Genomic DNA, 53,971 nt, shown 5'->3' with positions numbered 1-53,971 from the left:
TCAGATAGCGGGCATAGGCGCCGAAATATTTCAGGCTGTGGAGATAACGGATCGTCCACATGATGGTGCCGCGATCCGGCAGGGAACCGGCCACCTCAGCGGTGTAGGGGTTTACGTAGACGGCCTGCTTTCCAACCGCGGTACTGACGGTGATTTCCGTCGAAGCACCCGGATCGGCCGGTGTCGTATATTTGACGGCGGTGCCGGGAACGGCCGCGAGCGCTGCGGCCACGATCTCGGAAGGCAGGGCTTTTGGCGCGTTTTGCGCTACCTCGATGCGCTTAAGGTCCGAATGGATAAAATTGTCGAACTCGTCCCGGAAGAGATAAAGCGCGCCGGTGACGGCGAGTGATATCATGAAGGGCAGGACGAGGAGACCGGCGTAGAAATGCCAGCGCCACACGGCGCGGTAAAGATTTGCGGACGAGGAATGCGCAGGCGCACGCTCGCCCCCGAAAGAGGTCGTAACGGACATGGATGTCTCCGCAAGAGAATGGATTTTCCGGCAGGCCGGACAGTGTTCTAGCGTTGCGGAGCGAAGGGCGGCGCGCGTGGGCGCGATTCCAGATTGGGTGGCGATGGCGACAGCACCGCGTCGAAATTCAAAAAGGCGACTTCGACCGCCGGGAGAATATTGTCCGCGCCTTCGACGGGAATAACGGGAAGAGCGGCGGCCGTGGCCGAGGCCAGACGGCAGAGCGTGCCGCAACAGTCATCGGCGATCTTGCCCGCCGGGTCGTGTTTGTCCGAGCCGCCTTCAGGCATATGGCTGGAACAGATGATCTCATCCGCCGCCAGCGCGGCCATCGCCATATTGCCGCTGGTCAGGCCATTGGCGAGACCCTGCAAAAGGAAAAGCAGAACCGCCAGCATGGCGATGGCGCCAGCCGAACTTCTATCCTGCATGATCCTGCGAATGAATCCCATGGGATCGGAATGTCATATTTGCGGCGAGATGTCACCGCGACACAATGACGGCAGGGGAGAGACAACAGGGATCGCATCAGTGAGGAATGATCCTGGCAATGCGCGACATGTCTATGCTGCCTGCTGTATATGGCGTTTGAGCTGAGAGCGGCACTGGAGCCCAGTGCCGCAACGCGATTATTCCGCTGCGGGAATGGGCGTGGGTTGTCCGTTTTCGTCCATTGCCACCATGATGAAGGTTCCGGCGGTGACTTTCTCCAGCTTGTCATAACGCGACCGCTGCGCCCAGGCTTCCACCGTGAGCGTGATGGACGTGCGGCCAACGCGGGCGATATCGGTATAGATGGACAGCGTGTCGCCGATCTTCACCGGCAGTTCGAAGGCCATTTCCTTGACCGCTGCCGTGACCACACGACAGCGGGAGCGTTCCGCTGCGCGGATGCCGCTCGCCAAGTCCATCTGTGACATGACCCAGCCGCCGAAAATATCACCGGCCGGATTGGCGTCGGCCGGCATGGCGAGCGTTCTGAGAGTCAGCTCGCCGGTCGGTTTGATGGTTGGGTTGGTCATGTTGAGATTTGCTCCATGCGAATGACAAAGGCGCAGCATGCGTTGCGCTTTGCGATTTCGCAAGGAAGGGCAAGCGTCAGGATGACGCTTTGCCCAGAAATTGCTGCGTTGCATAAAGGGCGATGGCCGCCGCATTCGAAACATTGAGCGATTTGATCTCGCCCGGCATGTCGAGACGGGCGAGCGCCGAGACGGTTTCGCGCGTCTTCTGGCGCAGGCCCTTGCCTTCGGCGCCCAGCACCAGTGCGATTTTTTCACCGCTAAAGGTCTGTTCGATGGGGGCGGGGCCTTCCGAATCCAGACCGACGGAGAAGAAGCCGAGCTTGTGCAGCTCGCCCAGCGCATCGGCCAGATTGGTGATCTGGATATAGGGAATGAGTTCCAGCGCACCGGAAGCCGATTTCGCCAGTACACCTGACTCGGTTGGGCTGTGGCGCATGGTGGTGATGACGGCGCCGGCGTTGAAAGCGACCGCCGAGCGCATGATGGCCCCGACATTGTGCGGATCGGTGACCTGATCGAGCACGAGGATGAGCGGGCTGTCCTTCAGCGCGCCGAGCCGCTTGACCGGCAGGGGCCTGGTTTCCAGCATCACGCCCTGATGGATCGCCTCGGGGCCGAGAACCCTGTCGATGTCCTGCGGCGAAACCATCTCCACCGGGAAGGGCTGGGCATCTGCCTCGCCGATATCCAGCCGCGCAAAGGCGTTCTGGGTGACGGATAGCTTGATGAGTTGCCGTTCGGGATTGGCAAGCGCTGCACGCACGGTATGCAGGCCGTAAAGATGCACCTGATCGGGCGCAAGCTGCGGCGGCTTCCAGTCATCAGCACCGCGGTTCCGGCGCTTCGGCTGCTGCGGGGTCGGAATTTCGCCCCGCTCGCGTTTGGCGTCGCGCACGGCACGGCGCAGGGTGGCATAGTGCGTGTCGCGGGTGGATTTGTTGTTGGGATCGTCTTTGCTCATGGCGCCTTATATCTCTGCAAAGAGGCGCGCACCAGCCCCCGCGATAATCCACAGGGCTGCAAACAGGTTTGAATTTTTTCCCGAAAATTCGTGAAAGGGCGTGTTGACAGAAACGAACGAGGCCGTCATATACGCGCCACAGACGACGTAACGGCGCTTCGCCGCAGCGAAATCTGAAGAGCTTGGTTGCTCGATCCTAGCAGAAAGCTGGAGGGATGCCCGAGTGGTTAAAGGGGACGGACTGTAAATCCGTTGGCTACGCCTACGTTGGTTCAAATCCAACTCCCTCCACCATTCTGCACGGATCGAAATCACCACCGCGGGTATAGCTCAATGGTAGAGCAGCAGCCTTCCAAGCTGAATACGCGGGTTCGATTCCCGCTACCCGCTCCAGTTACTCTCCCTATACAATCGAAGACGATCATTAAGCGCTGATTTTGCAGCGTTTTTTCTTGCCTGCTCTGCATCGCAAGTATGTTCACCCGCGATCATTTTGCTGCTTCGACTTACCGATGATCGGCATCAGGCCGCCGTCGGTCATGCGCACATTTCATTTCATGCCATTTAGGGAAGTTGCCGCGAAGGCGGCGCCAGCCATTCTTTACAATTGAGGTCAAGGGCCGGTCATGGTTCCATGCCGGACGCGTAGCTGATTCCTCCCCGTCGATGCCAAACCGCGATCCGAGAGGCCCATGTCGATTTCAGATACGATTTTTCGCCCTTTCGAGACGCTGATACGGCCGCTCGACATTCCCTTCCGGCCGCTGCCGTCGAAAGGCCCCGTCGCGGTGCTGTTGCATTTCATTGCGATGTTTCGCGGCGTCCTCATTGCTCTTGCCCTGTCGTCCATGGCGGTGGAAGCCATCAACCTGTCGATCATCTGGGGATTGTCCGTTATCGTTGATGGCGTGACGGCGCAGGGAGCAGAAGCTTTCCTGCGCGATGAATGGCCGCTGCTTACCGTCCTTGGGCTGTTGATCTTTCCCGCCATGCCGGTGGCTTCGTTTCTTCTCAATACGCTCAATTCGCACACGCTCGGCATCGCCATGCCGGTGGCCATCCAGTGGCAGGGCCACAAGGCTGTGGAGCGGCAGGATCTGGCATTTTTCCATGAGCTCTACGCCGGACAGGTCGCCTCGCGTCTTTCGCAGGTCTCGTCAGCCGTTCAGCAGCAGATCATCAACGCATTCCAGATCGGACCGCGTTTTCTGCTGCAGATGATCGGCTCCCTTGCGCTTCTTGCCGCCTTGTCCTGGCAGCTGGCGCTGCCGGTGTTCATCTGGATCGTGCTGAATGTGGTTCTCGCCGTCAAACTGGCTCCCGTCTTCACGGAACGGTCACGCCGGTCGGCGAAACAAAAGAGCCTTGTCTCGGGCGCGATTACCGATCTCTACAGCAACATGCAGATGATCAAGCAATTCGCTGCCGAAGACAGCGAGGCGGGCGCAATCCGCCGCATTCTGAACAAGGCGGTGCAGACGCAGCACAGGGAGCAGCGTGTCTACCGCGCGTCCGAGCTGGTCGTGGTTGCGCTCAACATGGCGTTGTGGCTGGCGATCCTGTCTGTGGGGTTTTCCGGTCTGGTGAAGGGCTTCATCACGGTCGGAGAATTTGTCGGCGCGGTCTATATATTACAGCGGCTGTCAGGGCACACATTTACCTTCCTGCAGATGGGCCAGCAGATATTCCAGGCGATCGGCACCATCAAGGATGCCATGCCTGTCATGACGACGCCGCCGACCATTACCGACAGGGCCGGTGCGGCGGAGCTGAATGTCGCGCGTGGAGATATCGATTTCAACCATATCCGCTTTGCCTACAAGTCCGGCAGACCGGTGATCGATGATCTGTCGCTCAAGGTCCGCGCGGGAGAGAGGGTCGGGCTGGTGGGCCTGTCTGGCGCGGGAAAAACGACGCTGGTCAATCTGCTCCTGCGGTTTTACGACATTCAGGATGGCGCCATCCGCATCGACGGTCAGGATATTCGCGAGGTTACGCAGATGAGCCTGCGCCGCAATATCGGGGTGATTGCCCAGGATGTGGCGTTGCTGCACCGGTCGGTTGGCGACAATATCCGCTACGGGCGACCAGAGGCGACGCGGGAGGAGGTGGAGCAGGTGGCGAAAGTGGCCAAGGCCGATGCCTTCATCGCCGATCTTGCCGATAGTGAGGGGAGAAAAGGGTATCTGGCTTTTGTCGGAGACCGTGGCATCAAGCTTTCCGGCGGGCAGCGCCAGCGGGTCGCCATTGCGCGCGTGCTGTTGAAAGACGCGCCTATCCTGATCCTCGACGAAGCCACCTCCGCCCTTGATAGCGAGTCCGAAGCCGCCATTCAGGAAAAGCTCAACCTGGTGATGGAGGGCAAGACGGTGATCGCCATCGCGCACCGCCTGTCGACCATTGCACGAATGGACCGGATCATCGTGCTGGATCATGGCCGGATTATCGAAGAGGGCAGCCCGGAGGAACTGGTCGAGCAGGGCGGGCTGTTTGCGCGACTGTGGAAACGCCAGATCGGCGGGTTTATTCCGGAAGACGAGTGATCAGGTGAAATCTGCGGCGATAAGCCGGTTGGCGTGGTGTGCTTTCAGACTGCATCGAGCGCTGACTGGATTCGCAGTTTCTCCGCATCCAGTTCGCTCAGCCTTCCCATATGCGCCGTGATCTCCTCAAAGATCGAGGTGCGATCCGTTTTCGACAGACGCTCCGCGCAACGCAGGGCTGTAATGACCTCGATCAGGTCAATTCGTTCCTGCTCAAGCTTTTCCAGATTCCACAACATCGCGTTTTCTCCGTTGGCACACGGTTCAAATGGCCAGATGGGAGAAAGGTTCAAACCGGTAGAATTTAAGGTAAATTTTATCTTGTCGGAAACGGCGCGGCCCGGGCCGCAGCCGAATCAATAGGGCGAGAGACATTGCATCCGTGTGCCGGCAGCCGCCATATAGCTGTTGTCGGTGGGATGGTAGGATGTGTAACGCGTCGCACACCATTTTACATGGTTGATCTCGGCCTGCGACAGGGCGTAACCGTTGGGCGTGGCCTCTTCGCCTTTTCCTGCCGCAAAGGCTGAGGCCGGATAGCCCCGCTGGTCTGAAGTCTGCGCCTGTTCCTGTTCCTGTGTCTCATAGGCCGGCTGTATGAGGCTCAGAGCATGGGCGGGCACGACGGAAGCGGCAGATATTGCGACGCCAAGAGCGAGCGCGGAGATAGTCTTCGGCATCCTCAACATCGATAAATCCTCGTTATTCGTTCGGTATGCTAACGAAAACTTAGGAAATTCGTTCCGGTGAAGGGTTGACCTCACACGAACACGTGATTCTTGGGATTGGGTGCTGGGGATGCCCGGTTCCTGCGACGGGGCCTTCAAGATGACGGCGCGGTGCCGGCTTCACCACGAAGATGGTGTGTCCGGTGAGCAAGTGCCGTGTGCCCCGTCGATCTGAGTTTCCGTCTCTACCGCACTGCTCGTTGACAAGCGGAAAATCCGGTCAGATAGTCGGCCGGCAATCATGCACACGGGAGTCTTCAATGTTGAACAGGGTTGTCATTCTCTCATCCTTTGCGCTGCTGGCATCGGCGGCGTTCGTCTCCCCCGCAGCCGCACTCACCATGAAGGAGTGCAGCGTGAAGTATCAGGCGGCGAAAGCCGACGGGTCCGCCAAGGACGTCAAGTGGAACGACTATCGCGCCAAGTTCTGCGGCAGCGAGGCGGCCGCTGAGGATGCGGCCGACGACAAGCAGGTCGCGGCCACCACCGAAAAAGAACCCGCAAAAGCGACGATAAAGGCCCCGAAGGGCGTCGCTTTCCCGAGTGCTGTCGATAAGAAGTATTCAAGCGAGACGCCCGGAAAGGCCCGCCTGAAAACCTGCGTCGACTCCTACCACAAGAACAAGAGTGACGGCACGCTCGGCGATCTGAAATGGATCCAGAAGGGCGGCGGTTACTGGAGCCTGTGCAACACGGCCCTGAAGAGCTGAGGCAGGGCGGCGGGCCGATCCGCTGCTCCGGTATTGGCGCGTTATCCGAGATAAATTCGGATAACGCGTAAGGCCGTTCGGTCGCGATCGTTTGCCCTGTCTTTGCCTATGGCCCTTTGCTGCCCTCGCTGGCATGTGAGGATATGACCGCCCATCCGCGATCAGGACCTGTTCGCGGATGAACCTGTTTCTCGATGGGGTGAAACTCCCTAGTTGGGGCAACCCCGTTTTAGGGCGGGTAAAAACTGCGAATGGCTTGCGATTCAATCTCTTGATAGAACGAATTGACACTGCGGCTTGATCCGCATCCAGCAATTCAACGGCTACGGCTGTCCGATGACGGCTCGCCGGCAATGTGGGCGGATGACCAGACGATTTCGAAACTATCTCACGGTGCTGGCCATATCGCTGCTGATGTGGACGGTGATCCTTGGCGTCGTTTATTGGCTGTTTCGATAGGTTTCGCCGCAGTTTGCCGGCCCGAATGAAGGTACCCGCATGGCCTGTGCGGCGATATATCTGCCGCATGTTTGCAAGGTCGGTTTTCCTGAAAATTTGATATGCGCGAGGCGGCGGCCCCATTTCGGCTTTGCTGGCATGACCTTATGATCCGGTGACATCAGGAAAGGATCATCATGAATAAAACCGTTGCCGCGATATCTCTTGCAGCTTTTTCCGTATCGCTCGCTACCGGCGCCATGGCTGAAGACCTGGTGATTCCGCTTCCGAAGGACACGACGGTCGAAAAGGTGGAGGCGGTCTATCAATGCGCCGCCGACAAGGTGGAGGCCGTCTATTTCAATGCGGGCGAGGTCAGCCTCGTGCGACTGGGGCTGAAGAATGGCGTGACGGTCGCCGCAAATGTCATTTCGGGCTCGGGCGCCAAATATCAGGGCGGTATTTATGTCTGGTGGTCGAAGGGTGACGAGGCGAATCTTTACGATCTGATGGCGGACCCGGAGATGAAAAAGCCGGTTCATTGCGTGGACGTGAAGAAATCCTGAGCGCTGGACTTTCCCTCAAGGGAGCGGCGGCAGGGCGGTTCCTGAAAACCTTGCCATGCCGCCGGTCAGCGTGGGAGTGCGCGCGCGGCGCGTTCAGCCAAGAACGAGCGACGCAAGAAGCGCCAGCAGGATAAGAGAGCTGGCGACAACACCGAGCCTCACCCTGCGAAGGCGGCGGGTACGACCGCCGCTCCAGTCATAAGCCATTGGCAGCTTTACCTTTCTTTTTATTATTATGACTTATTGACTAGCTCCCTAGGCTTGCCCGTGGCTGACCTCAACTGTCAGAAACCACCGGCGAGAATTCACGATTTCCCTGTCTTCTCCTGATGTTGCAGCAAGTGCGGCGATTGATTCTTCCTATTCTGCAACGGCGAAACCAGGTGAGGGATTTGACGGTCGCAGGTCACGAAAAAGGCCCGGAAACTGGCGTTTCCGGGCCTTGTGCAAAGCGTTTCTACTGGCGGTGTCAGCCGAGATAGGCCTGGATATAAGGCAGAACCTCGAGCGTGCCGTGGTAGAGCATGTTGAGCGCCACATAGATGATGACCATGAGGCCGAGGTAGGAAATCCAGCGATAGCGGTGCAGGAGCTTGGCGACGAAGTTGGCGGCGAGGCCCATCAGCGCGATCGATACGACGAGGCCGATGATCAGCACCGTCACGTGTTCCTGCGCAGCGCCGGCGACGGCAAGGACGTTGTCCAGCGACATGGAGACGTCGGCGATGACGATCTGGGTCGCGGCCTGGAAGAAGGTCTTGTGACCCTTGGTCAGGTCGGCCTCTTCGTCGGTCACCTCGTCTTCGATGGAACCTGCGGCGTCACGCAGTTCCGTCCACATCTTCCAGCACACCCAGGCGAGCAGCAGTCCGCCGAACAATTGCAGGCCGACAATGGCAAGAAGCTGGACGGTGACGGCGGCAAAGCCGATGCGCAGAACCGTGGCGGCGATGATGCCGACCAGGATCGCCTTGCGGCGAAGATGAGCGGGCAGACCGGCGGCGGCAAGGCCGATGACGATGGCGTTGTCGCCCGCCAGAACGAGGTCGATTGCAATGACCTGCAAAAATGCCGTGAAACCGGCGGCTGTGAAGATTTCCATGGGATAGTCCTGAAACGGATAGAGATGTCGCGAGGGAAAGCGACGGATCGAGATATGGCATGGGATGGCGCGTGCGCCCGATTCCAATCGCCCGTCTCCCCCCGGCGATGGAATGCACTTAAGCCATCATGCCGGTGCAGGTAAAGAAGTTGTGATAGAAATATCTTGTTTAGTGATTAGCTAGGCTGACGGAGGGGGGGCTCGCGGCCGACGTCTGCCTCACCCTCGCGAGGGTTTAAATGTCGCAAACCAGACACCATATACAGGCCTCAAGGCACGCTTAAGGCGCGCGCGAAGACGCTTTCATAATTAAGTCTTGCGCATTCGCTTACAAAGCCTTAAACGGCGACACCAAACCGGTGCGCCGGGGAAACTACTTCACGTTCACAGGAAGCAATTCACATGGCAAAGAGCAAGTTCGAGCGCAATAAGCCGCACGTCAACATTGGCACGATCGGTCACGTTGACCATGGCAAGACGTCGCTGACGGCAGCAATCACGAAGTTCTTCGGCGAGTTCAAGGCGTATGACCAGATCGACGCGGCTCCGGAAGAAAAGGCTCGTGGTATCACGATCTCGACGGCACACGTTGAATACGAGACGCCTGCCCGTCACTACGCGCACGTCGACTGCCCCGGCCACGCCGACTACGTGAAGAACATGATCACCGGTGCTGCCCAGATGGACGGCGCGATCCTGGTTTGCTCTGCAGCTGACGGCCCGATGCCGCAGACCCGCGAGCACATCCTGCTTGCTCGCCAGGTTGGCGTTCCGGCGATCGTCGTGTTCCTCAACAAGGTCGACCAGGTTGACGACGCCGAGCTTCTCGAGCTCGTCGAGCTTGAAGTTCGCGAACTTCTGTCGTCCTACGACTTCCCGGGCGACGATATCCCGATCATCAAGGGTTCGGCACTTGCTGCTCTTGAAGATTCTGACAAGAAGATCGGTGAAGACGCGATCCGCGAGCTGATGGCTGCTGTTGACGCCTACATCCCGACGCCTGAGCGTCCGATCGACCAGCCGTTCCTGATGCCGATCGAAGACGTGTTCTCGATCTCTGGCCGTGGTACGGTTGTGACGGGTCGCGTTGAGCGCGGTATCGTCAAGGTTGGTGAAGAAGTCGAAATCGTCGGCATCCGTCCGACCTCGAAGACGACTGTTACCGGCGTTGAAATGTTCCGCAAGCTGCTCGACCAGGGCCAGGCTGGCGACAACATCGGTGCACTGGTTCGCGGCGTTACCCGTGACGGCGTTGAGCGTGGTCAGATCCTGTGCAAGCCGGGTTCGGTCAAGCCGCACAAGAAGTTCATGGCAGAAGCCTACAGCCTGACGAAGGAAGAAGGCGGCCGTCATACGCCGTTCTTCACGAACTACCGTCCGCAGTTCTACTTCCGTACGACTGACGTGACCGGCATCGTGTCGCTTCCTGAAGGCACGGAAATGGTTATGCCTGGCGACAACGTCACCGTTGAAGTCGAGCTGATCGTTCCGATCGCGATGGAAGAAAAGCTGCGCTTCGCTATCCGCGAAGGCGGCCGTACCGTCGGCGCCGGCATCGTGGCTTCGATCGTCGAGTAATCTTCGGGCCTGAAAAGGCTTGACGGAAACCCCGCTGGAGACAGCGGGGTTTTTTGTTTTGTATTGCGCGTTAGGGGGAGGGTGGCTTTCGCTTCCCTGTCCGGGCTGCTACTTCGTTGCCGGGGAGATGATGAGGAGTATCATGAAGAAGCGCGTTCTATTTACCGGTGGTTCCGGCAAGGCCGGCAGGCATGTGATCCCGTGGCTTATCGACAAGGGTTATGAGGTCCACAACATCGATCTCGTTCCGCTCGACAGGCCGGGCGTCACCAATCTCATTGTCGACATCACCGACAGCGGGCAGGTCTTTAATGCCCTGTCCATGCACAGGAACTTTGCAGAGCTCGAAAGCGGGAAGGGTGTTTTGCCCTATGATGCGGTGATCCACTTCGCCGCGGTTCCGCGCATTCTGATAAAGCCCGACAATGAGACGTTCCGCATCAATACAATGGGAACCTACAACGTCATCGAGGCTGCGGTGAAGCTTGGTATCCGCAAGATCGTCATCGCATCGAGCGAGACCACCTACGGGGTCTGTTTTGCCGAGGGCGAGAAGGATTTCCACCATTTCCCGCTTGAGGAAGACTATGATGTCGATCCGATGGATTCCTACGGGCTGTCGAAGGTGGTGAACGAAAAGACGGCACGGGCATTTGCCGAGCGAAGCGGATGCGACATTTACGCGCTGCGAATCGGCAATGTCATCGAGCCGCATGAATATGAGAAGTTTCCCGGCTTCTTCGCCCGTCCGGAAACGCGCAAACGCAATGCCTGGGGTTACATCGATGCGCGCGATCTTGGCCAGATCTGCCATCTGTGCATCGAAAAGGACGGCCTCGGTTATCAGGTCTTCAACGCCGTCAATGATACAGCGACAGCGACGGTCCCCACGCGCGAGCTTGCGCAGACTTATTTCCCTGACGTGCAATTCCGCCGCGAGATCGGGGATCATGAGGGGTTGATCTCCAACCGCAAGATTCGCGAGGTCCTGGGCTTCAGCGAAGAACATGACTGGCGGAAATACGTTAAAACCTGAGAGGTGCAGGATTTTCGGGGGCGGAGTGGAAAAAACAAAAAACACACTTGCCATTCCTTTCCCTGCACCTTAAAGGAGCGCATACCGAATTGGCCAAGCGATTTAGCGGCCGATTCAGGTGCTGAAGGGGTATAGCTCAGTTGGTAGAGCGGCGGTCTCCAAAACCGCAGGTCGGGGGTTCGAGCCCCTCTGCCCCTGCCACTTTCCATTCGCAAGCGCGGTTTTCGCTGCATGGCAGATGGGGCCGGATTTCCGGCGAATTTCGCCGAATGTCGATTTCCTCTTGTTAAAAGTGGAATCGGTGTTTATGTAAGGTCAAAACAGACACGCGGTGCGTGGGGCTGATTAGTTCGGCTTTACGCGCCGTAATTGCGTGGGCAGTCAATGGCATCCAAAACCAATCCGTTTACGTTTCTGCAGCAGGTTCGCGCCGAAGCGTCAAAAATCACTTGGCCGTCGCGCCGCGAGACCATGATTTCGACGGCTATGGTGCTGGTGATGGTCATTTTTGCGGCTCTGTTCTTCTTTGCTGCTGACCAGCTCATCGGCTGGGTGCTTAGCCTCGTGCTGAACGTCGGCCGGTAACGGATTGAACGGAGAATAAAAAAATGGCAGCGCGCTGGTATATCGTTCACGCATATTCGAATTTCGAAAAGAAGGTCGCTGAGTCGATCGAAGAGAAGGCCCGTCAGAAGGGTCTTTCTCATCTGTTCGAGAAAATCCTCGTGCCGACCGAAAAGGTTGTCGAGGTGCGTCGTGGCCGTAAGGTCGACAGCGAGCGCAAGTTCTTTCCAGGTTACGTGCTGGTGCGCGCCAACCTGACGGATGAGGCCTATCACCTCATCAAGAACACGCCGAAGGTTACCGGTTTCCTCGGTTCGGACAGCAAGCCTGTTCCGATTCCCGATTATGAAGCCGAGCGTATCCTCGGTCAGGTTCAGGAAGGTGTCGAGCGTCCGAAGTCTTCGGTTTCGTTCGAGATCGGCGAGCAGGTTCGCGTTTCCGACGGTCCGTTCGCGTCGTTCAACGGCGTTGTTCAGGATGTCGACGAAGAGCGTTCGCGCCTGAAGGTGGAAGTTTCGATTTTCGGCCGCGCTACGCCGGTCGAGCTGGAATACAATCAGGTCGAGAAGGTCTGATTGGCGGGGCAAGACCCCAAGCGCGTGGAAGGCAAACTGGCTCTTTAAGCCGGAGCAGGGCGCCGCACCACGCAACCGCAGCCGCCGGAGCAATCCGGCTTAAGAGAAGCCGGGTAACCGGTTTGAATTGAAAGGCAGAGAGATATGGCTAAGAAAGTTGCAGGCCAGCTCAAGTTGCAGGTAAAGGCCGGGGCGGCCAATCCGTCCCCGCCGATCGGTCCGGCACTTGGTCAGCGTGGCATTAACATCATGGAATTCTGCAAGGCGTTCAATGCCGCCACGCAGGAAATGGAAAAGGGTATGCCGATTCCGGTCGTCATCACCTATTACCAGGACAAGTCCTTCACCTTCGTCATGAAGCAGCCGCCGATGACGTATTGGCTGAAGAAGGAAGCCAAGATCACCTCCGGTTCCAAGACGCCTGGCAAGGGCGCCAAGATCGGCTCCATCACCAAGGCTCAGGTCAAGACGATCGCAGAAGCCAAGATGAAGGATCTGAACGCAGCCGACATCGAAGGCGCAATGGCAATGGTTGAGGGCTCCGCCCGCGCCATGGGCCTGGAAGTGGTAGGTTGATCATGGCCAAGGTAGCAAAGCGCATTCAGAAGATCCGCGAAGGTGTGGATCCCAACAAGCTTTACGTTCTCACCGACGCCATTTCGATGGTCAAGGAACGTGCTGTCGCCAAGTTCGATGAAACCGTTGAAGTTTCGATGAACCTCGGCGTTGACCCGCGCCACGCGGACCAGATGGTTCGTGGCGTTGTCAACCTGCCGAACGGCACGGGCCGTGACGTTCGCGTCGCCGTCTTCGCACGTGGCGCCAAGGCTGATGAAGCCACGGCTGCTGGCGCTGACGTTGTTGGTGCAGAAGAACTGGTTGAAATCGTTCAGGGCGGCAAGATCGACTTCGATCGTTGCATCGCGACCCCGGACATGATGCCGCTCGTCGGCCGTCTCGGCAAGGTACTCGGCCCGCGTGGCATGATGCCGAACCCGAAGGTCGGTACGGTGACCATGGATGTTGCCGGCGCCGTCAAGGCGTCCAAGGGCGGCGCTGTCGAGTTCCGCGTCGAAAAGGCCGGTATCGTACACGCTGGCGTTGGCAAGGCTTCGTTCGACGCCAAGGCTCTTGAGGAAAACATCAAGGCTTTCGCCGATGCCGTCATCAAGGCAAAGCCGGCTGGCGCCAAGGGCAACTATGTCAAGCGCGTCGCCATTTCCTCGACGATGGGTCCGGGCGTCAAGATCGACCCTTCGTCGGTTACGGCTTAATCAATTCTCGCGCTTCCCAAGGGAAGTGTGAATAAAAGAATTTCCGGCTCCCAGGAGCCGGAGATTTCCGGGGAAACCCGGAACTCCTGTCCGAGATTGCGGGTGGCCATTTCCTTCGGGTCCTGGCCTTAATCATTCAACCTGCATGAGACGGGTGAGGCTGGATTTGAGGCATCTGTTGATGCCTGACTGTCCGGTTCGAACCTGGTGTGCCTGTGCCTGAAGCCGTTTGCGGCGACAGAGCGGGGGACAGGATCCTCGAGCGTCGCTCGGGATCTTTGTAAAAAGGTCCCTTGGGGCAAAGGCAAACCCGACGGGTTCACAATCATGTGGTCCCGTCTACTGGAGACAGACAGTGGAAAGAGCGGAAAAACGCGAATTCGTCACGGAGCTGAACGAAGTCTTCAAGGCTTCCGGTTCGGTTGTCGTGGCCCACTATGCTGGTGTCACCGTTGCGCAGATGAACGACTTCCGTTCGAAGATGCGCGCTGCCGGAGGCACCGTCAAGGTCGCGAAGAACCGCCTGGCCAAGATCGCTCTTCAGGGCACGGAGTCGGAAGGGATGACAGATCTCTTCAAGGGCCAGACGCTGATTGCATACAGCGTCGACCCTATGATCGCTCCGAAAGTCGTCATGGATTTCGCAAAGACCAACGACAAGGTCGTTGTTCTCGGTGGTTCCATGGGTGCAACCACGCTCAACGCCGAAGCAGTCAAGTCGCTTGCGACCCTGCCTTCGCTGGACGAGCTGCGCGCAAAGCTGCTGGGCCTTCTCAATGCCCCGGCAACTCGCGTCGCTACGGTTGTCGCCGCACCTGCAAGCCAGCTGGCACGGGTGTTCTCGGCTTACGCCAAGAAGGACGAAGCCGCTTAAGGCGGTTTTTCGCTGTAAATATTCAAACTGGTTCGAACTGAACAAAAGGAACTATCAAAATGGCTGATCTCGCAAAGATCGTAGAAGACCTCTCCACCCTGACCGTTCTGGAAGCTGCAGAACTGTCCAAGCTTCTCGAAGAAAAGTGGGGCGTTTCCGCCGCTGCTCCGGTAGCTGTTGCTGCTGCTGGCGGTGCTGGCGTTGCTGCTGCTGTTGAAGAAGAAAAGACTGAATTCGACGTGATCCTGGTTGACGCTGGCGCCAACAAGATCAACGTCATCAAGGAAGTCCGCGCTATCACGGGCCTCGGCCTGAAGGAAGCCAAGGACCTCGTTGAAGGCGCTCCGAAGGCTGTCAAGGAAGCTGTTTCCAAGGCTGAAGCTGCTGATCTCAAGAAGAAGCTTGAAGAAGCCGGCGCTAAGGTCGACGTTAAGTAATCTTGCGATTGCTGGCGGGAAGGGGCTTCATGCCCCTTTCCGTCGTCATCGTTTTTAAAACTCATTACCCAAAAGCCGCGTGAAAATGGCTTTTGGGTAATGGGTTCTTCAAGAGAATGGTTCCGAACCGGCTCATCTAGGCAATCCGGCCTGATCGATCCGGGATGTGGAACGAGATTGATGACACCCATTGCTTGACGGGATCGACTGGCCATCGGTTCCCGTCCGTTGCAGGCCCGGATGCAATTTTTAAAGGAGCGACGATGGCTCAGACCCTTTCGTTTAACGGTCGCAGGCGCGTACGCAAGTTTTTCGGCAAAATTCCAGAAGTAGCGGAAATGCCGAACCTCATCGAGGTTCAGAAGGCTTCGTACGACCAGTTTCTCATGGTTGACGAGCCCAAGGGTGGCCGTCCCGACGAGGGATTGAATGCCGTATTCAAGTCCGTATTCCCGATCACCGATTTTTCCGGCGCCTCCATGCTCGAATTCGTGTCCTACGAATTCGAAGCGCCGAAGTTCGACGTAGAGGAATGCCGTCAGCGCGATCTGACCTATGCAGCGCCGCTGAAGGTGACGCTGCGCCTCATCGTGTTCGATATCGATGAAGATACGGGCGCGAAGTCCATCAAGGACATCAAGGAACAGTCCGTCTACATGGGCGACATGCCGCTCATGACCAATAACGGTACGTTCATCGTCAACGGCACCGAGCGCGTCATCGTTTCGCAGATGCACCGTTCGCCGGGCGTGTTCTTCGATCACGACAAGGGCAAGAGCCATTCTTCCGGCAAGCTGCTTTTCGCTGCCCGCGTTATCCCGTATCGCGGTTCCTGGCTCGACATCGAATTCGACGCCAAGGACATCGTCTATGCGCGTATCGACCGTCGCCGCAAGCTGCCCGTGACCTCGCTCCTGATGGCGCTCGGCATGGACGGCGAAGAAATCCTGTCGACCTTCTATACCAAGGCTACCTACGAGCGCGCCGGCGACGGCTGGCGTATCCCGTTCCAGCCTGACGCGCTGAAGAATGCCAAGGTCATCACCGACATGATCGACGCCGACACCGGCGAAGTTGTTGTCGAGGGTGGCAAGAAGCTGACCCCGCGCCTTATCCGCCAGCTCGTCGACAAGGGTCTGAAGGCGCTTAAGGCGACTGACGAAGACCTCTACGGCAACTTCCTGGCCGAAGACATCGTTAACTACGAGACGGGTGAAATCTATCTCGAAGCCGGCGACGAAATCGACGAGAAGACGCTCGGCCTGATCCTGCAGTCCGGCTTCGACGAGATTCCGGTTCTCAACATCGACCACGTCAATGTTGGCGCCTACATCCGTAACACGCTCTCCGTTGACAAGAACCAGAACCGCCAGGAAGCGCTGTTCGACATCTACCGCGTCATGCGTCCGGGCGAACCGCCGACCATGGACTCCGCGGAAGCGATGTTCAACTCGCTGTTCTTCGATGCAGAGCGTTACGATCTCTCGGCTGTTGGCCGCGTGAAGATGAACATGCGTCTCGACCTCGACGCGGAAGACACCGTGCGCACGCTGCGCAAGGAAGACATCCTCGCTGTCGTCAAGATGCTGGTCGAACTGCGTGACGGCAAGGGCGAAATCGACGACATCGACAACCTCGGCAACCGCCGTGTGCGTTCGGTCGGCGAGCTGATGGAAAACCAGTATCGTCTGGGCCTTCTGCGCATGGAACGTGCGATCAAGGAACGTATGTCCTCGATCGAAATCGACACCGTGATGCCACAGGACCTGATCAACGCGAAGCCGGCAGCCGCCGCCGTTCGCGAATTCTTCGGTTCCTCGCAGCTGTCGCAGTTCATGGACCAGGTGAACCCGCTTTCGGAAATCACCCACAAGCGCCGTCTTTCGGCTCTTGGACCGGGTGGTCTGACCCGTGAGCGCGCTGGCTTCGAAGTCCGCGACGTTCACCCGACCCACTACGGCCGTATTTGCCCGATCGAGACGCCGGAAGGCCCGAACATCGGCCTGATCAACTCGCTTGCCACCTTTGCCCGCGTCAACAAGTACGGCTTCATCGAAAGCCCGTACCGCAAGATCATCGACGGCAAGGTGACGACCGACGTTATCTACCTCTCCGCCATGGAAGAGGCCAAGTACTACGTCGCACAGGCCAATGCTGAACTCGATGGCGAAGGCGCCTTCGTTGAAGAGTTCGTTGTCTGCCGTCACTCGGGCGAAGTTATGCTCGCACCGCGCGACAACATCAACCTGATGGACGTTTCGCCGAAGCAGCTCGTTTCGGTCGCGGCGGCTCTCATTCCGTTCCTGGAAAACGACGACGCCAACCGCGCTCTCATGGGCTCGAACATGCAGCGTCAGGCCGTTCCGCTTCTGCGGGCGGAAGCGCCGTTCGTCGGCACAGGCATGGAACCGATCGTTGCCCGTGACTCCGGCGCTGCCATCGCGGCTCGCCGCGGCGGTGTCGTCGACCAGGTGGATGCGACCCGTATCGTTATCCGCGCGACGGAAGAACTCGATGCCGGCAAGTCGGGCGTCGATATCTACCGTCTGCAGAAGTTCCAGCGTTCGAACCAGAACACCTGCGTCAACCAGCGTCCGCTGGTCTCCGTCGGCGATGTTATCTCCAAGAGCGACATCATCGCGGACGGCCCGTCGACCGACCTCGGCGATCTGGCACTTGGCCGCAACGCGCTCGTCGCGTTCATGCCCTGGAACGGCTACAACTACGAAGACTCGATCCTGATGTCGGAACGTATCGTTTCCGACGACGTGTTCACCTCCATCCACATCGAAGAATTCGAAGTGATGGCGCGTGATACGAAGCTCGGTCCGGAAGAAATCACGCGCGACATTCCGAACGTTTCGGAAGAAGCGCTGAAGAACCTCGACGAAGCCGGTATCGTTTACATCGGTGCGGAAGTTCAGCCGGGCGACATCCTCGTCGGCAAGATCACGCCGAAGGGCGAAAGCCCGATGACGCCGGAAGAAAAGCTTCTGCGCGCCATCTTCGGTGAAAAGGCTTCCGACGTTCGCGACACCTCCATGCGCATGCCTCCGGGCACGTTTGGTACCGTTGTGGAAGTCCGCGTCTTCAACCGTCACGGTGTGGAGAAGGACGAGCGCGCGATGGCAATCGAGCGCGAAGAGATCGAACGTCTGGCGAAGGACCGCGACGACGAACAGGCAATTCTTGACCGTAACGTCTACGGCCGCCTGATCGACATGCTGCGTGGCCACGTTTCCATCGCCGGTCCGAAGGGCTTCAAGAAGGGCGTCGAGCTTTCCAACGCTGTCGTCTCCGAATATCCCCGCTCGCAGTGGTGGATGTTCGCGGTCGAGGACGAAAAGGCTCAGTCCGAACTGGAAGCGCTTCGCGGCCAGTACGACGAATCCAAGTCGCGCCTTGAACAGCGCTTCATGGACAAGGTCGAAAAGGTCCAGCGCGGCGATGAAATGCCTCCGGGCGTCATGAAGATGGTCAAGGTCTTTGTTGCTGTGAAGCGCAAGATCCAGCCGGGCGACAAGATGGCCGGCCGTCACGGTAACAAGGGCGTCGTCTCGCGTATCGTTCCGGTCGAAGACATGCCGTTCCTCGAAGATGGCACGCATGTCGACATCTGCTTGAACCCGCTCGGCGTGCCTTCGCGCATGAACGTCGGCCAGATCCTCGAAACCCACCTCGCATGGGCATGCGCTGGTATGGGCAAGAAGATCGGCGAGATGCTCGAAGAGTATCACAAGACGCTGGACATCAGCGAACTTCGCACCGAGCTTACCGAAATCTATGCGAGTGAATCGCATGATGAGGTACAGCGCTTTGACGATGCGTCGCTGGTCAAGCTTGCCGAAGAAGCCAAGCGCGGTGTTTCCATCGCGACCCCGGTCTTCGACGGTGCGCATGAGCCAGACGTCGCCGCGATGCTGAAGAGGGCAGGTCTGCAAGAGTCCGGTCAGTCCGTTCTTTATGACGGTCGTACCGGTGAGCAGTTCGACCGCCAGGTCACCGTCGGCTACATGTACATGATCAAGCTGAACCACCTTGTTGACGACAAGATCCACGCTCGCTCGATCGGTCCTTACTCGCTCGTTACCCAGCAGCCGCTGGGCGGCAAGGCGCAGTTCGGCGGACAGCGCTTCGGGGAAATGGAAGTCTGGGCACTGGAAGCATACGGCGCGGCTTACACGCTGCAGGAAATGCTCACCGTCAAGTCGGACGACGTGGCGGGCCGCACCAAGGTCTACGAAGCGATCGTCCGTGGCGACGACACCTTCGAGGCCGGTATCCCCGAGAGCTTCAACGTTCTCGTCAAGGAAATGCGGTCGCTCGGTCTTTCGGTCGAACTGGAGAACTCGAAGATCGAGAACCAGTCCGAGGATCAGCTGCCCGACGCAGCGGAATAAAATTGAGAGAGGTGGGCGCCTTTTAGGCGCCTGCCGGTTCCTCCGGCAGCCTGCGGTTGCCGAGGGACACTTTCGCCGCATTGTGCGGTTAATCCGTATTTAAAGCTCTGGACGGTGACCCGGGAAGAAGCCGGTCCGGATGCAAACAGGGGCAGCAGCTAGCCTCTCAAGGAGACAAGGCATGAACCAAGAGGTCATGAATCTTTTCAATCCTCAGGTGCCTGCGCAGCATTTCGATTCCATCCGGATTTCGATTGCTTCGCCGGAAAAAATCCTGTCGTGGTCCTACGGCGAGATCAAGAAGCCGGAAACCATCAACTACCGTACGTTCAAGCCGGAACGCGACGGTCTCTTCTGCGCGCGCATTTTCGGACCGATCAAGGACTACGAATGCCTGTGCGGCAAGTACAAGCGCATGAAGTACAAGGGCATCATCTGCGAAAAGTGCGGCGTTGAAGTGACGCTGTCGCGCGTTCGCCGTGAGCGCATGGGCCATATCGAGCTCGCAGCGCCCGTTGCCCATATCTGGTTCCTGAAGTCGCTTCCCTCGCGTATCTCGACCTTGCTCGACATGACGCTGAAGGATGTCGAACGCGTTCTCTATTTCGAGAACTACATCGTCACCGAACCGGGCCTCACCTCGATGAAGCAGAACCAGCTTCTGTCCGAGGAAGAGTACATGATCGCCGTTGACGAATTCGGCGAAGACCAGTTCACCGCCATGATCGGCGCTGAAGCCATCTATGAGATGCTGGCTTCGATGAACCTCGAAAAGATCGCTGGCGACCTGCGTGCCGAACTTGCTGAGACCACTTCTGATCTCAAGCAGAAGAAGCTGATGAAACGCCTGAAGATCGTCGAGAACTTCATGGAGAGCGGCAACCGTCCGGAATGGATGATCATGAAGGTCGTTCCGGTCATTCCGCCGGACCTGCGTCCGCTGGTTCCGCTGGATGGCGGTCGTTTCGCGACGTCCGACCTTAACGATCTCTATCGCCGCGTCATCAACCGTAACAACCGTCTGAAGCGCCTGATCGAGCTTCGTGCGCCTGGCATCATCATCCGCAACGAAAAGCGTATGTTGCAGGAATCCGTCGATGCGCTGTTCGATAACGGCCGTCGCGGCCGCGTCATCACGGGTGCCAACAAGCGTCCGCTGAAGTCGCTCTCCGACATGCTCAAGGGCAAGCAGGGCCGCTTCCGCCAGAACCTTCTCGGCAAGCGCGTCGACTATTCCGGTCGTTCGGTTATCGTGACCGGTCCGGAACTGAAGCTGCACCAGTGCGGCCTGCCGAAGAAGATGGCGCTCGAACTGTTCAAGCCGTTCATCTATGCCCGCCTCGACGCCAAGGGTTACTCCTCGACCGTCAAGCAGGCCAAGAAGCTGGTTGAAAAGGAAAAGCCTGAAGTTTGGGATATCCTCGACGAGGTCATCCGCGAACATCCGGTTCTCCTGAACCGCGCACCGACGCTGCACCGTCTGGGTATCCAGGCTTTCGAACCCATGCTGGTCGAAGGCAAGGCCATCCAGCTGCACCCGCTCGTCTGCACGGCCTTCAACGCCGACTTCGACGGTGACCAGATGGCTGTTCACGTTCCGCTTTCGCTGGAAGCCCAGCTGGAAGCGCGCGTGTTGATGATGTCGACCAACAACATCCTGCATCCGGCAAACGGCCACCCGATCATCGTTCCTTCGCAGGACATGGTTCTCGGCCTGTATTACCTGTCGATCATGAACCAGAACGAGCCGGGCGAAGGCATGGCCTTCTCGGATATCGGCGAACTGCATCACGCGCTTGAAAACAAGGTCGTGACGCTGCATGCCAAGATCCGTGGTCGCTTCAAGACCGTGGATGCCGACGGCAAGCCGGTTTCCAAGATCCATGAAACGACCCCTGGCCGTATGCTGATTGGCGAACTTCTGCCGAAGAACGTCAACGTGCCTTTCGACGTCTGCAACCAGGAAATGACCAAGAAGAACATCTCCAAGATGATCGACACGGTCTACCGTCATTGCGGCCAGAAAGACACGGTCATCTTCTGCGACCGCATCATGCAGCTCGGCTTTGCCCATGCCTGCCGCGCCGGCATTTCGTTCGGCAAGGACGACATGGTCATTCCGGACAGCAAGGTGAAGATCGTCGGTGACACCGAAGCTCTCGTGAAGGAATACGAACAGCAGTATAATGATGGTCTCATCACCCAGGGCGAAAAGTACAACAAGGTTGTCGACGCCTGGGGCAAGGCTACCGAAAAGGTCGCCGAAGAAATGATGGCACGCATCAAGGCTGTCGAGTTCGATCCGGAAACGGGCCGCCAGAAGCCGATGAACTCCATCTACATGATGTCCCACTCGGGCGCCCGTGGTTCTCCGAACCAGATGCGTCAGCTGGGCGGCATGCGCGGCCTGATGGCGAAGCCGTCGGGTGAAATCATCGAGACGCCGATCATCTCGAACTTCAAGGAAGGCCTGACCGTTAACGAGTACTTCAACTCGACCCACGGTGCCCGTAAGGGTCTGGCAGACACCGCCCTGAAGACGGCGAACTCGGGTTACCTTACCCGTCGTCTCGTCGACGTCGCGCAGGATTGCATCGTCAACTCCGTGGATTGCGGCACCGACAAGGGCCTCACCATGACCGCCATCGTCGATGCCGGTCAGGTTGTTGCCTCGCTTGGCGCACGTATCCTCGGCCGTACGGCTCTGGACGATATCGATCATCCGGTTTCCGGCGAGAACATCGTCAAGGCCGGCACGCTTATCGATGAGGCCGATGTGGCCGCCATCGAAAAGGCGGGCATCCAGTCCGTCCGCATCCGCTCTGCTCTGACCTGCGAAGTGCAGATCGGTGTCTGCGGCGTCTGCTACGGTCGTGACCTTGCACGCGGTACGCCTGTCAACATGGGCGAAGCCGTTGGCGTCATCGCCGCACAGTCGATCGGTGAACCGGGCACGCAGCTCACCATGCGTACGTTCCACCTTGGCGGTACGGCGAACGTGGTCGACCAGTCGTTCCTCGAAGCGTCTTATGAAGGCACGATCCAGATCAAGAACCGCAACATCCTGCGGAACTCGGAAGGCGTTCTCATCGCCATGGGCCGTAACATGTCCGTTACGATCCTTGATGAGCGCGGCGCGGAACGTTCCTCGCAGCGTGTCGCTTACGGTTCGAAGATCTTCGTGGATGATGGCGACAAGGTTAAGCGTGGCCAGCGTCTTGCAGAGTGGGACCCCTACACCCGTCCGATGATGACGGAAGTGGAAGGTACCGTTCACTTCGAAGACCTCGTCGACGGTCTCTCCGTTCTGGAAGCGACCGACGAATCCACCGGCATCACCAAGCGTCAGGTCATTGACTGGCGTTCGACGCCGCGCGGTTCGGACTTGAAGCCCGCGATCATCATCAAGGACGCTTCCGGCGCTGTGGCGAAGCTTAGCCGTGGTGGCGAAGCCCGCTTCCATCTGTCCGTGGATGCCATCCTGTCGGTCGAGCCGGGTTCCAAGGTCTCCCAGGGTGACGTGCTTGCACGTTCGCCGCTGGAAAGCGCCAAGACGAAGGACATCACCGGTGGTCTGCCGCGTGTTGCCGAACTGTTCGAAGCACGTCGTCCGAAGGATCACGCCATCATCGCCGAGATCGATGGTACGATCCGCCTCGGCCGCGACTACAAGAACAAGCGTCGCGTGATGATCGAGCCTGCGGAAGACGGCGTCGAGCCGGTCGAATACCTGATCCCGAAGGGCAAGCCCTTCCATCTTCAGGAAGGCGACTACATCGAGAAGGGCGAATACATTCTCGACGGCAACCCGGCACCGCACGACATTCTGGCGATCAAGGGCGTGGAGGCTCTGGCTTCCTACCTCGTGAACGAAATCCAGGAAGTCTATCGACTGCAGGGCGTTGTGATCAACGACAAGCACATCGAGGTGATCGTTCGCCAGATGCTGCAGAAGGTTGAAATCACCGATGCTGGCGACAGCCAGTACATCGTTGGCGACAACGTCGATCGCATCGAGCTTGACGACAACAACGACCGCCTGATCGAAGAAGGCAAGAAGCCTGCCTATGGCGAGCCGGTTCTGCTCGGCATCACCAAGGCTTCGCTGCAGACGCCGTCCTTCATCTCGGCCGCATCCTTCCAGGAAACCACCAAGGTTCTCACGGAAGCTGCGATCGCCGGCAAGACGGACACGCTGCAGGGCCTCAAGGAAAACGTCATCGTCGGCCGTCTCATCCCGGCCGGTACCGGCGGCACCATGACGCAGATCCGCCGCATCGCCACCTCGCGCGACGACCTCATCCTCGAGGAACGCCGCAAGGGTACGGGTGCAGGCTCTGCAACACAGATGCTGCAGGACATGACGGATCCGGCTCCGGCCGAATAAGGTCAGCTCAAGGGCTGGGGCTTTATGAAGCCCCGCCAAAGTTCAGTAAAACGCCCGGAGCAATCCGGGCGTTTTTTGTTTTGGAGGGGTACAAGGCCGGGTCCGGCCATTCAGGCTTTCAGCCGTTTCAAAGGCTCAGCTCTGCTCACCGATGGTGTAGCGCGTCAAGACGGAAAGCCGGCGAACGAGATCGGTCTGGCCGGTGCTGCCCGTCTTTGCATAGATAGACTTGGCGTTGCTGCGAACCGTTTCGTGGGAGATCTGAAGTTGCTTCGCCACGGAGGGAAGCGAAAGACCCTTCAGGATTTCCTGGGCGACACGGGCCTCGCCTTTGGTCAGATCATACAGCCCCTTCAGGAGCGGCGTGGCGTCGGCAAGGGTGTCCGATGGTTGCGATATCAGCACGATGGCGCTGCCGTTCGGGGACAAATCCAGCGCGTCCTTGCGCAGCGGTATGACGTGAAGGATGCAGGCCCTGTCTTCGCTGGTAGGCAGGGGGAAGGAACTGACACCGACCCCGGCGAGCGCGTTGTAGAGCAGCCGGTTTACTCTTTCGTCGAAGATCAAGATCCTGTCGCGGGCGCGGGTGGAAATACACTTTCTGGTCGTCTCAAACAGAGTGTTGGTGGAAAGAACACGTCCGCTTGCCTGAAGCACCGCCGCCGGCGCGCCGATGGCGTTGAGGCCGAGCGTCATGGCATCGGCCTTCTGGCGTTGCAACACCGTTGCGAGTGTGAGGCTGCGGGCGATATGCGGCCTCAGCCGGCCGAGCGCCGCCATCGTCTCGGGGCCGATAATGCCGCTATCGAGCTTGCGTTCGAACAGCACCGTCATTTCAGGATGGTCCGGTGGTGCGACCTGCGTCGCCACCCCATATCCCAGTCCTCGCGGCATCAGGAAATCCCGCACGATCGGCAGCCCGGCCCATTCGTCATGGGTGAAAATATCGAAATCATGCACGAAGGAAAATTGCCCCTCGCGGACAGCGCGGGTGATGCGGTCGTTGCGGTGGTTCCAGCCGCCCTTCGTGAAGGCTTGCATCAGCTCCTGGAAATTGGCCGTATAGAGGCAGGCTTCATCGTCGCCCTTGCCCCACCTAAGGGCGCCGCCCCAAAAATCGAGCCTGTGGCCGATTGCGGCTATCACTTTCACCCAACGGTCGGGAAAAAGCGCTGCCTCGTAGATGTCATCGATAATGTCTGCCGAAGATATATTATCCAACTCGCCACCGGAATCATGTGTCTGGATCACTCTAATCTTATATCTTCTGGTTGTTCAACGGAAATGCAATTAATACTATTATACTTAAAGTATATAATCTATCGGTGATTTAATATATTGAAGGTTTTCCGAGGGTATCGCACAGGAACTGGCGGCGGACACGGGGGCGGGATCAAACCAAGGCACCCGCCCTCGCAAGGCCGGGTGTCGTTATGTCGGCGACGATGCGCTTCGCCGCCGTGAGGGCCGTGCCTCAGGCGAAACGGATGATGGCGACTTCGCCTTCGAGCGCGCCCTGATAGGCGGAAGCGTGCGGCTCTTCATCGGGAACTTCGGTCAGCATGCCGATCTGGTCGAGGTCCGCTTCGATGAAGCCTTCCTCGGAAAGCGCGTTCAGCGTTTCGCGCACGGCGGTATCGTCGTCCGGCGCCCGCAAAATGACGTGGATGTCGATGCCTTCGGAATTGTCGTGCTCATAGGCCTTGCCGATGACGATGAAGACCATCGGCTCTTCGCGTCCGTTGTCGTTGTCGGGGAGGGTGCTCATGACGCGGTTCCTTGATCATTCGTTGCTGTAATGGGGGCCGATGGAATCGGTTCCGCCCGTGGCGGCGCTGCTCCGGCTCGCCACAGGGAATCAATAGACGGATTTTATGAAAAGCCAAAGCGTGGAGGTCGAAATCGCAGCCTTCTGCGCCGACTTATGTTAAAGCTGGCTGGAAATGGCCCGGACGCGGGCTTCGTGGCCGCGGGCGCGGGGCCAAAATGTGGATTCGCCCTTGACGAAAGCTGGCTAAAACAGTAGTACGCCCGCCATCGGAGCCTCTGTGGGTGCTGGCCGTTCGGAAAGCTTTTTCCCGAACATCATCTCAAACGGGTCTCCATTGCACGTAGAAGACACGAATGTTGCACGCAAGACGCCTCATCCGGTGTCCTCTGCTCTTGGTGGTCCATCCGTGAAACCGGATCGGGCCACGTTTTGCGCATGAGGATATATGCGTGCATCGTCGCCGGCAACGGCATAGCCGCCACCCGTGAGGGTGGCTTAAGTAGTTTTTGCAAGGGATGGTTATATGCCTACCGTAAACCAGCTGATCCGCAAGCCTCGCCAGGCACAGGTAAAGCGCAACAAGGTTCCTGCTCTTCAGGAAAACCCGCAGAAGCGTGGTGTTTGCACCCGCGTTTACACGACGACCCCGAAGAAGCCGAACTCGGCTCTGCGTAAGGTTGCCAAGATCCGCCTCACCAACGGCTTCGAAGTCATCGGTTACATTCCGGGCGAAGGTCACAACCTTCAGGAACACTCCGTGGTCATGATCCGCGGCGGCCGCGTAAAGGACTTGCCGGGTGTGCGTTACCACATCATCCGCGGTGTTCTCGATACCCAGGGCGTCAAGAACCGCAAGCAGCGCCGCTCCAAGTACGGTGCGAAGCGTCCGAAGTAATTCGGGTTTAAACAAATTCCGGCGCTGCGCGAGGTTCTCCGCGTGGTAAAGCGTCAATAACATTGAGAGACAAAGAATATGTCCCGTCGCCATAGTGCAGAAAAGCGTGAGATCAACCCGGACCCGAAGTTCGGCGATCTGGTCGTCACCAAGTTCATGAACGCCATCATGCTTCACGGCAAGAAGTCGGTCGCAGAAAGCATCGTTTACGGCGCGTTCGACGTCGTTCAGGGCAAGACGAAGCAGGAGCCGCTCGGCGTGTTCCACTCCGCCCTCGACAACGTTGCTCCGCACGTTGAAGTGCGTTCGCGCCGCGTTGGTGGTGCCACCTATCAGGTTCCCGTCGACGTTCGCCCCGAGCGCCGTCAGGCCCTCGCTATTCGCTGGCTGATCACGGCTGCCCGCAAGCGCAACGAAACGACCATGGTCGATCGCCTTTCCGGCGAACTCATGGACGCTGCGAACAACCGCGGTTCTGCTGTCAAGAAGCGCGAAGACACGCACAAGATGGCCGACGCCAACCGCGCATTCTCGCATTACCGCTGGTAATCTTAACCGGTCGCATATCGAAAGGCAGTCCATTATGGCTCGCGAATATAAAATCGAAGACTACCGCAATTTCGGTATCATGGCGCATATTGACGCCGGCAAGACGACGACCACCGAGCGTATCCTTTATTACACCGGTAAGTCGCACAAGATCGGTGAAGTTCACGATGGCGCAGCCACGATGGACTGGATGGAACAGGAGCAGGAGCGTGGTATCACCATCACCTCCGCTGCCACCACGACCTTCTGGAAGGGTCGCGACGGCAAGATGCGCCGCTTCAACATCATCGACACCCCCGGCCACGTCGACTTCACCATTGAAGTTGAGCGTTCGCTGCGCGTTCTCGACGGCGCCATCGCGCTGCTCGACGCCAACGCCGGTGTTGAGCCGCAGACGGAAACCGTCTGGCGCCAGGCCGAGAAGTATCATGTTCCGCGCATGATCTTCTGCAACAAGATGGATAAGACCGGCGCTGACTTCTACCGCTCGGTAGAAATGATCAAGACCCGTCTCGGCGCCATCGCCGTTGTCATGCAGCTGCCGATCGGCGCTGAGACCGAGTTCAAGGGCGTTATCGACCTGATCGAGATGAACGCACTCATCTGGCGCGACGAATCGCTCGGCGCTCAGTGGGACGTCGTCGAAATTCCTGAAGACATGAAGGCCAAGGCTGACGAATATCGCGAAAAGCTGATCGAGACCGTTGTCGAGATCGACGAAGAAGCGATGGAAGACTACCTGAACGGCATCATGCCCGACAACGAAAAGATCCGTGCGCTCGTTCGCCGCGGCACCATCGACGTGAAGTTCCACCCGATGTTCTGCGGTACCGCGTTCAAGAACAAGGGCGTTCAGCCGCTTCTCGACGCTGTTGTCGACTACCTGCCTTCTCCGCTGGACATTCCGGCGATCAAGGGTATCGACTTCAAGACCGAAGCCGAAATCGAGCGTCATGCCGATGACAGCGAGCCGCTTTCCATGCTCGCGTTCAAGATCATGAACGACCCCTTCGTTGGTTCGCTGACCTTCGCACGTATCTACTCGGGCAAACTCGAAAAGGGTACGTCTGTCATCAACACGGTCAAGGACAAGCGCGAGCGCGTCGGCCGTATGCTGCAGATGCATTCCAACAGCCGTGAAGACATCGAAGAAGCCTTTGCCGGCGACATCGTTGCTCTGGCTGGCCTCAAGGAAACCACCACTGGCGATACGCTCTGCGATCCGTTGAAGCCGGTTATCCTCGAGCGCATGGAATTCCCTGAGCCGGTCATCCAGATCGCGATCGAGCCGAAGACCAAGGGCGACCAGGAAAAGATGGGCCTCGCGCTCAACCGTCTGGCTGCTGAAGATCCTTCGTTCCGCGTCAAGACGGATGAAGAATCCGGTCAGACGATCATCGCAGGCATGGGCGAACTTCACCTCGACATTCTCGTTGACCGTATGCGTCGCGAGTTCAAGGTTGAAGCTACCGTCGGTGCTCCGCAGGTTGCCTACCGCGAAACCATCACGCGTCAGCACGAAGAAGACTACACGCACAAGAAGCAGTCCGGTGGTACCGGTCAGTTCGCTCGCGTGAAGATCATCTTCGAACCGAACCCCGAAGGCGAAGACTTCAAGTTCGAATCGAAGATCGTCGGTGGTGCTGTTCCGAAGGAATACATCCCGGGCGTTCAGAAGGGTATCGAAAGCGTTCTGTCTTCCGGTCCGCTGGCTGGCTTCCCGATGCTCGGCGTCAAGGCGACGCTGGTCGACGGTGCATTCCACGATGTTGACTCGTCGGTTCTCGCCTTCGAAATCGCATCGCGTGCCTGCTTCCGTGAAGCAGCGAAGAAGGCTGGTGCACAGCTTCTCGAGCCGATGATGAAGGTCGAAGTCGTAACGCCGGAAGACTATGTCGGTGACGTTATCGGCGACCTGAACTCCCGTCGTGGTCAGATCCAGGGCCAGGAAAGCCGTGGTATCGCCGTCGTCATCAACGCGCATGTTCCGCTCGCGAACATGTTCAAGTACGTCGACAACCTGCGCTCCATGTCGCAGGGCCGTGCACAGTACTCGATGACGTTCGACCACTATTCGCCGGTTCCGTCGAACGTGGCGCAGGAAATCCAGGCAAAGTACTCCGGTCAGAAGTGATCGGGGTACGCCCCACCGAGTTTTGAAGATTATTCCCGTCAAGGGACAAGAATGGAGAGCCACTAATGGCAAAGAGCAAGTTCGAGCGCAATAAGCCGCACGTCAACATTGGCACGATCGGTCACGTTGACCATGGCAAGACGTCGCTGACGGCAGCAATCACGAAGTTCTTCGGCGAGTTCAAGGCGTATGACCAGATCGACGCGGCTCCGGAAGAAAAGGCTCGTGGTATCACGATCTCGACGGCACACGTTGAATACGAGACGCCTGCCCGTCACTACGCGCACGTCGACTGCCCCGGCCACGCCGACTACGTGAAGAACATGATCACCGGTGCTGCCCAGATGGACGGCGCGATCCTGGTTTGCTCTGCAGCTGACGGCCCGATGCCGCAGACCCGCGAGCACATCCTGCTTGCTCGCCAGGTTGGCGTTCCGGCGATCGTCGTGTTCCTCAACAAGGTCGACCAGGTTGACGACGCCGAGCTTCTCGAGCTCGTCGAGCTTGAAGTTCGCGAACTTCTGTCGTCCTACGACTTCCCGGGCGACGATATCCCGATCATCAAGGGTTCGGCACTTGCTGCTCTTGAAGATTCTGACAAGAAGATCGGTGAAGACGCGATCCGCGAGCTGATGGCTGCTGTTGACGCCTACATCCCGACGCCTGAGCGTCCGATCGACCAGCCGTTCCTGATGCCGATCGAAGACGTGTTCTCGATCTCTGGCCGTGGTACGGTTGTGACGGGTCGCGTTGAGCGCGGTATCGTCAAGGTTGGTGAAGAAGTCGAAATCGTCGGCATCCGTCCGACCTCGAAGACGACTGTTACCGGCGTTGAAATGTTCCGCAAGCTGCTCGACCAGGGCCAGGCTGGCGACAACATCGGTGCACTGGTTCGCGGCGTTACCCGTGACGGCGTTGAGCGTGGTCAGATCCTGTGCAAGCCGGGTTCGGTCAAGCCGCACAAGAAGTTCATGGCAGAAGCCTACATCCTGACGAAGGAAGAAGGCGGCCGTCATACGCCGTTCTTCACGAACTACCGTCCGCAGTTCTACTTCCGTACGACTGACGTGACCGGCATCGTGTCGCTTCCTGAAGGCACGGAAATGGTTATGCCTGGCGACAACGTCACCGTTGAAGTCGAGCTGATCGTTCCGATCGCGATGGAAGAAAAGCTGCGCTTCGCTATCCGCGAAGGCGGCCGTACCGTCGGCGCCGGCATCGTGGCTTCGATCGTCGAGTAATTTCGACCATTGAAATTCTGACTGGCGGCGGTGTGAACAACACCGCCGCCGGCCTTTTAGTAAAAAGCCTGGCGGCGTTGCATTTTTAGTGCTTGAAAAATTCGGTGAAAGCGCGTAAACGCGCACTCACAATCACCGCTGGATTCGCAAGCGATTGCGGAGCGCGGTGTTTTTAGCAATACAGACTACCGAAATGATTGGGGTGTAACGCTCATCCCTCTCGATTTTTGAAAATCTGCGGCGCCACGATCAATAGAAGTTCATGTGTTTCCGCGTGCGGAAACGAATAACAAAGAACAAGGACAAGACGAATGAACGGCCAGAATATCCGTATCCGCCTCAAGGCGTTCGATCACCGGATCCTCGATGCCTCTACCCGTGAAATCGTGTCGACCGCAAAGCGCACCGGCGCCAGCGTTCGCGGCCCGGTTCCGCTCCCCACCCGCATCGAAAAGTTTACCGTCAACCGCTCTCCCCACGTTGATAAGAAGAGCCGTGAACAGTTCGAAATGCGGACGCACAAGCGTCTTCTCGATATCGTTGACCCCACCCCGCAGACTGTCGATGCTTTGATGAAGCTCGACCTCGCTGCTGGCGTTGACGTGGAAATCAAGCTCTAAGACCCGGCCCGATCCATCCAAGGTGAGGGCTGAAGTAACAAGGCCGGGCTTCACCCTTGGGTGAAGGCCAATAACAAGGAAGGTACGTGGAGAAATCCAACGACTTCCAAACCGGAGACCGGAAACATCGTGAGATGTCGAAGGGCACTCCTTAACAAAGGCCAGAGAGGGTTTTCCCTTCAAGGCTCGCAAGAGGATGAACCAATGCGTTCAGGTGTGATTGCACAGAAAGTGGGTATGACACGCGTCTATAACGACGCAGGTGAACATATCCCTGTAACAGTATTGCGACTGGATAACGTACAAGTCGTTGCCCAGCGCACGGAAGACAAGAATGGCTACACCGCAGTTCAGCTCGGTGCCGGCCAGTCCAAGGTCAAGAACACGACGAAGGCGCTTCGCGGTCATTTTGCCGCTGCCAACGTCGAGCCGAAAGCCAAGCTCGTCGAGTTCCGGGTTTCCCCCGAGAACCTGATCGACATCGGTGCAACACTGACCGCAAATCATTTTCAGTCCGGCCAGCTGGTCGACGTCACTGGAACCACGATCGGTAAAGGTTTTGCCGGTGCTATGAAGCGTCACAACTTCGGTGGTGGCCGCGCTTCGCACGGTAACTCCGTATCGCACCGTGCACACGGTTCGACCGGTAACAACCAGGATCCGGGCCGCGTCTGGAAGGGCAAGCGCATGGCTGGTCATATGGGCCAGACGCGCGTTACGACCCAGAACCTCGAAGTCGTTTCGACCGATGAAGACCGTGGCCTCATCCTCGTGAAGGGTGCAGTTCCCGGCTCGAAGGGTTCCTGGATCATCGTCCGCGACGCCGTCAAGTCGGCTGCGAAGTAAGGGAGCCTTATCATGGAATTGAACGTCAAAACCCTCGAGGGAAAAGACGCCGGCAAGGTTTCTCTGTCGGATGAGATCTTCGGCCTCGACCCCCGCCAGGACATCCTGGCTCGTATGGTTCGCTGGCAGCTTGCAAAGAAGCAGCAGGGAACCCACAAGTCCAAGAACCGGTCGGAAGTTTCCCGCACCGGTGCGAAGATGTACAAGCAGAAGGGTACGGGCCGCGCTCGTCACCATTCGGCTCGCGCACCGCAGTTCCGCGGCGGCGGCAAGGCCCACGGCCCGGTCGTTCGCAGCCACGCACATGACCTTCCCAAGAAGGTTCGTGCGCTTGCTCTGCGTCACGCCCTGTCTGCAAAGCTGAAGGCTGAAGAACTGATCATCGTCGATCAGCTCGTCGCGTCCGAAGCAAAGACCAAGGCTCTGCTGGGCAGCTTCGCTTCGCTTGGCCTGACCAACGCTCTCGTCATCGGTGGCGCCGAACTTGATGGCAACTTCAAGCTCGCTGCTCAGAACATCCCGAATGTGGACGTTCTGCCGGTACAGGGCATCAATGTTTACGACATCCTGCGCCGTGGCAAGCTGGTGCTTTCCAAGGCTGCTGTAGAGGCTCTGGAGGAGCGGTTCAAATGACGGATCTTCGCCACTACGATGTGATCGTATCTCCTTCGATCACGGAAAAGTCGACGCTGGTATCCGAACAGAACCAGGTCGTATTCAACGTCGCCAAAAGCGCTTCCAAGCCTGAAATCAAGGCTGCCGTGGAAGCTCTCTTCGGCGTCAAAGTCACGGCTGTGAACACGCTTATCCGCAAGGGTAAGACCCGTCGTTTCCGTGGGTTCGCCGGTAAGCTTAAGGACGTCAAGAAAGCCGTCGTTACGCTCGCCGAAGGTCAATCCATCGACGTGTCCACCGGACTCTAAAGGTTAGGCCCAAGCGGGCAAAGACCCAAAAGGGAACAAGAATATGGCATTGAAAAGTTTCAATCCGACCACGCCGAGCCAGCGTCAGCTGGTTATCGTGGACCGCGCTTCGCTCTACAAGGGCAAGCCGGTAAAGGCTCTCACCCAGGGCCTCAGCTCCAAGGGTGGCCGTAACAACCAGGGCCGGATCACCGTCCGTTTCCAGGGTGGCGGTCACAAGCGGACCTACCGTCTGGTTGACTTCAAGCGTCGCAAGTTCGACGTTGAAGGCACCGTTGAACGTTTGGAATACGACCCCAACCGCACCGCGTTCATCGCGCTGGTTACGTATACCGACGGCGAACAGGCTTACATTCTCGCGCCACAGCGTCTCGCTGCCGGTGACAAGGTGATCGCCTCCGACAAGGCAGTGGACGTGAAGCCCGGCAACACCATGCCGCTTCAGTACATTCCTGTTGGTTCGATCATCCACAACGTCGAGATGAAGCCGGGCAAGGGCGGTCAGATCGCTCGCTCCGCCGGTACGTATGTCCAGCTCGTCGGCCGCGATGCCGGTATGGCCATCCTGCGTCTCAACTCGGGCGAACAGCGTCTGGTGCACGGCTCCTGCCTCGCATCGATTGGCGCTGTTTCGAACTCGGATCACGGCAACATCAACGACGGTAAAGCCGGTCGTTCGCGTTGGCGTGGCAAGCGTCCGCACGTTCGCGGCGTCGTCATGAACCCGGTCGACCACCCGCACGGTGGTGGTGAAGGTCGCACGTCGGGTGGTCGCCACCCGGTTACTCCGTGGGGCAAGCCCACGAAGGGCAAGCGCACCCGTTCGAACAAGTCGACCGACAAGTTCATCATGCGCTCGCGCCATCAGCGTAAGAAGTAAGAGAGGTAGTCACTAATGGCTCGTTCAGTATGGAAAGGTCCGTTTGTTGACGGCTATCTTCTCACCAAGGCTGAGAAGGTGCGCGAGAGCGGACGTAACGAAGTAATCAAGATCTGGAGCCGTCGCTCCACGATCCTGCCGCAGTTCGTTGGTCTGACGTTCGGCGTCTACAACGGCAGCAAGCATGTGCCCGTCTCCGTCAACGAAGACATGGTCGGACACAAGTTCGGTGAATTCTCTCCGACCCGTACCTATTACGGTCACGGCGCGGACAAGAAGGCAAAGAGGAAGTAATCATGGCGAAGGCTAAGACCGAACGCCGGCTGAAGGACAATGAGGCTCAGGCCATTGCCCGTACGCTCCGCGTCAGCCCCCAGAAACTGAACCTGGTTGCCGCTCTTATCCGTGGCAAGAAGGTTGATCGCGCTCTCGCCGAGCTCGAATTCTCCCGCAAGCGCATTGCAGGCACCGTCAAGAAGACGCTCGAATCTGCAATTGCCAATGCGGAAAACAACCATGACCTCGACGTCGACGCTCTCGTCGTCGCCGAGGCCTATGTTGGCAAGTCCATCACCATGAAGCGTTTCCACGCCCGTGGCCGTGGTCGTGCTTCCCGCATTGAAAAGCCGTTCTCTCACCTCACGATCGTTGTTCGTGAAGTTGAGGAAAAAGGGGAGGCCGCATAATGGGTCAGAAAATCAATCCGATTGGCTTCCGCCTCGGCATCAACCGTACCTGGGACAGCCGCTGGTACGCTGACACCGCTGAATACGGCAAGCTTCTGCATGAAGACCTGAAGATCCGGGCTTACCTGATCAAGGAACTCAAGCAGGCCGGCATCGCCAAGGTCGTCATCGAGCGTCCGCACAAGAAGTGCCGCGTCACGATCCACTCGGCTCGTCCGGGTCTGATCATCGGCAAGAAGGGTGCAGACATCGAGAAGCTTCGCAAGAAGCTTTCCGAGATGACCAACTCCGAAACGCACCTCAACATCGTTGAAGTGCGCAAGCCGGAAATCGACGCGACGCTGGTTGCCCAGTCGATCGCTCAGCAGCTCGAGCGCCGCGTGGCTTTCCGCCGTGCGATGAAGCGTGCTGTTCAGTCCGCAATGCGTCTTGGCGCCGAAGGCATCAAGATCACCTGCGGCGGCCGTCTCGGTGGTGCAGAAATCGCTCGTACCGAATGGTACCGCGAAGGTCGCGTTCCGTTGCACACGCTGCGTGCGGACATTGACTACGGCACAGCCGAAGCTGAAACCGCATTCGGTATCTGCGGCATCAAGGTCTGGATCTTCAAGGGCGAAATCCTTGAGCACGATCCGATGGCTTCTGAGCGTCGCGGTCTCGAAGGCGACGCACAGGGCCCTGCAAGCCGTGAGCGTGGCGATCGTTCCGATCGTCGTCGCGAAAACGCTTGATTGACGCTGGCGAAAGATAAGCTCGGAGAAGTAAGAAAATGTTGCAGCCAAAGCGTACTAAGTACCGTAAGCAGTTCAAGGGACGCATCAAAGGCGTCGCCAAGGGCGGCTTTGACCTGGCATTCGGTGAATTCGGCTTGAAGTCGCAGGAACCGAACCGCGTGAATGCACGCGAGATCGAAGCGGCCCGCCGCGCGATCACGCGTTACATGAAGCGCGCAGGTCGTGTGTGGATCCGCGTATTCCCCGACGTTCCGGTTACGGCCAAGCCGACCGAAGTTCGTATGGGTAAGGGCAAGGGTTCGGTCGATTACTGGGCATGCAAGGTCAAGCCCGGTCGTATGATGTTCGAGATCGACGGTGTGACCGAGGAGATCGCCCGTGAGGCGCTTCGTCTCGGCGCTGCCAAGCTCTCGGTCAAGACGCGCTTCGTACAGCGCATCGCAGAGTAAGGAGCAAGGCACATGAAAGCCGATGAAGTTCGCGGCCTCAGCGCCGACCAGCTCAAGGACAAGCTCGCCGATCTGAAGAAGGAGCAGTTCAACCTGCGCTTCCAGAAGGCAACTGGTCAGCTGGAGAAGTCCTCGCGCATCAACGAAGTCCGCAAGGATATCGCCCGCGTTAAAACCATTGCCCGCCAGAAGGCGGCAGAAGCCAAGGCCTAAGGAAAAATAATATGCCGAAACGCATTCTGCAGGGCGTCGTTGTGTCCGACAAGAACGAGAAGACTGTCGTAGTTCGTGTTGAGCGTCGATTCGCTCACCCGCTGCTTCAGAAGACCGTTCGTCGTTCGAAGAAGTACAAGGCACACGACGAGAACAATCAGTATAAGGTCGGCGATGTCGTTTCCATCGAGGAATGCGCGCCGATCTCCAAGGACAAGCGCTGGACGGTTGTATCCGCCCAGGCTTAATTTCATCAGAATCGCGCCAGGTCTCTTGAACTTGGCGCGAATTCCTGTATGAAGCACCGCAAGGACGCTCGTGAATCGAGCGTCTTTTGCTTTGATGCGCACGGAAGGTCCTTCGGGAAACCACCCTGTCACGACATTTCCGCGCAAGACGAAGATATATTCATAAGCTGGGGCAGGGGGCTCGCTCGGGAGAGTTTGCCCAACCGTTCCGGTAACAACAAGAAGGCGACCTGACATGATTCAGATGCAAACAAACCTCGACGTGGCGGATAATTCCGGCGCACGTCGTGTCATGTGCATCAAGGTGCTGGGCGGCTCGAAGCGCAAATATGCTTCTGTTGGCGACATTATTGTCGTTTCCATCAAGGAAGCTATTCCGCGCGGCCGCGTCAAGAAGGGCGACGTGATGAAGGCGGTTGTCGTTCGCACCGCCAAGGACATCCGCCGCGCTGACGGCAGCGTCATCCGTTTCGATAACAACGCAGCCGTTCTTATCGACAACAAGAAAGAGCCGATCGGCACCCGTATCTTCGGACCGGTTCCGCGTGAACTTCGCGCCAAGAACCATATGAAGATCATCTCGCTGGCTCCAGAAGTGCTGTAAGGAGCTATAGCGATGCAGAAAATTCGTAAAGGCGACAAGGTTGTCGTATTGACCGGTAAGGACAAGGGCCGTACCGGCGAAGTAATCCAGGTGATGCCGAAAGAAGACCGTGCCGTTGTGCGTGGCGTAAACATGGTGAAGCGTCACCAGCGCCAGACCCAGGCACAGGAAGCCGGCATCATCAACAAGGAAGCATCCTTGCACATCTCCAACATCGCCATCGTCGACAAGGATGGCAAGCCGACCCGCGTTGGCTTCTCTGTTGTGGATGGCAAGAAGGTCCGCGTGGCCAAGCGTTCGGGAGAAGTGATCGATGGCTGATAAGTACGAGCCGCGTCTCAAGACGGAATACGTTTCCCGTATCCGTGGCGCCATGCAGGAGAAGTTCTCCTACGCCAACGTGATGATGATCCCGAAGCTTGAAAAGATCGTGATCAACATGGGTGTTGGCGAGGCAACTGCCGACTCCAAGAAGCCCACGATTGCTGCCGCCGATCTGGCTGCAATTGCTGGCCAGAAGCCGGTCGTTACCCGCGCTCGCAACTCGATCGCTGGTTTCAAGGTTCGCGAAGGCATGCCGATCGGTGCGAAGGTTACCCTTCGTGGCGCACGCATGTACGAATTCCTTGATCGTCTGGTCAACATCGCGCTGCCGCGCGTTCGCGACTTCCGGGGCCTGAACCCGAAGAGCTTTGACGGCCGTGGCAACTTCGCCATGGGCATCAAGGAACACATTGTGTTCCCTGAGATCAACTACGATAAGGTTGATCAGATGTGGGGCATGGACATCATCGTTTGCACGACGGCGACGTCGGACGACGAAGCTCGGGCTCTGCTGACAGAGTTCAACTTCCCGTTCCGTCACTAACCGTAACGACGAGCGTAGAAAAGGAACTCCGATATGGCGAAAACAAGCGCAGTTGAAAAGAACAAGCGCCGCCGCAAGTCGGTCGCCCAGCAGGCCGCCAAGCGCGCTGCACTGAAGGCGATCGTGATGAACCAGTCCCTTCCGATCGAAGACCGGTTCAAGGCCACTCTGAAGCTCGCTTCGCTGCCGCGTGACGGCTCGAAGACGCGTATCCGCAACCGCTGCGAAGTAACGGGCCGTCCGCGCGCGTTCTATCGCAAGCTCAAGATGTCGCGTATCGCGCTTCGTGAGCTGGGCAATTCCGGCAAGGTGCCGGGCATTGTCAAGTCGAGCTGGTAAGGAGACGGGCACATGACCATGACTGATCCTTTGGGTGATATGCTCACCCGCATCCGCAATGGTGCCGCTCGCCGCAAGTCTGCGGTAAGCACGCCTGCTTCCAGCCTCCGCGCACGCGTTCTCGACGTGCTGCAGGCTGAAGGCTACATTCGCGGTTATTCCAAGGTCGATTTCGAAAACGGCAAGTCCGAATTCACTATCGAGCTGAAGTACTACGAAGGCGCGTCCGTGATCCGTGAGATCGGCCGCGTTTCCAAGCCGGGCCGCCGGGTTTATGTCTCGGTAAAGTCCATTCCGCAGGTCGCGAACGGCCTCGGCATCACCATCCTTTCGACCCCGAAGGGCGTGATGGCCGATCACCAGGCTCGCGAACAGAACGTTGGTGGCGAGGTTCTTTGCTCGGTCTTCTAAGACCCGAGCAAGGATCTCCATAACGAACAGACAGGATTGAATAATGTCTCGTATCGGTAAAAAGCCCGTTCCGGTTCCCGCAGGTGTGACGGCCAATGTCGACGGCCAGAAGGTCACTGCGAAGGGCCCGAAGGGTGAACTGTTTTTCGTCGCTAACGACGACATTCAGCTGAAGCTCGAAGATAACGGCGTTTCCGTAACGCCGGCTAACGGCACCAAGGAAGCTCGTTCGAAGTGGGGCATGTCCCGCACGATGATCGAGAACATCTTCAAGGGTGTTAAGGACGGTTACGAGCGCAAGCTCGAAATCAACGGCGTCGGTTACCGTGCCGCCATGCAGGGCAAGAACCTGCAGCTGGCTCTCGGCTTTTCCCACGACGTGGTTTACGAGCCGCCGGTCGGCATCACCATTGCCGTTCCGAAGCCGACGGAAATCATCGTTTCCGGCATCAACAAGCAGCAGGTTGGCCAGGTAGCCGCGGAAATCCGCGAATACCGCGGTCCCGAGCCCTACAAGGGTAAGGGCGTGAAGTACGCTGAAGAGCGTATTGTCCGCAAAGAAGGCAAGAAGAAGTAAGGATCACGCGAAATGGCTAGCAGGAAAGAAGCACTTGCACGTCGCGCGAGCCGTGTGCGCCGCCAGATCAAGGCGGTTGCCAACGGCCGCCCGCGCCTGTCGGTTCATCGCTCGTCGAAGAACATCTACGCCCAGATCATCGATGACGTTGCTGGCAAGACGCTTGCGTCTGCCTCCACGCTCGAAGCCGATCTGCGCGGCTCGCTCAAGACCGGCGCCGACGTTGCAGCAGCAGCTGTCGTAGGCAAGCTGGTTGCCGAGCGTGGCGTCAAGGCTGGCGTCAAGGATGTCGTATTCGATCGTGGCGCGTTCATCTATCACGGCCGCATCAAGGCCCTGGCAGACGCTGCCCGCGAAAGCGGTCTGAACTTCTGATTTTTTTCCGCCCGGACAACGATCCGGGCGGAATTTCACCGGGCCATGCGGGTCTCTTTATCGAGGCCGGTGGTCTTTTCGTTTGCCGTTCCACCCGTAAAAGAAAAAGGACAAGGACAATGGCACAGGAAAAAAGAGGTTCTCGCGACGATCGCCAGAACCGTGAAGAACGCGATAGCGAATTCGTCGACAAGCTGGTCGCGATCAACCGCGTTGCAAAGGTTGTTAAGGGTGGCCGTCGCTTCGGCTTCGCCGCTCTCGTCGTCGTTGGCGACCAGAAGGGCCGCGTTGGCTTCGGTCACGGCAAGGCTCGTGAAGTTCCGGAAGCCATTCGTAAGGCTACCGAGAGCGCAAAGCGCGATCTGATCTTCGTTCCGCTGCGCGATGGCCGCACTCTGCATCATGACGTCAATGGCCGTCACGGCGCTGGCAAGGTTCTGCTGCGTTCGGCCAAGGCCGGTACCGGTATCATCGCCGGTGGCCCGATGCGCGCTGTTTTTGAAACGCTGGGTGTTCACGACGTTGTTGCCAAGTCGACCGGTTCTTCGAACCCGTACAACATGGTTCGCGCAACGTTCGACGCTCTGAAGCATCAGGTTCATCCGAAGGACATCGCTGCACAGCGCGGTCTCAAGTATGCGACCCTTCAGGCTCGCCGTGCCGCGTCCGGCAACGCTTCTGAAGAATAAGGAGCTGGATCATGGCCAAGAAGACTACTGAAGCCAAGAAGACTGTTACGGTCGAACAGATCGGCAGCCCTATTCGCCGCCCGGCAATCCAGCGTCAGACGCTGGTCGGTCTGGGTCTCAACAAGATGCATCGTCAGCGCACCCTGGAAGATACTCCTGCGGTTCGCGGCATGATCCGTGCGGTCCAGCATCTCGTTCGCGTCGTTGACGAGAAGTGAGACGGAGTAACCTATCATGAAACTCAATGAAATCAGAGACAACGAAGGCTCCTCCAAGGACCGTATCCGCGTAGGTCGCGGTATCGGTTCCGGCAAGGGCAAGACCGGTGGTCGCGGTGTGAAGGGTCAGAAGGCTCGTTCGGGCGTCGCCATCAACGGTTTTGAAGGCGGTCAGATGCCAATCTACCGTCGTCTGCCGAAGCGCGGTTTCAACAACATCTTCGCTTCCGAATATGTTGTCGTATCGCTCGGCCGCATTCAGACCGCCATCGACGCCAAGAAGCTTGACGCTTCTGCAACGATCGATGCTGCAGCTCTCAAGGCTGCTGGCATCATCCGTCGCGCCAAGGACGGCGTTCGCATTCTCGCCGACGGCGAGCTGAAGGCAAAGGTCGCTTTCGAAGTTGCCGGCGCTTCCAAGCCTGCAATCGAAAAGATCGAAAAGGCCGGCGGCTCGATCAAGCTTCTCGCTGTTGCAGTAGAAGCTTCCGAGTAATATATACACTTCAGACGCCCGGGGCGCATAGTCGCTCCGGGCGTTTGCGCTCCCTGGCCTATGGTGCTTTCGATCTAAATCGATTTATAGAGCATCAGGGCAATCTCTTCGCGGTGTGCTTCCTTGGCCCCGCTTGCGGCAGAAAGTGCTGCAGGGAGAGCCTCACAGTTCTTGAACTTCCGTAGGGGAGGGGATAGGACATAAAAAACAGGGTGAGGCATGATGGCGGTCGAGAGCCGCATTTGTCCGAAGCCCGGTTTTGACCAGTATCTTTTAGACCTTTCCGCATCGGCCGGTTGCGCTGGCTGGCAAGGGTCATTCGGAGAAATTTATGGCTTCAGCAGCGGAACAACTGGCTTCGAACCTGAATTTTTCGACCTTCGCTAAGGCGGAGGATCTGAAAAAGCGTCTCTGGTTTACTCTTGCCGCACTTCTCGTCTACCGTCTCGGCACCCATATTCCGCTTCCGGGCCTGAACCCCGAAGCCTATGCGCAGGCCTTCCGTGGCCAGGCCAACGGTATTCTCGGTCTTTTCAACATGTTTGCGGGTGGCGCTGTCGAGCGCATGGCGATCTTCGCCCTCGGCATCATGCCTTACATCTCCGCTTCGATCATCGTGCAGCTCATGACCTCGGTCGTGCCGTCGCTCGAAGCGTTGAAGAAGGAAGGCGAAGCCGGCCGCAAGATCATCAACCAGTACACCCGCTACGGCACGGTGCTGCTCGGCACGCTGCAGGCCTATGGCATTGCGGTCGGCCTTGAAAGCGGCAACGGCCTTGTGGTCGATCCCGGCTGGTTCTTCCGCGTTTCCACCGTCATCACGCTGCTCGGCGGCACGATGTTCCTGATGTGGCTCGGTGAGCAGATCACTTCGCGTGGTATCGGCAACGGTATTTCGCTGATCATCTTCGCGGGTATTGCCGCAGGCCTGCCCAAGGCGCTCGCCGGCACGCTCGAACTCGGCCGTACCGGTGCGCTTTCGACCCCGCTCATCCTGATGGTTGTCGTGGTCGCCATCGGTGTCATCGCTCTTATCGTCTTCGTGGAGCGCGCCCAGCGCCGTCTGCTCATTCAATATCCGAAGCGACAGGTCGGCAACCGGATGTTCCAGGGCGATACTTCGCATCTGCCGCTGAAGCTCAACACGGCCGGCGTCATTCCCGCGATCTTCGCATCTTCGCTGCTGCTTCTGCCGGCAACGGCTGCTGGTTTTGCCGGCAACACCAACCTGCCGGCCTGGGCGACTTCGATCATCGCGTCGCTGCAGCACGGACAGCCGCTGTTCATGGCGCTCTATGGCCTGCTGATCGCGTTCTTCGCGTTTTTCTATACGGCGATCGTCTTCAATCCGAAGGACACCGCAGATAACCTCAAGAAGCATGGCGGCTTCATTCCGGGCATTCGTCCGGGCGAGCGCACCGCGGAGTACATTGATTACGTCCTGACCCGTATCACCGTGGTCGGCGCGATTTATCTGGTCTTCGTGTGTATCCTTCCTGAGACACTTATCGCACGCACGGGCATTCCATTAGCCCTTGGTGGTACTTCGCTTTTGATCGTTGTCAGTGTAACTCTGGATACGGTTGCGCAGATTCAGGGCCACCTGATCGCGCAGCAATATGAAGGGCTGATCAAGAAGTCGAAGTTGCGTGGAGGAAAGAGGGGACGATGAGACTGATATTTTTGGGTCCGCCGGGTGCGGGCAAGGGAACCCAGGCCAAGCGCCTGACTGACAAGTACGGGATCCCGCAGCTTTCCACCGGTGACATGCTTCGCGCTGCGGTCAGCGCGGGCACCGAAATCGGCAAACGCGCCAAGGCCGTTATGGACGCCGGCGGGCTTGTTTCCGACGATATCGTCAATCAGATCGTTTCCGAACGCATCGAAGCACCGGACTGTGCCAAGGGCTTTATTCTGGACGGCTATCCGCGCACCGTTCCGCAGGCCAAGGCGCTTGCAGACAACATGCGCAAGAAGAATCTGGTCCTAGATGCCGTTATCGAACTCAAGGTCGACGAAGAGGCGTTGATTCGCCGAATCGAAAACCGTGTGGCTGAAACCATTGCCGCCGGCGGCACGGTTCGCTCGGATGACAATCCGGAAGCGTTCCGCAAGCGCCTGACGGAATATCGCGAGAAGACCGCGCCGCTGTCTGCCTATTACAGCGAACAGGGCGAACTCGTAACGCTTGACGGTATGGCTGACGTCGATGCTGTCACCGAGGCCATCGAGCGCGTTCTCGAGAAAGCCTCCGCCTGATCGGGGAGCGGATGGGCGAGGCTGTTGCGTTCTTGCCCATATCTCGCTTCCGCATGGCGACTGATCCTTTGGATCGCAAAAGAATCTTGGCGGAGCCGGTTGCTTTTTTGCGCTGATTCCGTTAAACACCGCGCCAACTCGCGACATCCCAAGCGACTGGCGCGGATTTCCCTAAGGGAAGGGAGATCCGGGTTCGGTCGTTTTGACTTGTCACGGACATCAATTTTGAACTGGCGGTCTCGGCCGCTCGAATGGAATCACCACTTGCCGGATGGCAACTGGAACCAAGGAGAAAAGACGTGGCACGTATCGCTGGCGTCAACATCCCGACTGCAAAGCGCGTTGTTATTGCGCTGACCTACATTCACGGGATTGGTCCGAAATTCGCGCAGGAAATCATGGACAAGGTCGGTCTTCCGGCTGACAAGCGCGTTCATCAGCTGACGGATGCTGAAGTTCTTCAGATCCGCGAAGCCATCGACCGCGACTACCAGGTCGAAGGTGACCTGCGTCGCGACACGTCGATGAACATCAAGCGTTTGATGGACCTCGGTTGCTACCGCGGCCTGCGTCACCGTCGTGGCCTTCCGGTCCGCGGTCAGCGCACGCACACCAACGCCCGCACCCGTAAGGGTCCGGCGAAGGCTATCGCTGGTAAGAAGAAGTAATTTTCCGGTTCTCCGGAAAGGGGAGGCTGGTGCAGTCCGCGCCAGCCTTTCTGAGTTTGGCGTGAAGCTCGGATACGGGTCGATCGCCGGTGTAGCCGCTGGTGTTACGGCGGTGAAGAGATCAATGAAAGGTATAAAATGGCCAAGGAAGCCGCACGCGTTCGCCGTCGCGAACGTAAAAATATCACGTCGGGCGTCGCGCACGTCAACTCGACCTTCAACAACACGATGATCACCATCACCGACGCACAGGGCAATGCTATTGCCTGGTCGTCTGCTGGTGCCAAGGGCTTCAAGGGTTCGCGTAAGTCGACCCCGTTCGCTGCCCAGATCGCTGCTGAAGATTGCGCGAAGAAGGCTCAGGAACACGGCATGAAGTCGCTTGAAGTTGAAGTTTGCGGTCCGGGTTCCGGTCGTGAATCGGCACTTCGCGCTCTGCAGGCTGCCGGTTTCATGATCACCTCCATTCGCGACGTGACGCCGATCCCGCACAACGGTTGCCGTCCGCGCAAGAAGCGCCGCGTCTGACGCGACCGTGGTTCGGAAATTCCGCCTTTCCCCAGGTCAGGCGGAATTTTCGTGTATCTGGCGTGTGCGCGTCGATTTCGATCGACGGACTTGCGCTCAAGAACCCACCGATGAACCACTGAATTAGGTTCCTCTCGGTGTTTTCATGCTCGGTCCGTCACGATTGGATGGTGGCGGCGAACGGAAGGTTTAAAGATGATTCAGAAGAACTGGCAGGAACTTATCAAGCCGAACAAGGTCGAGTTCACCTCGTCCAGCCGCACCAAGGCAACGCTCGTTGCCGAGCCGCTGGAACGTGGTTTCGGCCTCACCCTCGGCAACGCGCTGCGTCGCGTTCTGTTGTCTTCTCTGCGCGGCGCCGCTGTTACGGCCGTGCAGATCGACGGTGTCCTGCACGAATTCTCCTCCATCCCCGGCGTTCGGGAAGATGTGACGGATATCGTGCTCAACATCAAGGAAATCGCCATCAAGATGGATGGCGACGATTCCAAGCGCATGGTCGTGCGCAAGCAGGGCCCAGGTGCCGTAACCGCTGGTGATATCCAGACGGTTGGCGACATCGAGATCCTGAACCCCGACCACGTGATCTGCACGCTTGATGATGGCGCTGAAATCCGCATGGAATTCACCGTCAACAACGGCAAGGGTTACGTACCGGCTGAGCGCAACCGCGCGGAAGATGCCCCGATTGGCCTCATTCCGGTGGACAGCCTCTATTCTCCGGTCAAGAAAGTGTCCTACAAGGTGGAAAACACCCGTGAAGGTCAGGTTCTCGACTATGACAAGCTGATCATGACGATCGAGACCAACGGTTCGGTTTCCGGCGAAGACGCCGTTGCCTTCGCCGCTCGTATTCTTCAGGACCAGCTCGGCGTCTTCGTCAACTTCGACGAGCCGCAGAAGGAAGCAGAAGAAGAATCGGTTACCGAACTCGCGTTCAACCCGGCGCTTCTCAAGAAGGTCGACGAGCTGGAGCTGTCGGTTCGTTCGGCTAACTGCCTGAAGAACGACAACATCGTCTATATCGGCGACCTGATCCAGAAGACCGAAGCCGAAATGCTTCGCACGCCGAACTTTGGTCGCAAGTCGCTGAACGAAATCAAGGAAGTTCTCGCTTCCATGGGTCTGCACCTCGGTATGGAAGTACCGGCATGGCCGCCTGAGAACATCGAAGATCTCGCCAAGCGTTACGAAGACCAGTACTAACAATCAAAAAGGCAGACCCTTTAAAGACTGCCTTTCCCCGTCAAACAGCAGGTAAGTCACCTGCATGTGCCAGGAAACGGCAGGTCCGGATAGGAAGCCTGCACTAAAGGAGAATAGCAATGCGCCACGGAAATTCAGGCCGCAAGCTCAATAGAACCGCCAGCCACCGCAAGGCAATGTTTGCCAACATGGCTGCTTCGCTCATCACCCATGAGCAGATCGTAACCACCCTTCCGAAGGCGAAGGAAATCCGTCCGATCGTCGAGCGTCTCGTGACCCTCGGCAAGCGCGGCGACCTGCACGCTCGTCGTCAGGCGATCTCGCAGATCAAGGATCAGGACGCCGTTCGCAAGCTGTTCGACGCGATCGCTTCGCGTTACGCAACCCGCAACGGCGGCTACCTGCGTATCATGAAGGCCGGCTTCCGCCAGGGCGACAACGCGGCTCTCGCCGTCGTTGAATTCGTCGAGCGCGACGTTGATGCCAAGGGCGCAGCCGACAAGGCTCGCGTTGCCGCAGAAGCTGCTGCTGCCGAAGCCGCATAAGTTCTGACGCCTTCAGGCGTCGTGAATTAAAAAGCCGGGTGAGAGATCACCCGGTTTTTTGCGTTTGTCTATCGGGAATGGGGCAGTTGAGACTTCAGCCTTCGCAAAGGCTTGATGGGGAGGGGATATCTCCCTTCCCGGGGATTGCTCAGGCTGCAAACCATCCGCCCAAACGTTAGCTCGGAGGAAAGTCCTCTCTCACTCCGGAACGTGGATACGGCCCTTGATGTGCTTGAGGTGGGCGACAATGGTGAAGGTCATGATGACCAGCAGTGACCATGAACTCCATTTGCCGATATGGACGACGGACCAGGCGCCGATCTGATCGGGATATTTCCAGATGCCGAAGAAGGTGGAGATGTTTTCCGCCAGCCAGACAAAAAAGCCGATCAGGACAAAGGAGAGAAGCAGGGGCATCTTGCGGTCGCGATCATAGGGGCGGTAAACGACGGTGGCGCGGGAATAGAGGCCGATGGCACAGGCGGCGATGTACCAGCGGTAATCGCCGATGAAGTGGTGGGTGAAGAAATTGACGTAGATGGCAATGCCGATCAGCGTCGCCATCCAGTAGGTGGGATAGTGGCGAATGCGCACATCCAGCAGCCGCCATGCCTGAATGATGTAGCTGCCGACGGCGGCATACATGAAGCCGGAAAAGAGCGGCACGCCGAGCACTTTAGTGTAGGCGAAATCCGGATAGGACCACGACTGGATGGCACTGGAAGTCTTGAACACCTCCAGTGCAAAGCCGACGATATGGAACAGCAGGATTGCCTTGGCCTCGTCCAGCGTTTCCAGCCTGCTCCAGATCATGAAGAACTGAATGGCGAGCGCAATGACCAGCAGCACGTCATAACGGGGAATACCGAACAGTCCGCCATGCGGCGTCACGAAGATGGAGATGAAGAACAAGCCTGCAAACAGGCAGGCGCGGGCTTCCTTGATACCGAAATACAGAAACTCGACGATAAAACGCCTGATGCCTTTGAGTTCGCCCCAGGGATAGGTATCGCAAAGCAGATTATCCAAGACGGAGAGGCGGCTTGCGGCTGGACTTGTCCCTATGCTCATGTTCACGCCCCGATTTGCATTCGTCACCTTTCATACGAAAACCGGAAGGAGCTCGCATGGGCTTGCCACCCCTATCCCCGCCTTATTTTGCCCGCATCCGGCTTTTGGCGGGTGCAGTGGCGGTGATTGTTTGCGGCCTTTGCTTGCGGGCGTTCGGCTACGACGTGGGGTTGCCGTTTGTGGCGGTGAAATATGGCGGATCCGTGCTTTGGGGTGCGATGGTCTACCTGTTGCTGGCGGCGGTCTTTCCCTCGCGCTGGCATGGCTATGAGGTTCACATCGCCGTTCTTGTCGTGGTGATCGTGGAACTGATCCGGCTTGTCCATTTTCCGGCGCTGGACGCGTTTCGTGCAACGACGGCCGGGGCTTTGCTGCTCGGCCGTGTTTTTTCGCTTTGGAATATCGTTTGTTATGTTGTGGGGATTGCGGCCGCGTCTTTCATGACCGGACGGGTCTGGCGCGTTTCGCCCTCTTCATCGCCATGATCGATGGCCGCACAAGCCGATACCCGAGCAACACCACCATCGTGCTGATATAAAATACCGGCTCCAGCGTGATCGATTTTCGCGCCAGCACAAAATGCAGCACGCCAACGATGAGCACGAGATAGACGAGTTTGTGCAGCGTGTTCCAGCGGCTGCCGAGCTTGCGGATCGACCAGCGGTTGGAGGTGAGCGCAAGTGGAATGAGCATGGTAAGCCCTGCCATGCCGAGCATGATATAGGGCCGTTTCAGAATATCGCCGGCGATGGAGCTGATGATCAGGCCACGGTCCAGCACCAGATAGACGGTGAAATGCGCCAGCACGTAATAAAAGGCGATCAGCCCCAGCGCCCGGCGATAGGCGATGAGGTTGATGTTGAACAGGTCTCGCAGCGGCGTCACCAGAAGCCCGAGACAGAGGAAACGCAGCGCCCAGATGCCGAGCAGGTGCTCGAAATCCTTGACCGGATTGAAGCCGAGACCACCGGTTGCGGCGAGGTAAAAATACCAGACGCCCGGACAGAGGCCGATCGCATAAAGCGACCAGATAGCCGCCGGCTGATAACGCTTCGGCAGCGACGGAAGCGAAAAGGCGAGGGCCATGGTTAGTAATTCGCTTTCAGGTCCATGCCGGTATAAAGGCTTGCTACCTCGTCATAACCGTTGAACATCAGGGTAGGGCGGTTCTGGGTGCCGAAAAAGCCGCCTTCGCCGATGCGCTGTTCCGTTGCCTGACTCCAGCGCGGATGGTCCACATGCGGATTGACGTTGGAGTAGAAGCCATATTCGCGGGCGTTGGAGTTTTTCCACGTCGTTTCCGGCTGTTTCTCGGTCAGCGAAATCCGGACGATGGATTTGATGCCCTTGAAACCGTATTTCCAGGGAACAACGAGGCGGATGGGCGCACCGTTCTGGTTCGGCAGCGTTTCGCCGTAAAGGCCGACGGCGAGGATGGTTAGCGGATGGCGTGCCTCATCGAGGCGCAGACCCTCGACATAGGGCCAGGACAGAGGCTGGAACAGACCGCTCTGGCCGGGCATTTCCTCCGGCCGCACCACGGTTTCGAAGGAGACGTATTTCGCGCTGCCAAGCGGCTCCACCTTGTCGAGAAGCGCGGCGAGGGGGAAGCCGATCCATGGAATGACCATCGACCAGCCCTCGACACAGCGCATGCGATAGGTGCGTTCTTCGAGCTGATATTTCATCAGCTCTTCGATGCCGAATTCCTGCGGTTTGGAGACAAGGCCATCCACCTTCACGGTCCATGGGTTGGGTTTGAACTTGCCGGAATTTTCCTTCGGGTCGGATTTTCCGACACCGAATTCATAGAAGTTATTGTAGCTGGTGACGGCATCGAGCGGGGTGAGCTTTTCATCCAGCTTGTAGGCGCCGGGTTTCGCCGCAAGCGGAGCGGCAATTGTCTCGCGGCTGCCAAGCCCGATTGCCGCAAGTCCTGCCGCCGTACCGAGGAAGCCGCGTCGGGACATGTAGATATTCTTCGGCGTGATTTCTGTAGCCGCGATCAGGGGCGGACGATAGGCGGGCATTTCAACCTCCACAAAAGCCGGGTGCATCGGCGATAAATCGATTATGATAGGCTATACGGCCGCTGCACAGATATGTTTCAGCGCGTCGCGCAAAAACAACGGCCGGGCGGCGGAAATCGCGCATTTGTGATAAGTGGTCGCGTGAATTGCTGCACCGGGAAGCGGCGTACCGTACCGAACCGTACTGTTTTGCCTGAAGGTGACAGTGACAGGGCTTGCGGTTTGCGCTAGAAAAACCGCAAAATAGGGCAGGAGCTATTTTTACGCCTTTGCGGAAATGCGCTCTTCGCCATGAGATCGAGGAAAACACCATGCCAGCCTATCGCTCAAGAACGACAACCCACGGCCGCAACATGGCGGGCGCGCGCGGCCTGTGGCGCGCCACCGGCATGAAGGACAGCGATTTCGGCAAGCCGATCATCGCTGTCGTCAATTCCTTCACGCAGTTCGTGCCGGGCCATGTGCATCTGAAAGATCTCGGCCAGCTCGTTGCCCGCGAAATCGAAGCGGCAGGCGGCGTGGCCAAGGAATTCAACACCATCGCGGTTGATGACGGCATCGCCATGGGCCATGACGGCATGCTCTATTCGCTGCCGTCGCGCGAAATCATCGCGGATTCCGTGGAATATATGGTCAATGCCCATTGCGCCGATGCGATGGTGTGCATTTCCAACTGCGACAAGATCACGCCCGGCATGCTGAATGCGGCGATGCGCCTCAACATTCCCGCCGTTTTCGTTTCCGGTGGCCCAATGGAAGCGGGCAAGGTCGTTCTGCACGGCAAGACGGTCGCGCTCGATCTGGTCGACGCCATGGTTGCGGCAGCAGATGACAAGATTTCCGACGAGGACGTGAAGGTCATCGAGCGTTCGGCCTGCCCGACCTGCGGTTCCTGCTCCGGCATGTTCACCGCCAATTCGATGAACTGTCTGACCGAAGCTCTGGGTCTGTCATTGCCCGGCAACGGTTCGACGCTCGCCACCCATTCGGATCGCCGGCGCCTGTTCGTCGAAGCCGGTCATCTGATCGTCGATCTGGCGCGCCGTTATTACGAGCAGGACGACGAGACCGTTCTGCCGCGCACCATCGCCAACAAGGCGGCGTTCGAAAACGCCATGTCGCTGGATATCGCCATGGGCGGCTCCACCAATACGGTTCTGCATATTCTCGCAGCAGCCCATGAGGGCGGTGTCGATTTCGGCATGGAAGACATCGATCGTCTTTCCCGCAAGGTTCCCTGCCTTTCCAAGGTGGCGCCTGCCAAGCAGGACGTGCACATGGAAGACGTTCACCGTGCGGGTGGCATCATGCGTATTCTCGGTGAGCTGGAACGCGGCGGCCTCATCAACCGCGATACCTATACGGTGCACGAAGCGACGCTTGGCGATGCCATCGACCGCTGGGACATCACCCGCACCAACAGCGAGACGGTGCGTGAATTCTTCAAGGCTGCCCCCGGCGGCGTGCCGACACAGGTGGCTTTCAGCCAGTCCTCGCGTTGGGACGATCTGGATACAGATAGCGACAACGGCGTCATCCGCTCGGTCGAAAAGCCCTTCTCCAAGGATGGTGGTCTGGCCGTGCTTTACGGCAACATCGCGCTCGACGGCTGCATCGTGAAAACTGCGGGTGTTGACGAATCCATCCTGAAATTCACTGGCCCGGCGGTCGTTTACGAAAGCCAGGACGCAGCGGTGAAGGGCATTCTCGGCAACGAGGTCAAGGCGGGCGACGTCGTCGTCATCCGTTATGAAGGACCGAAGGGCGGCCCGGGCATGCAGGAAATGCTCTATCCGACCAGCTACCTGAAATCCAAGGGCCTCGGCAAAGCCTGCGCGCTCATCACCGACGGTCGTTTTTCGGGCGGCACTTCTGGCCTTTCCATCGGCCATGCCTCGCCGGAAGCGGCGCAGGGCGGCGCAATCGGCCTCGTGCGTCAGGGTGACCTGATCGAGATCGATATTCCGAACCGCACCATCAATCTCAGGGTAGCGGATTCGGAACTGGCTTCGCGCCGCGCCGAACAGGAAGAGCTGGGCTGGAAGCCGGAAGCACCGCGCAAGCGCAATGTCACGACGGCGCTGAAGGCCTATGCTGCCTTTGCGTCCAGCGCGGACAAGGGCGCCGTGCGGATTCTGCCGGAGTAATTTCCGGATCTGCGAGATGATAAAAAGCCGCCGTTGATTAACGGCGGCTTTTTTGTGCCGATCACTCTTTATCGAGCCGATAAGGTCGAAGCGGCACAACTTTTCTCCGTTGCCTGCAAAGGGCAGTTGCACGGCCGGTCGCAACAAAACCCAGCTTGTCCATCAGACGGTGCGACGCCCTGTTGTCAAATAGGGGATTGGCATGCAGGGTCTTGATGCCCATGTGCTGAAAGGCATAATCGATGACGAGGCGTCCGGCTTCTTCTCCGTAGCCCTTTCCCCAAACACGGCGATCAAGCCAAAGGCCGAATTCGCCTGAAAGGCCGATGAGACCGACCAGCCTGCCGTCATCCACCGCCCATACCGGGAGCCGGCGTTCAGCAATGCGCCTGATCAGACGCCGTGCATCATCGGGTTCGAAAGGGTAGGTCGTGCGCAGCAGATTGCGCAATATGAGCGGGTCGTTCGTCAGCCGGGCGAGCGGCGGCGAGTCCGTCATCTTAAAAGGTCGGAGGACAAGGCGTGATGATTTCAATTGCGGCATCGTTTCCCGTCTTTTGCATTTGTGGCAGGGCGATAGTCCTCAAGATCAGAAACTGATTCAAGCGCTTCGCATCTCGATTCCGGAATGCATGGCAACGCCTTGTTTTCATGAAGGTTCCGGTGGACTATCAAATTGCGGTATGGGAATGCGGTACTTGAAATATGGTCACATTGGAGTGATTGGCGGAGTTGCCTCTTTTCATCGCCGTATGGCTTACTAGCTCAGTGACATGAAAAGACGAACCGCACTCGCCCTCATTGCGTCCCTGCCTTTTGCTGAACTTGCCCGCGCGCAAAGCTCCAGCAATGGCATCCGTTTTGATCCGTTACTGAGGGAGGCGGACGCGCTTTCCAGCCTCAGGACGGTCCTAGTCAGCATTGACGGCGAGGAGGTCGCAAGCCGCGCCTATCATGGGGCCAGCGTGAATGGCTCCACCAATATCAAGTCGGCCTCGAAATCGATCATTTCGGCGCTGGTCGGCATGGCGATTGATCGCAAGATCATTGAGAGTGCAGACCAGCCGATTGCGACAGTTCTGCGCGGCGATTTTCCGCCAAGTCCCGATCCCCGGCTGGAACGGATCACCATCGGCAACCTCTTGTCCATGCAGTCAGGTCTGGAGCGCATGTCCGGGCCGAATTACGGCCGCTGGGTCGCCAGCCGCAACTGGGTTCGGATGGCGCTGGGTTCCGGTTTTGTCGGAGAACCGGGCGGCGGCATGCTCTATTCCACGGGTTCCACGCATCTGCTCTCGGCGATATTGACCAGGGCCTCCGGCCGCTCGACGCTTGCTCTGGCGCGTGACTGGTTTCGTCCGCTCAAGGGATTTGCGATCGGCGGCTGGGAGCGTGATCCGCAGGGTGTCTATCTCGGCGGCAACCAGATGGCGATGACGGCGCGATCGTTGCTGGCCTTCGGCGAGCTTTACCGGCGTGGCGGGACGACACCGGAGGGCGAGCGACTGATTTCGCAAGGCTGGATCGACCAGTCCTGGCAGCAGCGCACAAATTCTGTCTTCAACGGCGACGGATATGGTTATTGCTGGTTCATCAAGGAAATGGCGGGCGAAATGGTCTATTACGCTTGGGGTTATGGCGGGCAGATGCTCTATATCGTTCCCGCGAGGCGGCTATCCGTCGTGATGACCTCTCGTGAGGATGCACCTTCCGCCAGAACCGGTTATCGCGATCAGCTGCATGGCCTCATGGAAGTCATCATCCGTGCGGTGTAAGGGCAGGCGATAATGGTCAGAGCGGCCTGTTGATGCTCTGGAACGCCTCTCCGAGACGTTTCATGCGCTCCTCATAGGCGGCTGTCAGGCAGGCAACGTCGGCTGAACACTCCTGACGTTTCTTCAGCCATTTGCTCTGTTCGTCGCGTAGCGTGTCGCGTGCACCCATGGCCATCAGCTGGGTGAGGATGTCGAAGGTGGTGGCCATCTTCACATCCTGATCGTTGAGGGCACGGTTGTCGCAGATCGCCTTTTCATCGGCCGCCAGATCGGTCTTTCCGCAGTCGAAGCTTGCAGCAGCGGCCGGCGAAACGAGGGAGGAGGCGAGGAGCAGGCCGCAGGCGAGGAGGGGCTTTTTCAAATCCATGACTTGTCTCTTTGAGAAATGCTGTTGCGGATGAAACCAGAAAGGCGGCTCGCTGGTTCCATTTCGCTGTTGCCATGATTTGGGAAAAGGCGCGGCTTGGGAAAAGGCGCGACTTGGGAAAAGGATAGCCATCATCTTGCCGCTCTTTGCTTTACAGGCTTTGGCGTTATAACTCCATCATACTGATGACGATGAGGAATCACATGCGAAGCGTGTTGAAGTATCTGTCCACCGGCTTTCTCGCCGCGCTCATTCTCCTGCCCGTGGGCGCTGGCGCACAGGACAACAGGACCGTGCCCTCAAGCCACACGGAAATGCAGCTTTCCTTTGCGCCGCTGGTCAAGCGCACCGCAGGCGCTGTCGTGAATGTCTATGCCGAGCGCGTCGTGCAGCGGCGTCTGTCGCCCTTTGCCGGCGATCCTTTCTTCGAGCAGTTCTTCGGCCAGCAGATGCCGAACCGCACGGAAAAACAGTCGTCGCTTGGCTCCGGCGTGATTGTGACCGCCGGCGGCCTCGTGGTGACCAACAATCACGTCATCGACGGTGCTGATGACATCAAGGTGGCGCTGGCGGATGGGCGTGAGTTCTCCTCCAAGGTGCTGCTGAAAGATGACCGGGTCGATCTCGCCGTTCTGCAGATCGATGCGAAAGAGCAGTTCCCGGTGCTGTCGCTTGGCAATTCCGATGCGATTGAAGTTGGTGATCTGGTGCTTGCCATCGGCAACCCCTTCGGTGTCGGCCAGACGGTGACGAGCGGCATTGTCTCGGGTCTCGCCCGCAACCAGGTGACGCAGGGTGATTTCGGCTTCTTCATCCAGACCGACGCCTCCATCAACCCCGGCAATTCCGGCGGCGCGCTGATGAACATGGCGGGTGAGCTGATCGGCATCAATACGGCGATCTTCTCCAAGGGCGGCGGATCGAACGGTATCGGTT

The 53,971-nt window shown here is 58.2% G+C and carries 62 protein-coding genes and 3 tRNA genes (1 of these 65 cut by a window edge); 51 read left to right on the top strand and 14 right to left on the bottom strand.

Features of this window, described 5'->3' with window-relative positions:
- The 4 genes from DA915_RS09975 to rlmB form a co-directional block, all read right to left on the bottom strand.
- A protein-coding gene (locus tag DA915_RS09975) for a PepSY domain-containing protein (protein WP_107675737.1) crosses the window boundary here: on the bottom strand, window positions 1-475 show its beginning. It extends 890 nt beyond the left edge of the window; the window shows 475 of its 1,365 coding nt (coding positions 1-475); it begins with the start codon at window positions 473-475; the stop codon falls past the left edge of the window.
- A gap of 47 nt (window positions 476-522) precedes the next feature.
- The gene (locus DA915_RS09970; RefSeq protein WP_003507644.1) at window positions 523-927 is read right to left on the bottom strand and encodes a DUF2946 family protein; all 405 of its coding nucleotides are present in this window, start codon (window positions 925-927) and stop codon (window positions 523-525) included.
- A 177-nt stretch (window positions 928-1,104) separates the two neighbouring features.
- Window positions 1,105-1,497 carry an acyl-CoA thioesterase gene (locus tag DA915_RS09965; RefSeq protein ID WP_003507645.1) on the bottom strand — a complete coding sequence of 131 codons (393 nt, stop codon included), beginning with the start codon at window positions 1,495-1,497 and terminating at the stop codon, window positions 1,105-1,107.
- A 76-nt stretch (window positions 1,498-1,573) separates the two neighbouring features.
- A complete protein-coding gene (rlmB, locus tag DA915_RS09960) occupies window positions 1,574-2,461 on the bottom strand; it encodes a 23S rRNA (guanosine(2251)-2'-O)-methyltransferase RlmB (protein WP_107675736.1) in 888 nt (295 codons plus the stop codon).
- 209 nt (window positions 2,462-2,670) lie between these two features.
- Here rlmB and DA915_RS09955 point away from each other — a divergent pair.
- The 3 genes from DA915_RS09955 to DA915_RS09945 all read left to right on the top strand — a co-directional run bounded on the left by DA915_RS09955 (window position 2,671) and on the right by DA915_RS09945 (window position 5,004).
- Window positions 2,671-2,755 (top strand) — tRNA-Tyr (locus DA915_RS09955).
- A 25-nt stretch (window positions 2,756-2,780) separates the two neighbouring features.
- A tRNA-Gly gene (locus DA915_RS09950) sits at window positions 2,781-2,854 on the top strand.
- A gap of 299 nt (window positions 2,855-3,153) precedes the next feature.
- The gene (locus tag DA915_RS09945; protein WP_107675735.1) at window positions 3,154-5,004 is read left to right on the top strand and encodes an ABC transporter ATP-binding protein; all 1,851 of its coding nucleotides are present in this window, start codon (window positions 3,154-3,156) and stop codon (window positions 5,002-5,004) included.
- Window positions 5,005-5,048: 44 nt separating this feature from the next.
- Here the strand turns inward: DA915_RS09945 and DA915_RS09940 are convergent, their stop codons facing one another.
- Together DA915_RS09940 and DA915_RS09935 are read right to left on the bottom strand one after the other, a co-directional pair.
- Complete coding sequence (locus tag DA915_RS09940; RefSeq protein WP_107675734.1) at window positions 5,049-5,243, bottom strand: hypothetical protein; 195 nt, start codon at window positions 5,241-5,243, stop codon at window positions 5,049-5,051.
- A 117-nt stretch (window positions 5,244-5,360) separates the two neighbouring features.
- Entirely contained in the window at window positions 5,361-5,693 is a 333-nt protein-coding gene (locus tag DA915_RS09935; protein WP_107675733.1) for a BA14K family protein, read from the bottom strand.
- A gap of 299 nt (window positions 5,694-5,992) precedes the next feature.
- Between DA915_RS09935 and DA915_RS09930 the strand changes: the two genes are divergently transcribed.
- Together DA915_RS09930 and DA915_RS09920 are read left to right on the top strand one after the other, a co-directional pair.
- Entirely contained in the window at window positions 5,993-6,442 is a 450-nt protein-coding gene (locus tag DA915_RS09930; RefSeq protein ID WP_060726362.1) for a hypothetical protein, read from the top strand.
- Between the two features lie 635 nt (window positions 6,443-7,077).
- Window positions 7,078-7,446: an MliC family protein gene (locus tag DA915_RS09920; protein WP_107675732.1), complete on the top strand. Its 369-nt coding sequence runs from the start codon at window positions 7,078-7,080 to the stop codon at window positions 7,444-7,446.
- A gap of 469 nt (window positions 7,447-7,915) precedes the next feature.
- On the opposite strand, the gene DA915_RS09910 is transcribed toward DA915_RS09920, so the two are convergent.
- On the bottom strand, window positions 7,916-8,548 hold the full coding sequence (locus DA915_RS09910; RefSeq protein ID WP_003507682.1) for a TerC family protein: 633 nt from the start codon (window positions 8,546-8,548) through the stop codon (window positions 7,916-7,918).
- Between the two features lie 402 nt (window positions 8,549-8,950).
- Here DA915_RS09910 and tuf (DA915_RS09905) point away from each other — a divergent pair, with 402 nt between their 5' ends.
- The 11 genes from tuf (DA915_RS09905) (at window position 8,951) to rpoC (ending at window position 23,673) form a co-directional block, all read left to right on the top strand.
- Window positions 8,951-10,126: an elongation factor Tu gene (tuf, locus tag DA915_RS09905; protein ID WP_107675731.1), complete on the top strand. Its 1,176-nt coding sequence runs from the start codon at window positions 8,951-8,953 to the stop codon at window positions 10,124-10,126.
- A 142-nt stretch (window positions 10,127-10,268) separates the two neighbouring features.
- Window positions 10,269-11,162, top strand: coding sequence for an NAD(P)-dependent oxidoreductase (locus DA915_RS09900; RefSeq protein WP_060723319.1), 894 nt, complete (start codon window positions 10,269-10,271; stop codon window positions 11,160-11,162).
- A gap of 125 nt (window positions 11,163-11,287) precedes the next feature.
- Window positions 11,288-11,363: transfer RNA gene (locus tag DA915_RS09895), tRNA-Trp, on the top strand.
- 183 nt (window positions 11,364-11,546) lie between these two features.
- Complete coding sequence (gene secE, locus DA915_RS09890) at window positions 11,547-11,747, top strand: preprotein translocase subunit SecE (RefSeq protein ID WP_003507689.1); 201 nt, start codon at window positions 11,547-11,549, stop codon at window positions 11,745-11,747.
- A 23-nt stretch (window positions 11,748-11,770) separates the two neighbouring features.
- Complete coding sequence (nusG, locus tag DA915_RS09885) at window positions 11,771-12,301, top strand: transcription termination/antitermination protein NusG (RefSeq protein WP_003507690.1); 531 nt, start codon at window positions 11,771-11,773, stop codon at window positions 12,299-12,301.
- A gap of 144 nt (window positions 12,302-12,445) precedes the next feature.
- Window positions 12,446-12,877, top strand: coding sequence for a 50S ribosomal protein L11 (gene rplK, locus DA915_RS09880; protein WP_003507702.1), 432 nt, complete (start codon window positions 12,446-12,448; stop codon window positions 12,875-12,877).
- A gap of 2 nt (window positions 12,878-12,879) precedes the next feature.
- On the top strand, window positions 12,880-13,575 hold the full coding sequence (gene rplA, locus DA915_RS09875) for a 50S ribosomal protein L1 (protein WP_003507704.1): 696 nt from the start codon (window positions 12,880-12,882) through the stop codon (window positions 13,573-13,575).
- 355 nt (window positions 13,576-13,930) lie between these two features.
- Entirely contained in the window at window positions 13,931-14,449 is a 519-nt protein-coding gene (rplJ, locus tag DA915_RS09870; RefSeq protein WP_003519348.1) for a 50S ribosomal protein L10, read from the top strand.
- Window positions 14,450-14,508: 59 nt separating this feature from the next.
- The gene (gene rplL / locus DA915_RS09865; RefSeq protein ID WP_003507708.1) at window positions 14,509-14,886 is read left to right on the top strand and encodes a 50S ribosomal protein L7/L12; all 378 of its coding nucleotides are present in this window, start codon (window positions 14,509-14,511) and stop codon (window positions 14,884-14,886) included.
- Between the two features lie 263 nt (window positions 14,887-15,149).
- Entirely contained in the window at window positions 15,150-19,286 is a 4,137-nt protein-coding gene (rpoB, locus tag DA915_RS09860) for a DNA-directed RNA polymerase subunit beta (protein WP_107675730.1), read from the top strand.
- 181 nt (window positions 19,287-19,467) lie between these two features.
- A complete protein-coding gene (gene rpoC, locus DA915_RS09855; RefSeq protein ID WP_107675729.1) occupies window positions 19,468-23,673 on the top strand; it encodes a DNA-directed RNA polymerase subunit beta' in 4,206 nt (1,401 codons plus the stop codon).
- 135 nt (window positions 23,674-23,808) lie between these two features.
- On the opposite strand, the gene DA915_RS09850 is transcribed toward rpoC, so the two are convergent.
- On the bottom strand, window positions 23,809-24,894 hold the full coding sequence (locus DA915_RS09850; protein ID WP_107675912.1) for a helix-turn-helix transcriptional regulator: 1,086 nt from the start codon (window positions 24,892-24,894) through the stop codon (window positions 23,809-23,811).
- Between the two features lie 253 nt (window positions 24,895-25,147).
- Window positions 25,148-25,441, bottom strand: coding sequence for a hypothetical protein (locus DA915_RS09845; RefSeq protein ID WP_003507722.1), 294 nt, complete (start codon window positions 25,439-25,441; stop codon window positions 25,148-25,150).
- Window positions 25,442-25,967: 526 nt separating this feature from the next.
- Here DA915_RS09845 and rpsL point away from each other — a divergent pair.
- From rpsL to rplQ, 31 genes are all read left to right on the top strand, one after another.
- Window positions 25,968-26,339, top strand: a complete 372-nt coding sequence (gene rpsL / locus DA915_RS09840) for a 30S ribosomal protein S12 (protein ID WP_003507760.1) — start codon at window positions 25,968-25,970, stop codon at window positions 26,337-26,339.
- Between the two features lie 78 nt (window positions 26,340-26,417).
- Entirely contained in the window at window positions 26,418-26,888 is a 471-nt protein-coding gene (rpsG, locus tag DA915_RS09835) for a 30S ribosomal protein S7 (RefSeq protein WP_003507761.1), read from the top strand.
- Between the two features lie 34 nt (window positions 26,889-26,922).
- Window positions 26,923-29,022, top strand: coding sequence for an elongation factor G (gene fusA / locus DA915_RS09830; RefSeq protein WP_003507762.1), 2,100 nt, complete (start codon window positions 26,923-26,925; stop codon window positions 29,020-29,022).
- A 65-nt stretch (window positions 29,023-29,087) separates the two neighbouring features.
- On the top strand, window positions 29,088-30,263 hold the full coding sequence (gene tuf, locus DA915_RS09825) for an elongation factor Tu (protein ID WP_003507684.1): 1,176 nt from the start codon (window positions 29,088-29,090) through the stop codon (window positions 30,261-30,263).
- 311 nt (window positions 30,264-30,574) lie between these two features.
- Window positions 30,575-30,883 carry a 30S ribosomal protein S10 gene (gene rpsJ, locus DA915_RS09820; protein WP_003507767.1) on the top strand — a complete coding sequence of 103 codons (309 nt, stop codon included), beginning with the start codon at window positions 30,575-30,577 and terminating at the stop codon, window positions 30,881-30,883.
- Window positions 30,884-31,087: 204 nt separating this feature from the next.
- Entirely contained in the window at window positions 31,088-31,729 is a 642-nt protein-coding gene (gene rplC / locus DA915_RS09815) for a 50S ribosomal protein L3 (RefSeq protein ID WP_003507769.1), read from the top strand.
- Between the two features lie 12 nt (window positions 31,730-31,741).
- Window positions 31,742-32,362: a 50S ribosomal protein L4 gene (gene rplD / locus DA915_RS09810; protein ID WP_003495173.1), complete on the top strand. Its 621-nt coding sequence runs from the start codon at window positions 31,742-31,744 to the stop codon at window positions 32,360-32,362.
- Window positions 32,359-32,652 (top strand): 50S ribosomal protein L23, encoded by a 294-nt coding sequence (locus DA915_RS09805; protein ID WP_003495178.1) that lies wholly within the window; start codon window positions 32,359-32,361, stop codon window positions 32,650-32,652. Before rplD ends, DA915_RS09805 begins: the two co-directional genes overlap by 4 nt.
- Before the next feature lie 43 nt (window positions 32,653-32,695).
- Entirely contained in the window at window positions 32,696-33,532 is an 837-nt protein-coding gene (gene rplB / locus DA915_RS09800; RefSeq protein ID WP_003507771.1) for a 50S ribosomal protein L2, read from the top strand.
- A 15-nt stretch (window positions 33,533-33,547) separates the two neighbouring features.
- A complete protein-coding gene (rpsS, locus tag DA915_RS09795) occupies window positions 33,548-33,826 on the top strand; it encodes a 30S ribosomal protein S19 (RefSeq protein ID WP_003507772.1) in 279 nt (92 codons plus the stop codon).
- A 2-nt stretch (window positions 33,827-33,828) separates the two neighbouring features.
- Window positions 33,829-34,218 (top strand): 50S ribosomal protein L22, encoded by a 390-nt coding sequence (rplV, locus tag DA915_RS09790; protein ID WP_003495184.1) that lies wholly within the window; start codon window positions 33,829-33,831, stop codon window positions 34,216-34,218.
- On the top strand, window positions 34,218-34,949 hold the full coding sequence (gene rpsC / locus DA915_RS09785; RefSeq protein WP_003507773.1) for a 30S ribosomal protein S3: 732 nt from the start codon (window positions 34,218-34,220) through the stop codon (window positions 34,947-34,949). Before rplV ends, rpsC begins: the two co-directional genes overlap by 1 nt.
- 38 nt (window positions 34,950-34,987) lie before the next feature.
- Window positions 34,988-35,401 carry a 50S ribosomal protein L16 gene (rplP, locus tag DA915_RS09780; protein ID WP_003507774.1) on the top strand — a complete coding sequence of 138 codons (414 nt, stop codon included), beginning with the start codon at window positions 34,988-34,990 and terminating at the stop codon, window positions 35,399-35,401.
- Window positions 35,402-35,413: 12 nt separating this feature from the next.
- Window positions 35,414-35,614, top strand: coding sequence for a 50S ribosomal protein L29 (gene rpmC / locus DA915_RS09775; RefSeq protein ID WP_003495193.1), 201 nt, complete (start codon window positions 35,414-35,416; stop codon window positions 35,612-35,614).
- A gap of 11 nt (window positions 35,615-35,625) precedes the next feature.
- Entirely contained in the window at window positions 35,626-35,862 is a 237-nt protein-coding gene (gene rpsQ / locus DA915_RS09770; protein WP_003495195.1) for a 30S ribosomal protein S17, read from the top strand.
- Between the two features lie 235 nt (window positions 35,863-36,097).
- Window positions 36,098-36,466, top strand: coding sequence for a 50S ribosomal protein L14 (gene rplN / locus DA915_RS09765; RefSeq protein WP_003495199.1), 369 nt, complete (start codon window positions 36,098-36,100; stop codon window positions 36,464-36,466).
- A 12-nt stretch (window positions 36,467-36,478) separates the two neighbouring features.
- A complete protein-coding gene (gene rplX / locus DA915_RS09760; protein WP_003495200.1) occupies window positions 36,479-36,787 on the top strand; it encodes a 50S ribosomal protein L24 in 309 nt (102 codons plus the stop codon).
- Complete coding sequence (gene rplE, locus DA915_RS09755; protein WP_003507784.1) at window positions 36,780-37,334, top strand: 50S ribosomal protein L5; 555 nt, start codon at window positions 36,780-36,782, stop codon at window positions 37,332-37,334. The genes rplX and rplE overlap by 8 nt, the downstream gene beginning before the upstream one ends.
- Window positions 37,335-37,367: 33 nt before the next feature.
- The gene (gene rpsN / locus DA915_RS09750; RefSeq protein WP_003507785.1) at window positions 37,368-37,673 is read left to right on the top strand and encodes a 30S ribosomal protein S14; all 306 of its coding nucleotides are present in this window, start codon (window positions 37,368-37,370) and stop codon (window positions 37,671-37,673) included.
- A gap of 12 nt (window positions 37,674-37,685) precedes the next feature.
- Window positions 37,686-38,084 carry a 30S ribosomal protein S8 gene (gene rpsH, locus DA915_RS09745; RefSeq protein WP_003507786.1) on the top strand — a complete coding sequence of 133 codons (399 nt, stop codon included), beginning with the start codon at window positions 37,686-37,688 and terminating at the stop codon, window positions 38,082-38,084.
- Window positions 38,085-38,127: 43 nt separating this feature from the next.
- Complete coding sequence (gene rplF, locus DA915_RS09740) at window positions 38,128-38,661, top strand: 50S ribosomal protein L6 (protein ID WP_003495204.1); 534 nt, start codon at window positions 38,128-38,130, stop codon at window positions 38,659-38,661.
- A gap of 12 nt (window positions 38,662-38,673) precedes the next feature.
- On the top strand, window positions 38,674-39,036 hold the full coding sequence (rplR, locus tag DA915_RS09735; RefSeq protein ID WP_003507787.1) for a 50S ribosomal protein L18: 363 nt from the start codon (window positions 38,674-38,676) through the stop codon (window positions 39,034-39,036).
- Between the two features lie 119 nt (window positions 39,037-39,155).
- Entirely contained in the window at window positions 39,156-39,725 is a 570-nt protein-coding gene (gene rpsE, locus DA915_RS09730) for a 30S ribosomal protein S5 (protein WP_003495208.1), read from the top strand.
- An 11-nt stretch (window positions 39,726-39,736) separates the two neighbouring features.
- A complete protein-coding gene (gene rpmD, locus DA915_RS09725) occupies window positions 39,737-39,943 on the top strand; it encodes a 50S ribosomal protein L30 (protein ID WP_003495212.1) in 207 nt (68 codons plus the stop codon).
- 16 nt (window positions 39,944-39,959) lie between these two features.
- Window positions 39,960-40,439, top strand: a complete 480-nt coding sequence (rplO, locus tag DA915_RS09720) for a 50S ribosomal protein L15 (RefSeq protein WP_003507788.1) — start codon at window positions 39,960-39,962, stop codon at window positions 40,437-40,439.
- 331 nt (window positions 40,440-40,770) lie between these two features.
- Window positions 40,771-42,111, top strand: a complete 1,341-nt coding sequence (secY, locus tag DA915_RS09715; RefSeq protein ID WP_003507789.1) for a preprotein translocase subunit SecY — start codon at window positions 40,771-40,773, stop codon at window positions 42,109-42,111.
- Window positions 42,108-42,698: an adenylate kinase gene (locus tag DA915_RS09710; protein ID WP_003507790.1), complete on the top strand. Its 591-nt coding sequence runs from the start codon at window positions 42,108-42,110 to the stop codon at window positions 42,696-42,698. Before secY ends, DA915_RS09710 begins: the two co-directional genes overlap by 4 nt.
- Before the next feature lie 299 nt (window positions 42,699-42,997).
- Entirely contained in the window at window positions 42,998-43,366 is a 369-nt protein-coding gene (gene rpsM, locus DA915_RS09705; RefSeq protein WP_003507791.1) for a 30S ribosomal protein S13, read from the top strand.
- Window positions 43,367-43,504: 138 nt separating this feature from the next.
- Window positions 43,505-43,894, top strand: a complete 390-nt coding sequence (gene rpsK / locus DA915_RS09700; protein ID WP_003495225.1) for a 30S ribosomal protein S11 — start codon at window positions 43,505-43,507, stop codon at window positions 43,892-43,894.
- Window positions 43,895-44,089: 195 nt separating this feature from the next.
- Window positions 44,090-45,100: a DNA-directed RNA polymerase subunit alpha gene (locus tag DA915_RS09695; protein ID WP_003495228.1), complete on the top strand. Its 1,011-nt coding sequence runs from the start codon at window positions 44,090-44,092 to the stop codon at window positions 45,098-45,100.
- Window positions 45,101-45,219: 119 nt separating this feature from the next.
- Window positions 45,220-45,645 carry a 50S ribosomal protein L17 gene (gene rplQ, locus DA915_RS09690; RefSeq protein ID WP_003495230.1) on the top strand — a complete coding sequence of 142 codons (426 nt, stop codon included), beginning with the start codon at window positions 45,220-45,222 and terminating at the stop codon, window positions 45,643-45,645.
- Between the two features lie 198 nt (window positions 45,646-45,843).
- Here the strand turns inward: rplQ and DA915_RS09685 are convergent, their stop codons facing one another.
- Window positions 45,844-46,716: a DUF817 domain-containing protein gene (locus tag DA915_RS09685; protein WP_107675728.1), complete on the bottom strand. Its 873-nt coding sequence runs from the start codon at window positions 46,714-46,716 to the stop codon at window positions 45,844-45,846.
- Between the two features lie 56 nt (window positions 46,717-46,772).
- Here DA915_RS09685 and DA915_RS09680 point away from each other — a divergent pair, with 56 nt between their 5' ends.
- Window positions 46,773-47,201: a DUF2809 domain-containing protein gene (locus tag DA915_RS09680; RefSeq protein WP_107675727.1), complete on the top strand. Its 429-nt coding sequence runs from the start codon at window positions 46,773-46,775 to the stop codon at window positions 47,199-47,201.
- On the opposite strand, the gene msrQ is transcribed toward DA915_RS09680, so the two are convergent.
- Both msrQ and msrP read right to left on the bottom strand, forming a co-directional pair.
- Window positions 47,155-47,802, bottom strand: coding sequence for a protein-methionine-sulfoxide reductase heme-binding subunit MsrQ (gene msrQ / locus DA915_RS09675; RefSeq protein WP_045017103.1), 648 nt, complete (start codon window positions 47,800-47,802; stop codon window positions 47,155-47,157). The genes DA915_RS09680 and msrQ overlap by 47 nt on opposite strands.
- A 2-nt stretch (window positions 47,803-47,804) precedes the next feature.
- Window positions 47,805-48,746 (bottom strand): protein-methionine-sulfoxide reductase catalytic subunit MsrP, encoded by a 942-nt coding sequence (gene msrP, locus DA915_RS09670; RefSeq protein ID WP_107675726.1) that lies wholly within the window; start codon window positions 48,744-48,746, stop codon window positions 47,805-47,807.
- Window positions 48,747-49,057: 311 nt separating this feature from the next.
- Between msrP and ilvD the strand changes: the two genes are divergently transcribed.
- Window positions 49,058-50,893 carry a dihydroxy-acid dehydratase gene (gene ilvD, locus DA915_RS09665; RefSeq protein ID WP_003507800.1) on the top strand — a complete coding sequence of 612 codons (1,836 nt, stop codon included), beginning with the start codon at window positions 49,058-49,060 and terminating at the stop codon, window positions 50,891-50,893.
- A gap of 61 nt (window positions 50,894-50,954) precedes the next feature.
- On the opposite strand, the gene DA915_RS09660 is transcribed toward ilvD, so the two are convergent.
- Window positions 50,955-51,437, bottom strand: coding sequence for a GNAT family N-acetyltransferase (locus DA915_RS09660; protein WP_077998587.1), 483 nt, complete (start codon window positions 51,435-51,437; stop codon window positions 50,955-50,957).
- 229 nt (window positions 51,438-51,666) lie between these two features.
- Here DA915_RS09660 and DA915_RS09655 point away from each other — a divergent pair, with 229 nt between their 5' ends.
- Window positions 51,667-52,668 (top strand): serine hydrolase, encoded by a 1,002-nt coding sequence (locus DA915_RS09655; protein WP_107675725.1) that lies wholly within the window; start codon window positions 51,667-51,669, stop codon window positions 52,666-52,668.
- A gap of 16 nt (window positions 52,669-52,684) precedes the next feature.
- Here DA915_RS09655 and DA915_RS09650 read toward each other — a convergent pair whose 3' ends face one another.
- A complete protein-coding gene (locus tag DA915_RS09650; protein ID WP_107675724.1) occupies window positions 52,685-53,035 on the bottom strand; it encodes a lysozyme inhibitor LprI family protein in 351 nt (116 codons plus the stop codon).
- Between the two features lie 203 nt (window positions 53,036-53,238).
- Here DA915_RS09650 and DA915_RS09645 point away from each other — a divergent pair.
- Window positions 53,239-53,971, top strand: a 733-nt coding sequence (locus DA915_RS09645) for a trypsin-like peptidase domain-containing protein (RefSeq protein ID WP_153064531.1), incomplete at its 3' end; no start/stop codon positions are given.

The organism is Agrobacterium sp. LAD9 (genome assembly GCF_003031125.1).
GTDB lineage: Bacteria > Pseudomonadota > Alphaproteobacteria > Rhizobiales > Rhizobiaceae > Agrobacterium > Agrobacterium radiobacter.
The sequence above is the reverse complement of the archived record's forward strand: the minus strand, read 5'-3'. Positions and strand labels throughout refer to the sequence as shown.

Excerpts from the sequence above, each read along its gene's own strand:
- DA915_RS09945 (WP_107675735.1), top strand. The coding sequence starts at position 3,154 with ATGTCGATTTCAGATACGATTTTTCGCCCTTTCGAGACGCTGATACGG.
- rplD (WP_003495173.1), top strand. The coding sequence starts at position 31,742 with ATGGAATTGAACGTCAAAACCCTCGAGGGAAAAGACGCCGGCAAGGTT.
- DA915_RS09660 (WP_077998587.1), bottom strand. The coding sequence starts at position 51,437 with ATGCCGCAATTGAAATCATCACGCCTTGTCCTCCGACCTTTTAAGATG.
- rplR (WP_003507787.1), top strand. The coding sequence starts at position 38,674 with ATGGCTAGCAGGAAAGAAGCACTTGCACGTCGCGCGAGCCGTGTGCGC.
- ilvD (WP_003507800.1), top strand. The coding sequence starts at position 49,058 with ATGCCAGCCTATCGCTCAAGAACGACAACCCACGGCCGCAACATGGCG.
- DA915_RS09930 (WP_060726362.1), top strand. The coding sequence starts at position 5,993 with ATGTTGAACAGGGTTGTCATTCTCTCATCCTTTGCGCTGCTGGCATCG.
- rpsC (WP_003507773.1), top strand. The coding sequence starts at position 34,218 with ATGGGTCAGAAAATCAATCCGATTGGCTTCCGCCTCGGCATCAACCGT.
- msrQ (WP_045017103.1), bottom strand. The coding sequence starts at position 47,802 with ATGGCCCTCGCCTTTTCGCTTCCGTCGCTGCCGAAGCGTTATCAGCCG.
- rpoC (WP_107675729.1), top strand. The coding sequence starts at position 19,468 with ATGAACCAAGAGGTCATGAATCTTTTCAATCCTCAGGTGCCTGCGCAG.
- rplF (WP_003495204.1), top strand. The coding sequence starts at position 38,128 with ATGTCTCGTATCGGTAAAAAGCCCGTTCCGGTTCCCGCAGGTGTGACG.
- rplO (WP_003507788.1), top strand. The coding sequence starts at position 39,960 with ATGAAACTCAATGAAATCAGAGACAACGAAGGCTCCTCCAAGGACCGT.
- DA915_RS09805 (WP_003495178.1), top strand. The coding sequence starts at position 32,359 with ATGACGGATCTTCGCCACTACGATGTGATCGTATCTCCTTCGATCACG.
- DA915_RS09680 (WP_107675727.1), top strand. The coding sequence starts at position 46,773 with ATGGGCTTGCCACCCCTATCCCCGCCTTATTTTGCCCGCATCCGGCTT.
- DA915_RS09935 (WP_107675733.1), bottom strand. The coding sequence starts at position 5,693 with ATGTTGAGGATGCCGAAGACTATCTCCGCGCTCGCTCTTGGCGTCGCA.
- rpsL (WP_003507760.1), top strand. The coding sequence starts at position 25,968 with ATGCCTACCGTAAACCAGCTGATCCGCAAGCCTCGCCAGGCACAGGTA.
- rplA (WP_003507704.1), top strand. The coding sequence starts at position 12,880 with ATGGCCAAGGTAGCAAAGCGCATTCAGAAGATCCGCGAAGGTGTGGAT.
- nusG (WP_003507690.1), top strand. The coding sequence starts at position 11,771 with ATGGCAGCGCGCTGGTATATCGTTCACGCATATTCGAATTTCGAAAAG.
- tuf (WP_003507684.1), top strand. The coding sequence starts at position 29,088 with ATGGCAAAGAGCAAGTTCGAGCGCAATAAGCCGCACGTCAACATTGGC.
- rpoB (WP_107675730.1), top strand. The coding sequence starts at position 15,150 with ATGGCTCAGACCCTTTCGTTTAACGGTCGCAGGCGCGTACGCAAGTTT.
- rplC (WP_003507769.1), top strand. The coding sequence starts at position 31,088 with ATGCGTTCAGGTGTGATTGCACAGAAAGTGGGTATGACACGCGTCTAT.
- DA915_RS09965 (WP_003507645.1), bottom strand. The coding sequence starts at position 1,497 with ATGACCAACCCAACCATCAAACCGACCGGCGAGCTGACTCTCAGAACG.
- rplQ (WP_003495230.1), top strand. The coding sequence starts at position 45,220 with ATGCGCCACGGAAATTCAGGCCGCAAGCTCAATAGAACCGCCAGCCAC.
- DA915_RS09655 (WP_107675725.1), top strand. The coding sequence starts at position 51,667 with ATGAAAAGACGAACCGCACTCGCCCTCATTGCGTCCCTGCCTTTTGCT.
- rplP (WP_003507774.1), top strand. The coding sequence starts at position 34,988 with ATGTTGCAGCCAAAGCGTACTAAGTACCGTAAGCAGTTCAAGGGACGC.
- rplV (WP_003495184.1), top strand. The coding sequence starts at position 33,829 with ATGGCGAAGGCTAAGACCGAACGCCGGCTGAAGGACAATGAGGCTCAG.
- rpsH (WP_003507786.1), top strand. The coding sequence starts at position 37,686 with ATGACCATGACTGATCCTTTGGGTGATATGCTCACCCGCATCCGCAAT.
- secE (WP_003507689.1), top strand. The coding sequence starts at position 11,547 with ATGGCATCCAAAACCAATCCGTTTACGTTTCTGCAGCAGGTTCGCGCC.
- DA915_RS09920 (WP_107675732.1), top strand. The coding sequence starts at position 7,078 with ATGAATAAAACCGTTGCCGCGATATCTCTTGCAGCTTTTTCCGTATCG.
- DA915_RS09685 (WP_107675728.1), bottom strand. The coding sequence starts at position 46,716 with ATGAGCATAGGGACAAGTCCAGCCGCAAGCCGCCTCTCCGTCTTGGAT.
- rplB (WP_003507771.1), top strand. The coding sequence starts at position 32,696 with ATGGCATTGAAAAGTTTCAATCCGACCACGCCGAGCCAGCGTCAGCTG.
- DA915_RS09845 (WP_003507722.1), bottom strand. The coding sequence starts at position 25,441 with ATGAGCACCCTCCCCGACAACGACAACGGACGCGAAGAGCCGATGGTC.
- rpsE (WP_003495208.1), top strand. The coding sequence starts at position 39,156 with ATGGCACAGGAAAAAAGAGGTTCTCGCGACGATCGCCAGAACCGTGAA.
- rlmB (WP_107675736.1), bottom strand. The coding sequence starts at position 2,461 with ATGAGCAAAGACGATCCCAACAACAAATCCACCCGCGACACGCACTAT.
- rpsJ (WP_003507767.1), top strand. The coding sequence starts at position 30,575 with ATGAACGGCCAGAATATCCGTATCCGCCTCAAGGCGTTCGATCACCGG.
- msrP (WP_107675726.1), bottom strand. The coding sequence starts at position 48,746 with ATGCCCGCCTATCGTCCGCCCCTGATCGCGGCTACAGAAATCACGCCG.
- rplL (WP_003507708.1), top strand. The coding sequence starts at position 14,509 with ATGGCTGATCTCGCAAAGATCGTAGAAGACCTCTCCACCCTGACCGTT.
- rplX (WP_003495200.1), top strand. The coding sequence starts at position 36,479 with ATGCAGAAAATTCGTAAAGGCGACAAGGTTGTCGTATTGACCGGTAAG.
- DA915_RS09695 (WP_003495228.1), top strand. The coding sequence starts at position 44,090 with ATGATTCAGAAGAACTGGCAGGAACTTATCAAGCCGAACAAGGTCGAG.
- rpmC (WP_003495193.1), top strand. The coding sequence starts at position 35,414 with ATGAAAGCCGATGAAGTTCGCGGCCTCAGCGCCGACCAGCTCAAGGAC.
- rplK (WP_003507702.1), top strand. The coding sequence starts at position 12,446 with ATGGCTAAGAAAGTTGCAGGCCAGCTCAAGTTGCAGGTAAAGGCCGGG.
- rpmD (WP_003495212.1), top strand. The coding sequence starts at position 39,737 with ATGGCCAAGAAGACTACTGAAGCCAAGAAGACTGTTACGGTCGAACAG.
- DA915_RS09970 (WP_003507644.1), bottom strand. The coding sequence starts at position 927 with ATGGGATTCATTCGCAGGATCATGCAGGATAGAAGTTCGGCTGGCGCC.
- rpsK (WP_003495225.1), top strand. The coding sequence starts at position 43,505 with ATGGCCAAGGAAGCCGCACGCGTTCGCCGTCGCGAACGTAAAAATATC.
- rpsN (WP_003507785.1), top strand. The coding sequence starts at position 37,368 with ATGGCGAAAACAAGCGCAGTTGAAAAGAACAAGCGCCGCCGCAAGTCG.
- DA915_RS09900 (WP_060723319.1), top strand. The coding sequence starts at position 10,269 with ATGAAGAAGCGCGTTCTATTTACCGGTGGTTCCGGCAAGGCCGGCAGG.
- DA915_RS09650 (WP_107675724.1), bottom strand. The coding sequence starts at position 53,035 with ATGGATTTGAAAAAGCCCCTCCTCGCCTGCGGCCTGCTCCTCGCCTCC.
- rpsS (WP_003507772.1), top strand. The coding sequence starts at position 33,548 with ATGGCTCGTTCAGTATGGAAAGGTCCGTTTGTTGACGGCTATCTTCTC.
- DA915_RS09940 (WP_107675734.1), bottom strand. The coding sequence starts at position 5,243 with ATGTTGTGGAATCTGGAAAAGCTTGAGCAGGAACGAATTGACCTGATC.
- fusA (WP_003507762.1), top strand. The coding sequence starts at position 26,923 with ATGGCTCGCGAATATAAAATCGAAGACTACCGCAATTTCGGTATCATG.
- rpsG (WP_003507761.1), top strand. The coding sequence starts at position 26,418 with ATGTCCCGTCGCCATAGTGCAGAAAAGCGTGAGATCAACCCGGACCCG.
- tuf (WP_107675731.1), top strand. The coding sequence starts at position 8,951 with ATGGCAAAGAGCAAGTTCGAGCGCAATAAGCCGCACGTCAACATTGGC.
- rpsQ (WP_003495195.1), top strand. The coding sequence starts at position 35,626 with ATGCCGAAACGCATTCTGCAGGGCGTCGTTGTGTCCGACAAGAACGAG.
- secY (WP_003507789.1), top strand. The coding sequence starts at position 40,771 with ATGGCTTCAGCAGCGGAACAACTGGCTTCGAACCTGAATTTTTCGACC.
- DA915_RS09910 (WP_003507682.1), bottom strand. The coding sequence starts at position 8,548 with ATGGAAATCTTCACAGCCGCCGGTTTCACGGCATTTTTGCAGGTCATT.
- rplE (WP_003507784.1), top strand. The coding sequence starts at position 36,780 with ATGGCTGATAAGTACGAGCCGCGTCTCAAGACGGAATACGTTTCCCGT.
- rplN (WP_003495199.1), top strand. The coding sequence starts at position 36,098 with ATGATTCAGATGCAAACAAACCTCGACGTGGCGGATAATTCCGGCGCA.
- DA915_RS09710 (WP_003507790.1), top strand. The coding sequence starts at position 42,108 with ATGAGACTGATATTTTTGGGTCCGCCGGGTGCGGGCAAGGGAACCCAG.